This window comes from Marinobacter sp. CA1 (genome assembly GCF_020546665.1).
Classification (GTDB): domain Bacteria; phylum Pseudomonadota; class Gammaproteobacteria; order Pseudomonadales; family Oleiphilaceae; genus Marinobacter; species Marinobacter xestospongiae.
On sequence record NZ_CP071785.1, the window covers coordinates 965,122 to 1,021,819 of the forward strand.

Annotated in this window: 54 protein-coding genes (2 of these 54 running past the window's edge); 30 read left to right on the top strand and 24 right to left on the bottom strand. The window is 62.1% G+C overall.

Annotation, left to right across the window (positions count from 1 at the left end; translation table 11 throughout):
• From J2887_RS04460 to J2887_RS04530, 15 genes are all read left to right on the top strand, one after another.
• A protein-coding gene (locus J2887_RS04460; protein ID WP_324197249.1) for a cytochrome D1 domain-containing protein crosses the window boundary here: on the top strand, window positions 1-541 show its 3' portion. Its footprint begins 674 nt before the window's first position; 541 of the gene's 1,215 nt are visible here — the last part of the coding sequence; its start codon lies off the left edge, out of view; the stop codon is at window positions 539-541.
• A gap of 49 nt (window positions 542-590) precedes the next feature.
• Window positions 591-1,064: an Lrp/AsnC family transcriptional regulator gene (locus J2887_RS04465; RefSeq protein ID WP_228752859.1), complete on the top strand. Its 474-nt coding sequence runs from the start codon at window positions 591-593 to the stop codon at window positions 1,062-1,064.
• On the top strand, window positions 1,051-1,545 hold the full coding sequence (locus J2887_RS04470) for an AsnC family protein (RefSeq protein WP_227174389.1): 495 nt from the start codon (window positions 1,051-1,053) through the stop codon (window positions 1,543-1,545). The genes J2887_RS04465 and J2887_RS04470 overlap by 14 nt, the downstream gene beginning before the upstream one ends.
• Window positions 1,542-1,985 carry an Lrp/AsnC family transcriptional regulator gene (locus tag J2887_RS04475; protein ID WP_227174391.1) on the top strand — a complete coding sequence of 148 codons (444 nt, stop codon included), beginning with the start codon at window positions 1,542-1,544 and terminating at the stop codon, window positions 1,983-1,985. The genes J2887_RS04470 and J2887_RS04475 overlap by 4 nt, the downstream gene beginning before the upstream one ends.
• On the top strand, window positions 1,960-2,556 hold the full coding sequence (locus J2887_RS04480) for an Lrp/AsnC family transcriptional regulator (protein ID WP_227174393.1): 597 nt from the start codon (window positions 1,960-1,962) through the stop codon (window positions 2,554-2,556). Before J2887_RS04475 ends, J2887_RS04480 begins: the two co-directional genes overlap by 26 nt.
• Window positions 2,549-3,733: a heme d1 biosynthesis radical SAM protein NirJ gene (gene nirJ, locus J2887_RS04485; protein WP_227174395.1), complete on the top strand. Its 1,185-nt coding sequence runs from the start codon at window positions 2,549-2,551 to the stop codon at window positions 3,731-3,733. The genes J2887_RS04480 and nirJ overlap by 8 nt, the downstream gene beginning before the upstream one ends.
• Window positions 3,734-3,815: 82 nt before the next feature.
• Window positions 3,816-4,649 carry a uroporphyrinogen-III C-methyltransferase gene (cobA, locus tag J2887_RS04490; RefSeq protein ID WP_227174397.1) on the top strand — a complete coding sequence of 278 codons (834 nt, stop codon included), beginning with the start codon at window positions 3,816-3,818 and terminating at the stop codon, window positions 4,647-4,649.
• A 2-nt stretch (window positions 4,650-4,651) separates the two neighbouring features.
• A complete protein-coding gene (locus J2887_RS04495; protein ID WP_227176050.1) occupies window positions 4,652-6,154 on the top strand; it encodes a nitrite reductase in 1,503 nt (500 codons plus the stop codon).
• A 187-nt stretch (window positions 6,155-6,341) separates the two neighbouring features.
• On the top strand, window positions 6,342-6,791 hold the full coding sequence (locus J2887_RS04500) for a c-type cytochrome (protein ID WP_227174399.1): 450 nt from the start codon (window positions 6,342-6,344) through the stop codon (window positions 6,789-6,791).
• Window positions 6,792-6,801: 10 nt separating this feature from the next.
• Complete coding sequence (locus J2887_RS04505; protein ID WP_227174401.1) at window positions 6,802-8,211, top strand: cbb3-type cytochrome c oxidase subunit I; 1,410 nt, start codon at window positions 6,802-6,804, stop codon at window positions 8,209-8,211.
• Between the two features lie 130 nt (window positions 8,212-8,341).
• A complete protein-coding gene (locus J2887_RS04510) occupies window positions 8,342-10,177 on the top strand; it encodes a nitric oxide reductase activation protein NorD (protein WP_227174403.1) in 1,836 nt (611 codons plus the stop codon).
• Window positions 10,174-10,734 (top strand): cytochrome c oxidase subunit 3, encoded by a 561-nt coding sequence (locus tag J2887_RS04515; protein ID WP_227174405.1) that lies wholly within the window; start codon window positions 10,174-10,176, stop codon window positions 10,732-10,734. Before J2887_RS04510 ends, J2887_RS04515 begins: the two co-directional genes overlap by 4 nt.
• Window positions 10,735-10,757: 23 nt before the next feature.
• Window positions 10,758-10,988 carry a cytochrome C oxidase subunit IV family protein gene (locus tag J2887_RS04520; RefSeq protein ID WP_227174407.1) on the top strand — a complete coding sequence of 77 codons (231 nt, stop codon included), beginning with the start codon at window positions 10,758-10,760 and terminating at the stop codon, window positions 10,986-10,988.
• Window positions 10,989-11,145: 157 nt separating this feature from the next.
• Window positions 11,146-11,742, top strand: a complete 597-nt coding sequence (locus J2887_RS04525; RefSeq protein WP_227174409.1) for a DUF998 domain-containing protein — start codon at window positions 11,146-11,148, stop codon at window positions 11,740-11,742.
• A 166-nt stretch (window positions 11,743-11,908) separates the two neighbouring features.
• Window positions 11,909-12,778, top strand: coding sequence for a PhzF family phenazine biosynthesis protein (locus J2887_RS04530; RefSeq protein ID WP_227174411.1), 870 nt, complete (start codon window positions 11,909-11,911; stop codon window positions 12,776-12,778).
• A 51-nt stretch (window positions 12,779-12,829) separates the two neighbouring features.
• Here J2887_RS04530 and J2887_RS04535 read toward each other — a convergent pair whose 3' ends face one another.
• The 3 genes from J2887_RS04535 to moaA form a co-directional block, all read right to left on the bottom strand.
• On the bottom strand, window positions 12,830-13,615 hold the full coding sequence (locus J2887_RS04535) for a CbbQ/NirQ/NorQ/GpvN family protein (protein WP_227174412.1): 786 nt from the start codon (window positions 13,613-13,615) through the stop codon (window positions 12,830-12,832).
• 113 nt (window positions 13,616-13,728) lie between these two features.
• Window positions 13,729-14,988, bottom strand: coding sequence for a diguanylate cyclase domain-containing protein (locus J2887_RS04540; protein WP_227174420.1), 1,260 nt, complete (start codon window positions 14,986-14,988; stop codon window positions 13,729-13,731).
• Window positions 14,989-15,144: 156 nt separating this feature from the next.
• Window positions 15,145-16,137 carry a GTP 3',8-cyclase MoaA gene (gene moaA, locus J2887_RS04545; protein WP_227174421.1) on the bottom strand — a complete coding sequence of 331 codons (993 nt, stop codon included), beginning with the start codon at window positions 16,135-16,137 and terminating at the stop codon, window positions 15,145-15,147.
• A gap of 262 nt (window positions 16,138-16,399) precedes the next feature.
• Here moaA and J2887_RS04550 point away from each other — a divergent pair, with 262 nt between their 5' ends.
• Complete coding sequence (locus J2887_RS04550; RefSeq protein ID WP_324197250.1) at window positions 16,400-16,768, top strand: YbaN family protein; 369 nt, start codon at window positions 16,400-16,402, stop codon at window positions 16,766-16,768.
• Between the two features lie 114 nt (window positions 16,769-16,882).
• Window positions 16,883-17,380, top strand: a complete 498-nt coding sequence (locus J2887_RS04555; protein ID WP_227174422.1) for a DUF5071 domain-containing protein — start codon at window positions 16,883-16,885, stop codon at window positions 17,378-17,380.
• Between the two features lie 92 nt (window positions 17,381-17,472).
• Here J2887_RS04555 and J2887_RS04560 read toward each other — a convergent pair whose 3' ends face one another.
• Together J2887_RS04560 and J2887_RS04565 are read right to left on the bottom strand one after the other, a co-directional pair.
• Window positions 17,473-18,552: a fatty acid desaturase family protein gene (locus J2887_RS04560; protein ID WP_227174423.1), complete on the bottom strand. Its 1,080-nt coding sequence runs from the start codon at window positions 18,550-18,552 to the stop codon at window positions 17,473-17,475.
• 67 nt (window positions 18,553-18,619) lie between these two features.
• Complete coding sequence (locus tag J2887_RS04565) at window positions 18,620-19,723, bottom strand: ferredoxin reductase (RefSeq protein WP_227174424.1); 1,104 nt, start codon at window positions 19,721-19,723, stop codon at window positions 18,620-18,622.
• 263 nt (window positions 19,724-19,986) lie between these two features.
• Between J2887_RS04565 and J2887_RS04570 the strand changes: the two genes are divergently transcribed.
• The gene (locus J2887_RS04570; RefSeq protein WP_227174425.1) at window positions 19,987-20,613 is read left to right on the top strand and encodes a TetR family transcriptional regulator; all 627 of its coding nucleotides are present in this window, start codon (window positions 19,987-19,989) and stop codon (window positions 20,611-20,613) included.
• 78 nt (window positions 20,614-20,691) lie between these two features.
• On the opposite strand, the gene J2887_RS04575 is transcribed toward J2887_RS04570, so the two are convergent.
• The 3 genes from J2887_RS04575 to J2887_RS04585 form a co-directional block, all read right to left on the bottom strand.
• Window positions 20,692-22,203, bottom strand: a complete 1,512-nt coding sequence (locus J2887_RS04575; protein ID WP_227174427.1) for a WS/DGAT/MGAT family O-acyltransferase — start codon at window positions 22,201-22,203, stop codon at window positions 20,692-20,694.
• Window positions 22,204-22,377: 174 nt separating this feature from the next.
• On the bottom strand, window positions 22,378-22,974 hold the full coding sequence (locus J2887_RS04580; protein ID WP_227174428.1) for an HD domain-containing protein: 597 nt from the start codon (window positions 22,972-22,974) through the stop codon (window positions 22,378-22,380).
• A 16-nt stretch (window positions 22,975-22,990) separates the two neighbouring features.
• On the bottom strand, window positions 22,991-23,761 hold the full coding sequence (locus tag J2887_RS04585; protein ID WP_227174430.1) for a class II aldolase/adducin family protein: 771 nt from the start codon (window positions 23,759-23,761) through the stop codon (window positions 22,991-22,993).
• A 246-nt stretch (window positions 23,762-24,007) separates the two neighbouring features.
• On the opposite strand from J2887_RS04585, the gene J2887_RS04590 reads away from it, so the two are divergent.
• From J2887_RS04590 to J2887_RS04605, 4 genes are all read left to right on the top strand, one after another.
• Window positions 24,008-24,700: a Crp/Fnr family transcriptional regulator gene (locus J2887_RS04590; RefSeq protein WP_227174432.1), complete on the top strand. Its 693-nt coding sequence runs from the start codon at window positions 24,008-24,010 to the stop codon at window positions 24,698-24,700.
• A 44-nt stretch (window positions 24,701-24,744) separates the two neighbouring features.
• Window positions 24,745-25,647 carry a bile acid:sodium symporter family protein gene (locus J2887_RS04595; protein ID WP_227174434.1) on the top strand — a complete coding sequence of 301 codons (903 nt, stop codon included), beginning with the start codon at window positions 24,745-24,747 and terminating at the stop codon, window positions 25,645-25,647.
• A gap of 150 nt (window positions 25,648-25,797) precedes the next feature.
• Window positions 25,798-26,919: a putative solute-binding protein gene (locus J2887_RS04600; protein WP_227174436.1), complete on the top strand. Its 1,122-nt coding sequence runs from the start codon at window positions 25,798-25,800 to the stop codon at window positions 26,917-26,919.
• Window positions 26,920-26,921: 2 nt separating this feature from the next.
• On the top strand, window positions 26,922-29,072 hold the full coding sequence (locus J2887_RS04605; RefSeq protein ID WP_227174438.1) for a TRAP transporter large permease subunit: 2,151 nt from the start codon (window positions 26,922-26,924) through the stop codon (window positions 29,070-29,072).
• On the opposite strand, the gene J2887_RS04610 is transcribed toward J2887_RS04605, so the two are convergent.
• From J2887_RS04610 to J2887_RS04625, 4 genes are all read right to left on the bottom strand, one after another.
• Window positions 29,064-31,043 (bottom strand): alkaline phosphatase D family protein, encoded by a 1,980-nt coding sequence (locus tag J2887_RS04610; RefSeq protein WP_227174440.1) that lies wholly within the window; start codon window positions 31,041-31,043, stop codon window positions 29,064-29,066. The two genes, J2887_RS04605 and J2887_RS04610, sit on opposite strands and share 9 nt — an antisense overlap.
• Before the next feature lie 9 nt (window positions 31,044-31,052).
• Window positions 31,053-32,612, bottom strand: coding sequence for a SpoVR family protein (locus J2887_RS04615; protein ID WP_227174442.1), 1,560 nt, complete (start codon window positions 32,610-32,612; stop codon window positions 31,053-31,055).
• Window positions 32,609-33,895: a YeaH/YhbH family protein gene (locus J2887_RS04620; RefSeq protein WP_228752860.1), complete on the bottom strand. Its 1,287-nt coding sequence runs from the start codon at window positions 33,893-33,895 to the stop codon at window positions 32,609-32,611. The genes J2887_RS04615 and J2887_RS04620 overlap by 4 nt, the downstream gene beginning before the upstream one ends.
• Window positions 33,896-33,996: 101 nt before the next feature.
• Window positions 33,997-35,919, bottom strand: a complete 1,923-nt coding sequence (locus tag J2887_RS04625; RefSeq protein ID WP_227174446.1) for a PrkA family serine protein kinase — start codon at window positions 35,917-35,919, stop codon at window positions 33,997-33,999.
• A 476-nt stretch (window positions 35,920-36,395) separates the two neighbouring features.
• On the opposite strand from J2887_RS04625, the gene J2887_RS04630 reads away from it, so the two are divergent.
• The 5 genes from J2887_RS04630 to J2887_RS21740 all read left to right on the top strand — a co-directional run bounded on the left by J2887_RS04630 (window position 36,396) and on the right by J2887_RS21740 (window position 41,185).
• The gene (locus J2887_RS04630) at window positions 36,396-37,304 is read left to right on the top strand and encodes an ABC transporter substrate-binding protein (protein WP_228752861.1); all 909 of its coding nucleotides are present in this window, start codon (window positions 36,396-36,398) and stop codon (window positions 37,302-37,304) included.
• 15 nt (window positions 37,305-37,319) lie between these two features.
• A complete protein-coding gene (locus tag J2887_RS04635) occupies window positions 37,320-38,504 on the top strand; it encodes an ABC transporter permease (RefSeq protein WP_227174449.1) in 1,185 nt (394 codons plus the stop codon).
• Window positions 38,505-38,508: 4 nt separating this feature from the next.
• Window positions 38,509-39,456 carry an ABC transporter ATP-binding protein gene (locus tag J2887_RS04640; protein WP_227174450.1) on the top strand — a complete coding sequence of 316 codons (948 nt, stop codon included), beginning with the start codon at window positions 38,509-38,511 and terminating at the stop codon, window positions 39,454-39,456.
• Window positions 39,456-40,196: an ABC transporter permease gene (locus J2887_RS04645; protein WP_228752862.1), complete on the top strand. Its 741-nt coding sequence runs from the start codon at window positions 39,456-39,458 to the stop codon at window positions 40,194-40,196. The genes J2887_RS04640 and J2887_RS04645 overlap by 1 nt, the downstream gene beginning before the upstream one ends.
• Window positions 40,197-40,309: 113 nt before the next feature.
• Entirely contained in the window at window positions 40,310-41,185 is an 876-nt protein-coding gene (locus tag J2887_RS21740) for a GNAT family N-acetyltransferase (RefSeq protein ID WP_227174452.1), read from the top strand.
• 42 nt (window positions 41,186-41,227) lie between these two features.
• Here J2887_RS21740 and tmpT read toward each other — a convergent pair whose 3' ends face one another.
• Window positions 41,228-41,890 carry a thiopurine S-methyltransferase gene (tmpT, locus tag J2887_RS04655; RefSeq protein ID WP_227174453.1) on the bottom strand — a complete coding sequence of 221 codons (663 nt, stop codon included), beginning with the start codon at window positions 41,888-41,890 and terminating at the stop codon, window positions 41,228-41,230.
• 88 nt (window positions 41,891-41,978) lie between these two features.
• Here tmpT and J2887_RS04660 point away from each other — a divergent pair, with 88 nt between their 5' ends.
• Both J2887_RS04660 and J2887_RS04665 read left to right on the top strand, forming a co-directional pair.
• Window positions 41,979-42,941: a D-2-hydroxyacid dehydrogenase gene (locus J2887_RS04660; RefSeq protein WP_227174454.1), complete on the top strand. Its 963-nt coding sequence runs from the start codon at window positions 41,979-41,981 to the stop codon at window positions 42,939-42,941.
• A 39-nt stretch (window positions 42,942-42,980) separates the two neighbouring features.
• On the top strand, window positions 42,981-44,300 hold the full coding sequence (locus J2887_RS04665; protein ID WP_227174455.1) for a YihY/virulence factor BrkB family protein: 1,320 nt from the start codon (window positions 42,981-42,983) through the stop codon (window positions 44,298-44,300).
• Here J2887_RS04665 and J2887_RS04670 read toward each other — a convergent pair.
• The 4 genes from J2887_RS04670 to J2887_RS04685 form a co-directional block, all read right to left on the bottom strand.
• A complete protein-coding gene (locus J2887_RS04670) occupies window positions 44,297-45,316 on the bottom strand; it encodes an HDOD domain-containing protein (protein WP_227174456.1) in 1,020 nt (339 codons plus the stop codon). The genes J2887_RS04665 and J2887_RS04670 overlap by 4 nt on opposite strands.
• A gap of 121 nt (window positions 45,317-45,437) precedes the next feature.
• A complete protein-coding gene (locus tag J2887_RS04675; RefSeq protein WP_227174458.1) occupies window positions 45,438-46,673 on the bottom strand; it encodes a DUF445 domain-containing protein in 1,236 nt (411 codons plus the stop codon).
• Between the two features lie 190 nt (window positions 46,674-46,863).
• Entirely contained in the window at window positions 46,864-47,604 is a 741-nt protein-coding gene (locus J2887_RS04680; RefSeq protein ID WP_227174460.1) for a 16S rRNA (uracil(1498)-N(3))-methyltransferase, read from the bottom strand.
• A 4-nt stretch (window positions 47,605-47,608) separates the two neighbouring features.
• Complete coding sequence (locus tag J2887_RS04685) at window positions 47,609-48,958, bottom strand: adenosylmethionine--8-amino-7-oxononanoate transaminase (RefSeq protein WP_227174462.1); 1,350 nt, start codon at window positions 48,956-48,958, stop codon at window positions 47,609-47,611.
• 310 nt (window positions 48,959-49,268) lie between these two features.
• On the opposite strand from J2887_RS04685, the gene J2887_RS04690 reads away from it, so the two are divergent.
• Entirely contained in the window at window positions 49,269-49,760 is a 492-nt protein-coding gene (locus tag J2887_RS04690; protein WP_227174464.1) for a DUF2505 domain-containing protein, read from the top strand.
• Window positions 49,761-49,838: 78 nt separating this feature from the next.
• Here the strand turns inward: J2887_RS04690 and J2887_RS04695 are convergent, their stop codons facing one another.
• The 7 genes from J2887_RS04695 to J2887_RS04725 form a co-directional block, all read right to left on the bottom strand.
• Window positions 49,839-50,585, bottom strand: a complete 747-nt coding sequence (locus tag J2887_RS04695) for an amino acid ABC transporter ATP-binding protein (protein ID WP_324197251.1) — start codon at window positions 50,583-50,585, stop codon at window positions 49,839-49,841.
• A 13-nt stretch (window positions 50,586-50,598) separates the two neighbouring features.
• On the bottom strand, window positions 50,599-51,264 hold the full coding sequence (locus J2887_RS04700) for an amino acid ABC transporter permease (RefSeq protein ID WP_227174465.1): 666 nt from the start codon (window positions 51,262-51,264) through the stop codon (window positions 50,599-50,601).
• Window positions 51,265-51,331: 67 nt separating this feature from the next.
• On the bottom strand, window positions 51,332-52,087 hold the full coding sequence (locus J2887_RS04705; RefSeq protein ID WP_227174467.1) for a transporter substrate-binding domain-containing protein: 756 nt from the start codon (window positions 52,085-52,087) through the stop codon (window positions 51,332-51,334).
• Window positions 52,088-52,410: 323 nt separating this feature from the next.
• Window positions 52,411-53,280, bottom strand: coding sequence for a methylenetetrahydrofolate reductase [NAD(P)H] (gene metF / locus J2887_RS04710; RefSeq protein ID WP_227174469.1), 870 nt, complete (start codon window positions 53,278-53,280; stop codon window positions 52,411-52,413).
• A gap of 12 nt (window positions 53,281-53,292) precedes the next feature.
• Window positions 53,293-54,687 (bottom strand): adenosylhomocysteinase, encoded by a 1,395-nt coding sequence (gene ahcY, locus J2887_RS04715; protein ID WP_227174471.1) that lies wholly within the window; start codon window positions 54,685-54,687, stop codon window positions 53,293-53,295.
• 86 nt (window positions 54,688-54,773) lie between these two features.
• A complete protein-coding gene (metK, locus tag J2887_RS04720; protein ID WP_227174473.1) occupies window positions 54,774-55,964 on the bottom strand; it encodes a methionine adenosyltransferase in 1,191 nt (396 codons plus the stop codon).
• Window positions 55,965-56,099: 135 nt separating this feature from the next.
• A protein-coding gene (locus tag J2887_RS04725) for a metalloregulator ArsR/SmtB family transcription factor (RefSeq protein ID WP_227174475.1) crosses the window boundary here: on the bottom strand, window positions 56,100-56,698 show its 3' portion. 406 nt of this gene lie beyond the right edge of the window; the window shows 599 of its 1,005 coding nt (coding positions 407-1,005); its start codon lies beyond the right edge, outside the window — the gene reads right to left on this strand; its stop codon occupies window positions 56,100-56,102.

Sequence of the window (56,698 nt, forward strand, 5' to 3'; positions counted from 1 at the left end):
GTTTGGTGAGGATGGCATGGCGCTGCTGGACCTGTGGCAGCCCGAGGCTGGCGTCGAGCGGGTGCTGCACCACTATGGCCGCGGTGACCAGCGGCTGCCGGTGTACAAGATGCCTCACCTCGAAGGCTGGACGGTGGCGGGTGACAGCGCGTATGTGCCGGCGGTTGGCCGCCATCAGGTGCTGGTGCTGGACCGCAATAACTGGCAGCAGACCGATGCCATCGAGGTGGCCGGCCAGCCGGTGTTCGTGATGGCGCGGCCCGATGCCCGCCAGATCTGGGTCAACTTCGCGCACCCGGATAACCACCTGGTGCAGGTGATCGACACCCGCAGCCACAAGATTATCGACACCCTGGAGCCCGGCCCCGGTGTGTTGCATATGGAGTTCACGCCCCGTGGCGAACAGGTCTGGCTGTCGGTGCGGGACGCCGGCGAGGTCCAGGTCTGGGACCCGTATCGGCTGACCCGGATGGCGACCCTGCCGGCGGAAAAGCCCAGCGGCATCTTCTTTACCAGTCGCGCCCATGAAATCGGGCTTTAGGGATTTTATTCAACCAGGAGAGTGACCGGTGGATTCGCTGACCCGACGGATGATCAACCAGTACCAGCACAACCTGCCGCTGTGCGAGCGACCCTACCAGCGTATGGCTCAGAGCCTGGGCTGCACCGAGGACGAGGTGCTGGCGCGCCTGGATCAGTTGCAGAGCCACGGTGCCCTGTCCCGGGTCGGACCGGTGTATGACCATCGCCGGGCCGGGGCCAGCACCCTGGCGGCCCTGGCGGTGCCGGACACGGAGGTGGACGCGGTGGCTGATTGGCTGAATGAACTGGCGGAGGTCAACCACAACTACCTGCGGGAACACCACTTCAATCTCTGGTTTGTGCTCACCGGTCCTGACCGGCCTCATCTGGACCGGGTGATTGCGTCGATTGAGGCCCACACCGGTCTGGCGGTGCTGGATCTCCCCATGGAGCAGGCGTTCCGCATTGATCTGGGCTTTCCGCTTGATGAGCCCCGTTTCGACCCGTCCGACCTGCGTGAGGTGAACCATGGCCCTGACTGAGCACCAGCAACAGACCCTGCGGCAACTGCTGGAACAGGGGCTGCCATTGCACCCAAGGCCCTGGCAGGTACTGGCTGAGACAGTCGGGGCCGAAGCCACCGAACTGTTGGCCCAGGCCCGGCAGTGGCAGCACCAGGGCCTGTTCCGGCGTTTTGGCCTGGTGGTGAGGCATCGCGCGCTGGGGTATCGCGCCAACGCCATGCTGGTACTGGATGTTCCCGACCACCAGGTGACTCTGGCCGGGGAGTCGCTGGCCCGTTCATCGGGGGTGAACCTTTGTTACCAGCGGCCACGACGGCCGAACTGGCGTTACAACCTGTTCTGCATGATCCATGGCCAGGAGCGCACCCGGGTGGTGGCGCTGGTGCAGGAACTGCTGCGGCAACATGGGCTGGATGGCTGCGACCACCGGCTGTTGTTCAGCCTCAAGGCCTTCAAACAGTGTGGTGGCCGCTTTGTGGCCCCGGAGGCAAACCGATGAACGATGATCAGCGCCGGCTGATGAACCGGCTGCAGCAGGGCTTTCCGCTTGTGCCATCGCCCTGGCGTGCCCTGGCAGAGGAGCTGGATCTGGAGGAGGCGGCGCTCCGACAGCAGGTCGACGACTGGCTGGCAGACGGCACCCTGACCCGGTTTGGCCCGATGTTCGATGTTGAGGCCCTGGGCGGCGCCTTCACCCTGGCTGCGATGGCGGTTCCGGAGCCCCGCTTCGAGGCCGTTCACCGGCTACTCGATGGTTTGCCGGAAGTCGCCCACAACTACCGCCGGGAACATGCCCTCAATATGTGGTTCGTGCTGGCCTGTGACAGCCCGGCTGCGGTGACCCGGAGCCTTGAGCACATCGAGGCGGTGACCGGGCTGGTGGTGATGAACTTTCCCAAGGAGGCGACCTACCATGTCGGACTGCATTTCCCCGTCTGATGCCGCCCTGGCCCGACAGCTGATTGAGCTGACCCAGGCGGGCCTGCCGGTGGTGGCGGAACCCTGGCAGTGGCTCGCGGCAGAGCTGGGCCTGACCGAGGCCGAGACCCTGGCGCTGCTGACCCGACTGCAACAGGGCGGTGCCATTCGCCGGGTGGCGGCGGTGCCCAATCACTATCGCCTGGGCTATCGCTACAACGGCATGACGGTGTGGGACGTTGATGATGACCAGGTCGATCGCCTGGGCGCGCTGATCGGACGGGAACCCGGTGTCAGCCACTGTTATCGGCGGCCCCGCCGGCTGCCGGTATGGCACTACAACCTGTTTGCGATGATCCATGGCCGCAGCCAGCAGGAGCTCGACCAGCAGCGGGCCCACCTGCGCCAACTGCTGGGGGAGGCCCGTCGCAGCGATGACATGCTGGTGAGCAGCCGCATTCTGAAAAAAACCGGCGTGCGCCTGCCTGAGACGCTTGCCCGCACACCGTCCGGCATCCCTGATGAGCCATCTCAGCATTCAGCTCATCAATCAAACCCAAAACCCGACACCGGGAGCGATCACCATGCTTAGGATCAGTCAGTACCTGCGCCATCTGGCCGGCCAGGCGCCGGCACCGCGAGCGGCCCGGCCCGGCAGCACCCGACCACCGGTGGTGATCTGGAATCTGCTGCGGCGCTGCAACCTGACCTGCAAGCACTGTTACGCCACCTCGGCTGACAGCGTGTTCCGGGACGAGCTGGACACCGCAGAAGCCTTGCGGGTGATCGACGATCTCCACGCTGCCGGGGTGCGGGTGCTGATCCTCTCCGGCGGTGAGCCGATGCTGCGGGAGGATCTGTTTGAGATCTCGGACTACGCTCGCCGGCTGGGGTTCTTCGTGGCGCTGTCCACCAATGGCACTCTGATCAACGAAGACACCATCGAGCGGGTGGCGGCGGCGCACTACGACTACGTTGGCATCAGCATCGATGGCCTGGAACAGACCCACGACGAATTCCGCCAACTCGAGGGCAGCTTCCGCACCTCGATGAAGGCCATTCGCCTGTGTCGCCAGCGTGGTATCCGGGTGGGGCTGCGTACCACCCTGACCCGGTACAACTTCAAGCAACTGCCCCAGTTGCTGGGGCTGATGTGGCAGTACGACGTCAACAAGTTCTACCTGTCCCACCTCAACTACAGCGGCCGGGGCCGCCGCAGCCGCAAGCACGACGCCTACCAGCGCATGTCCCGGGATGCCATGTGGCAGATTTTCGATCAGGCCTGGCGCGATATCCGGGAAGGGCGTGACACCGACTTTGTCAGCGGTAACAACGACGCCGACGGCGTGCTGTTGCTGCAGTGGGCAAGGCAGGTGATTCCCGCCAGGGCAGAGCAGCTCGAAGCCCTGCTGCGGGCCTGGGGCGGCAACGCCTCCGGCGCCGGCATCGCCAATATCGACAACACCGGGGAAGTCCACCCGGACACCTACTGGTGGCAGCACTCGGTTGGCAACGTTCGCCAGCGCAGCTTCCGTGATATCTGGCTCGACCGGCCCGATCCGCTGCTGGTGCAGTTGCGCCAGCACCCACGGGCGGTCGGGGGACGCTGTGGCAGCTGCCAGTGGCGGGCCCTGTGCAATGGCAACACCCGCACCCGGGCCTGGGCAGACGGCGACCTGTGGGCGGAAGACCCGGGCTGTTACCTGAGCGACCAGGAAATCGGCCTCGGTGGCGAACGCCGCATTACCACCGCGCCGGCGGGTGTTTAGTGAACCAGCCCGCAATCAGCCTTCGCCTGGCCGCGCTGCTATGACCAACAAACTGAGAGAGACCACAAACCGGGAGACCGTCATGACCCAACCTCTAACATTGCCCCCCTGTGCCCAGGCCCACCTGGCCGGTGGCACGGTTGCCCTGGTGGGCGCCGGTTCCGGTGACCCCGGCCTGCTCACCCTGCGGGCCTGGAGCCTGCTGCATCAGGCCGATGCGGTGGTGTACGACCGTCTGGTGGGCGATGACCTGCTGCGGGCACTGCCGACCACCTGCCAGCGCCACTACGTTGGCAAGACTTGTGGCCGCCACGTGCTGTCCCAGGGCCAGATCAACGATCTGCTGGCGACGCTGGCCTGCCGCGGCCTGCGAGTTGTACGCCTCAAGGGCGGTGACCCGTTCGTGTTTGGCCGCGGCGGGGAGGAGCTGGATCACCTGCTGGCCAGGGGCATTGACTGTCAGGTGGTACCCGGGGTTACCGCCGCATCCGCCTGCACCGCCTACGCCGGCATTCCGCTGACCCATCGCGGCCTGGCCCAGTCCTGCACCTTCATTACCGGCCACCTGCAGGCCGATGGCCAGCTCAACCTGCCCTGGCAGGCGCTGGCGGTGCCGGGTCAGACCCTGGTGTTCTACATGGGGTTGGGCAACCTGGCGGAAATCGCCGGGCGCCTGCAGGAAGCCGGGCTCGCCCCCGACACCCCCGCCGCGCTGGTGGAGAATGGCACCCTGGCGGAACAGCGGGTGATTCGCAGCCGCCTGGCAGATCTGCCGGACACCGCACGCCGGGCCGAACTGCAGACCCCGACCCTGACGGTTGTGGGTGAGGTGACACGGCTGTTTGGCCATCATCGTCTGATGGCGCCGGGGCAGTTCCAGGGAGCCCATCCACTGGCGGTGCAGGAGGCGGTATGACCATGACGCTGGTAAAGCTGAAGCGAGCTGTCTGGCTGGTATTGGGAATCGCCACCGCGCTGAGCCCGGCATCGGTGGTTGCCGAACCCGCCGCCGCGCTGTACCAGCAGCACTGCCAGGCCTGTCACGGCCAGTGGCGCCAGGGCGCGACCGGGCCTGCGTTGTTGCCGGAGAGCTTGCGACGCATACGCCAGGCCGACGTGGCGTCGGTGATTCGGGATGGCCGTCCCGCCACCCAGATGGCCGGCTTTGGCGACCGGCTGAGCGAGGCCGAGGTGACCGCTCTGGCGGATTACCTGTTCCAGCCCAGCGACGTGGAACTGAGCTGGCCGGCGACCACCATCAACGCTCATCACCGCCGCTTTGTCGACGCTTCAACCCTGCCGGATACCCCCCAGCACGACGCCGATCCGCTGAACCTGTTTGTGGTGGTGGAGGCGGGCAATCATCACGTCAACATCATGGACGGTGACCGCTTTGAAATCCTTGAGCGGTTCCCCTCCCACTACGCCCTGCATGGCGGGCCCAAGTTTTCGCCGGACGGCCGGTTCGTCTACTTTGCCTCCCGCGATGGCTGGGTCAGCCTCTACGACCTCTACAATTTCCGCAAGATTGCCGAGACCCGGGTAGGCATCAACACCCGCAACCTGGCGGTGAGCCACGATGGCCGTTGGGTGATGGTGGCCAATTACCTGCCCGGCAACTTGGTGGTACTGGATGCCCGGGACCTGTCTCTGGTCAAGGTGATTCCGGCGCTGGCGGAAGACGGCCATGGCAGCCGGGTCAGTGCGGTGTACACCGCGCCGCCCCGGGACAGCTTTGTGGTCGCGCTCAAGGACGTGCCGGAAGTGTGGGAGTTGTCCTACCGTGACCAGCCGCCACTGACGCCTCGGCGGCTGCCGGCCCAGGACCTGCTGGACGACTTTTCCTTCACTCCCGACTACCGCTATCTGCTGGCGACCTCCCGCAAGGCCGGCGGTGGCCAGGTGGTGGACCTGGACAGCGGCGAGGTGATCACCGACATTCCGTTGCCGGGCATGCCCCATCTGGGCTCCGGTATCTACTGGCAGTACCAGGGCCGCTGGGTCTACGCCACCCCCAACATCCGCGAAGGGGTGATCTCAGTGCTGGATCTGGAGACCTGGGAGCTGATCACCGACATCGAGACCCTGGGCCCCGGCTTTTTCATGCGCAGTCACGCCAACTCCCGCTACGCCTGGACCGACGTGTTCTTCGGCCCGGAGCGGGAGGCGGTGCATCTGATCGACAAACAGACCCTGACCCTGGCCCACACCCTGCGGCCGATGCCCGGCAAGAACGCTGCCCATGTAGAGTTCAGTCACGACGGCCGCTATCTGGTGTTGAGCGTCTGGGACGAGGACGGGGCACTGATCATCTACGACAGCGAGACCCTGGAGGAGATCAAGCGCATCCCCATGAACAAGCCGTCCGGCAAGTACAACGTCGGCAATAAGATCGGCTACGCCGAGGGCACGTCTCATTAGTGTCTTGTTGATATCGCCAGGCCGGTCACGGACCTGCCTGGCGCACTTCTCAAATGCCTTGATATTTGCCAATCCCCCGCCTTCGAAAAGTAACTTTATCCCCTTGATTATCATCAAATTAATCGTACTCCCATCGCTATAACCTAGTGCTGTAGTCGGATATAAGACGAACGATGGAGAGAGAGCGATGGCTGAGCGCTTCACCAAAAGCATGGCCAGGAACATCTATCTGGGAGGAAGTGTGTTCTTCGTCCTGTTGTTCCTGGCGCTGACCCTCGATACCCAGGTTCGGGCGATGCCCGAGCGGGACAATCGGGAGCTGATTACCGAGGCTGTGGCCAAGGGTAAGGAAGTGTGGGAGCACAACAACTGTGTCGGCTGCCACACCATCATGGGCGAGGGGGCCTACTTCGCGCCGGAGCTGGCCAACGTCTTTGATCGTCGTGGTGGCGGTGACAGCGCCACCTTCCGCGCCTACCTGGGCGCCTGGATGAAGGCCATGCCCACCAAGGTACCCGGACGTCGGCAGATGCCCCAGTTCAACCTCACCGAAGAGGAGGTGGATGCCCTGGCGGCCTTCCTGGAATGGACATCGAAGATCGATGACAACAACTGGCCACCCAACATCGAGGGTTGAGGACGCTGCTATGAAATACCAGTCTCAGGCGGTTGCCAAACCGTACTTTATATTTGCGCTGATCCTGTTTGCCGGCCAGATTCTGTTTGGTCTGATTCTTGGCCTGCAATACGTGGTGGGAGACTTCCTGTTTCCCGAAATTCCGTTCAACGTCGCTCGCATGGTTCATACCAACCTGCTGATAGTGTGGTTGCTGTTCGGGTTCATGGGGGCCACCTACTGGCTGGTGCCGGAAGAGGCTCAGACCGAACTGCACAGCCCGCTGCTGGCGAAGGTGCTGTTCTGGGTGTTCGCCGTTGCCGGGACCCTCACCATCCTCGGGTATCTGTCGGTGGACTACGCCACCCTGGCGGATCTGACCTACAACAACCTGCTGCCCACCATGGGGCGTGAGTTCCTGGAACAGCCCACCATCACCAAGATCGGCATTGCGGTGGTGGCCGTGGGCTTCCTCTATAACGTGGGAATCACCGCGCTCAAAGGCCGCAAGACCGTAGTCAACATCGTGCTGATGACCGGTCTGTTCGGGCTGGTGGTGCTGTGGCTGTTCGCTTTCTACAACCCCAGCAACCTGACCCTGGACAAGTACTTCTGGTGGTTTGTGGTGCACCTGTGGGTGGAAGGCGTGTGGGAGCTGATCATGGGCGCGATCCTGGCCTACATCCTGATCAAGCTCACCGGTGTGGACCGGGAAGTGATCGAGAAGTGGCTCTACGTCATCATCGCCATGGCGCTGATCAGTGGCATCATCGGCACTGGCCACCACTTCTTCTGGATCGGGCCGCCTGAGTACTGGCTGTGGCTGGGGTCTGTGTTCTCGGCGCTGGAGCCGCTGCCGTTCTTCATGATGGTGCTGTTCGCCTTCAACATGGTGAAACGCCGCCGCCGTAACCACCCCAACAAGGCCGCGCTGCTGTGGGCCCTGGGGACCTCGGTGATGGCTTTCCTCGGCGCTGGCGTGTGGGGTTTCCTGCATACCCTGGCCCCGGTGAACTACTACACCCACGGTAGCCAGATCACCGCCGCCCACGGCCACATGGCCTTCTACGGCGCCTACGTGATGATTGTGCTTACCATCATCTCTTACGCCATGCCGATCATGCGCGGACGGCCCTACGGCAATAGCGCCACTGCCCAGGCCATGGAGATCTGGGGCTTCTGGCTGATGACCCTGTCCATGGTGTGCATCACCCTGTTCCTCACCGGTGCGGGCGTGTTGCAGGTGTGGTTGCAGCGCATGCCGGATGCCGGCGAGGCGTTGTCCTTCATGGCCACCCAGGACCGTATTGCACTGTTCTACTGGATGCGGCTGGTCGCCGGCGCCTTCTTCATGGGCGGTCTGGTGGTCTACCTGGGCAGCTTCCTGATCAAGGGCGAGGCGCCGGAGCCGGCCCTGGAAGGGGCAGCGGCCCGAGCCTGAATGCATTGTCCCGGTGGGATCAGGCCAGAGTGGGGACTCGGCAGTTGCTGACAGCACTGCCAGGACCTGGTCTCACCCAGGGACATGCCCGCATCTGACGGACCCTGACGCAACAGTGGACTAGATCGCAATGGAAGAGTGGGTTGGCTTCAAATGGCACCAGTACGTAACACGCCAGGCACTGGCCCAGTACCCGGCTGCCGCGGTGCGCCTTGAGGACGAAGCGCGGGGGCTGGGTATCCTGTTCCGTGCCCTTGGCGGCGACCCGGGGCTGAGCCTGGTGGCGGCGGAAGCCCGACCCCTGAAGATACGACGGCGATGGCTGCAGCGCATGGCAGGCACCCATCGCCGTTTCGAGTTGGCCTGGCGGGACCAGCAGAGTGTGAGATTGCCGGAAACGATTGCAGCCTTTCCCAAGGCATCCCTGAACCGTGATCTCTATCTCTGGCTGGCCGCCATGGCCGCCTGTGGACCGCTGTCAGCCGGAGACTGGCTGGTGGCGAACCAACAGGCGGTGACCCGGGTTCTGGCAAGCTGGCCAGGCCTGGCAAAGTGCTATGCCCGCCTGGCCCGGGCCTGCGTGGCGACTCGCCCGACGCCGGAAAGCATGGCCGGGCCGGAGCGGTCGCTGGAGACTGCGATACAGACCGCACTGCTGAGCCCGGGCAGCGTGCCCCGGCAGCCTGACTGCACGGTGGACCCCTGGCCGGTGCCGTTGTGGCTGTATCCGGCCCAGGGTCTGCCAGCGGCGAACGGCCACAGCAGCGGTGACAACGATGACCCTGGCAACCACAGCGGTGGTCAGCGCCGCCGCCACAAACGCAAACAGGCGGAGCGGGTGGAGGCGTTTGATCGCGACAACGGGCTGATGATCTTCCGCCTGGAAAGCCTGTTCTCCTGGACCGAGTTCGTGCCGGTGGATCGTGCCGGTGACGACACCGAGGAAGAGGACGCCGCTAAGGTGGCCAATGACCTGGATGTGATCTCGGTCTCCCGGGACCGCAGCCAGGTCTCCGCCAGCATCAAGTTCGATCTCGACCTGCCCGCCGAGGAGCAGGACGACCTGACCCTGGGGCCGGGCATTCTGTTGCCGGAATGGGACTGGCGCGCGCAGCAATACCGCGAACGCCACTGCTGCCTGAAGCCGGTGCTCAGCCAGGCCCCGGAAGCGGATGCTGATGGCATCCTGCCAGCTCACCTGCGGGCGACGGCACGGCGGCTGCAGCGCCAGTTTCGTGCCCTGAAGCCCCAGCGCCAGTGGCTACGTCGCCAGACCGACGGTGAGGAGCTGGATCTGGATGCCTGCCTGGAGCAGCGCATCGAGCAGCGACGGGGGGCGGTGGCCACCGATCCCGGTCTCTATCGCCAATGCCGACCCAACCAGCGGGACCTGGCCTGCCTGGTGCTGGCGGACCTGTCGCTTTCCACCGACAGCCACATCAACGATCGCCAGCGGGTGATCGACATCATCCAGGACGGGCTGTTGTTGCTGGGTGAGGCGTTGCACGCCAGCCAGGACCCGTTCGCCCTGTGCGGTTTTTCCTCCCGGAGGCGCAACGAGGTGCGCTTCCATCACATCAAGGGATTTGGCGAGCGTTTTGATACCCGCTGTCGTGCCCGTATTCAGGCGCTGGCGCCGGGCTACTACACCCGCATGGGGGCGGCCATTCGCCAGGCCACCCGGGTGCTGATGGCCCGGCCGGAGCACCAGCGGCTGTTATTGCTGCTCAGTGACGGCAAACCCAACGACCTGGATATCTACGAGGGGCGTTACGGCGCCGAAGATACCCGCAAGGCGGTGCAGGAGGCCCGCCAGGCCGGGGTGGTTCCGTTCTGCGTCACCATCGACGCCGAGGCCAACGAATACCTGCCGTACCTGTTCGGTAGCAACGGCTACGTGGTGATCCGAGACCCGGCGCAACTGCCTGCCCGGCTGCCGTTGCTGTACATGAGCCTGGTGTCATGACCAGACCGCGCTACCTGCCCGGCGACCTGGCGGTGTGGTTGCTGATTCTCGCCGAGCTGGCGGTGTTCGCACTGTTGTTCGTTGGCTTTGCCGTGGCACGAGCGTTCGATCCGGCCACCTTCGCAGCAGGGCGGGCTGAACTCCACCCGGGGGTGGGGCTGGCCAGTACCCTGTCGCTGATTGTCGCCAGCTACCTGGTGGCCACGGCCACCGTCGGGTACCGGCTGGGCCGTGACGGCACAGCGGTGAGACTCTGGCTGGCACTGCTGGTGTCGCTGGCATACACCCTGGGCAAACTCCGGGAGTACGGCCAGCTCTATGGGGCCGGTTACCACCTGGGGTCAGACACCTTTTTCATGTTCTATTTCTTCCTTACCTTCTTTCACTTCCTGCATGTGGTGGTGGGGCAGGGCGTGCTGCTGGCGCTGGCCCGCAAGGCTCGCCGACCGTGGCAGGATGACCGCGACACCAACGCCATGGAATCGGGCGCCTGCTACTGGCACATGGTGGACCTGGTGTGGCTGGCCCTGTTTCCGCTGCTTTATGTGGTTGCTTAGCGCCAGACCGACAAGGAGACACCATGATCCTCACTCTGATGACCCTGATCGTGTGCACGGCGCTGCCGGTGCTGCTGGCCAATGCGGGCCTTCAGGGCTTACTGCCCCTGGTACTGGCGATGATTCTGATCAAGGCCTGGCTGGTGGTGGATCGCTTCATGGAACTGCGTCATGCGCCCCGTCACTGGCGCTGGGCCGTCCAGGCCTGGGCTCCGATGGTGGTGCTGGCCGTGATCGTGGCTGGTGGTTGGTAGGCGTTTTTTACCGCGGGTACATCTGGCTTCCTTCCCTGTGTGATCAGATCTGGTCGGACAGGCCGACTCACGTTACAGTAACCAGCTGATAATTGGGGACTAACTGTCGGCTCCCTAACTTCCCCCCGAAACGGTTTTCCAAGAAGGAAGGAAATCGATGTTGTCGCAAGTTGTCGCCTACTCTGGTGTTCTGGCGTCTGTATGGCTCGTGCTCGGTGTGTTCGTCGCAGGTCTCAGGTATGAGGGGTACAGCCATGCCAAACAGTTCTGCAGTGAACTCGGCGCTGCTGGCAGCCCAACGGAAAAGTTCTCGCCTCTTATCAACAACTACCCGCTCGGCGTACTGTTCTCGTTGTTTGGTGTGTATGTGATGACCAGCGACAGCTCCTCAACGATCATGATTGTTGTCGGTGTTCTGATCGTGATGCACGGCCTTGGCACATGGGTCGCCGGTTACTTCCCGATGGATGCCGATCCGTACACCGAAACCCCCACGTTTTCCTGCAAGGTTCACTCCTGGGCGGGATTTGTCATGCTGTTCTCCCTGCTGATCGCGCCAGCACTCAGCCTGTTTGATGATGGGCTTCCACTTCCGTTCAAGGCCTTCACGGTGGCCTGTCTGCTATGTACGGTCCTGTTTATGGCTACGCTGGCCAAAGCCTTTAAGGAAAAGGGGAATCCGGGCATCCACCAACGGTTGAGCTACGGGGCTCAGCTGGCCTGGCTTTCAGGGCTGTCGATTACTCTGGCGTAAGGCCAACGACGATGAGGGCCGTCTGGCTAGGCAGCCCGCCCTGGGTCAGTTGCAACTGGCTTTCTGAAACGTGCGCAACAATCCACCCGGGTCTGGGACTATGGGTCAGGGCGCCCTTAGCGGCGCTGCATCAAGATCCGACAGACCAATCCTGGAGCAACTGACATTGAAAAACGTCGAAGTATTTCTGGTGAATGCCTTCACTGCCAATGAAACCGGTGGCAACCCGGCAGGCGTTGTGCTGCATGCGGACAATCTGTCCAACGAAGAGAAACTAAAGATAGCGCAGGCTGTCGGGTACTCTGAAACCGCGTTTGTGGCCGAGGAGGATGAAGCCGATTTTGCGTTGTCGTTCTTTACCGTCACCGGGGAAGTGGATTTCTGTGGCCACGCTACGTTAGCCGCATTTTCAACCATGTACAGGGAAGGTGTGGTGACCGAAGGCGATTATGTTCAACGGACCAAGGCGGGGTTACTTGCGGTGACTGTAGGCGCGAATGGGCATGTGGTGATGGCGCAAAAGCTGCCTGAATGCCTTGGCGTATTTGAGTATGAGGCGGTATCTGGGCTTATTGGCGTTGAAGCGGCCTCTCTGGCGTCGACGCAGTTACCGGTGGAAGTAATATCAACCGGGTTGCCCGACATGATTGTGCCCGTGCCACAGGGCTATCTTGACAGGCTTCAGGTCAACGAACGCTTGCTCAGCGATTTCTGTAAAGACCACGGTCTTGTGAGTCTCCATGCTTTTGAGCTGTGCGAGGAGAGCGGCAGTGTGACAGCGAGTTGCCGTAACTTCGCTCCACTGTTTGGTATCCCGGAAGAGTCTGCAACGGGAAGTGCCAGTGGCGCGCTGGCCTGTTATCTATCCAGGCACCTTAACGGTGGGCGTTCGGGGTGCTTTACGTTCGAGCAGGGCAGGGCAATGAACTGCACGTCAGTGATCACCGCTTCTGTAGACTATGACGGATCTGATGTTGCCAGGGTCAGAGTGGGTGGGTTTGCTAAAGAAATTGGAAAGCAGATCATCTCCCTATAAGGACCAGCAGTGGAATCAATTTCGATGGTTTCCAGGGTCAGCGGCAAGCTTTCAATCCCCTCCAAACACTGCCCGGGCCACGTCCATCAGGGCTGCCACCGTGGCGTCGTCATCACTGAGTGGTTCCGCCAGGGCGGCGCGGCAGGCGTCCAGGGTGGGCAGGCCTGCACCGATGAGTTGGGCGGTGTAGATGAGCAGGCGGGTAGAGGCGGCTTCCTCCAGGTCGTGGTCTTTCAGGTTGCGCAGGGCATTGGCCAGGCGCACCAGTAACTGCGCCAGATCCGGATCACAACCGGATTCCCGTTGCACAATGGTGGTTTCCACCGCCGCCTCGGGGTAGTCGAAGCGTAGGGACACGAAGCGCTGCCGGGTGCTGGGTTTCATGCCTTTGATCAGGCTCTGGTAGCCGGGGTTGTAGGAGACCACGAGCATGAAGCCTGGCGCTGCCTGCAGGCATTCTCCGGTGCGTTCCAGCGCCAGCTCCCGGCGATCGTCAGCCAGGGGGTGGAGCACCACGGTGGTGTCTTTGCGGGCTTCCACGACCTCGTCCAGATAGCAGATACCACCTTCACGTACCGCTCGGGTCAGGGGGCCATCCTGCCAGTAGGTGCCCTCCGGTCCGATCAGGTGCCGCCCGACCAGATCGGCGGCGGTGAGGTCGTCGTGACAGGCAACGGTGTACAACGGCCGGTTGAGGCGTTCGGCCATGTGGCGAACAAAGCGGGTCTTGCCGCAGCCGGTGGGTCCCTTGATGAGCACCGGTAGCTGGTGCTGGCAGGCCCCTTCGAACAGCGCGATTTCGTTGCCCTGGGGCTGGTAGAACGTGGGCTCGGTCATGAACACCTCAACAGGCCGATGAACAGTGTGATCAGCGATCGGCTACGATGCTGATCCAGTGTCCCCAGACTACCGCGGCAACGCGGGAGTGCCTTGATCGATGTAAAGCGCGTTCAGGCGTAAGAAGCATCGGCGACGATGCGATTGCGGCCGGCCGATTTGGCCTGGTACAGCCGGTGGTCGGCCTGGTTGATGAGCGCATCCAGTGACGGCTCGCAGCCATGGGCGAGGCCGATGCTGATGGTGCAGCGGATGTCCTGGCCGTCTTCTCCAAGGTTCATGTCTTCCAGGCTGCAGCGGAACTGCTCGAGCCGGGCTTCGGCTTCGGTCTGGTCGAGCTGGTCCAGGAACAGGCAGAACTCTTCGCCACCAAAGCGGGCGCAGAGGCCGTCCTCACCGAAGTGCTGCTGCAGCATGCTCGCCGTGGCCTGGAGGATGTCGTCACCGGTCTGGTGGCCGAAGCTGTCATTGATGTTCTTGAAAAGGTCAATATCCAGCATGGCCAGGGTTGATGGCTCGCCCTGCTCATGGCGGTTGGCCAGTACCGGGGCCAGTTGCTGGAAGAAGTAGCGGCGATTGTAGAGGCCGGTCAGGGCATCGGTGTGAGCCTGGCGACGGATGGTTTCGATGTTCTCAATGTATTCGATGTTCTGGGTCACCCGGCAATAGAATTCTTCCGGGCAGAAGGGCTTCTTGAGAAAGTCGTTGGCGCCGTTCTTGATGAACTTGGCAGTCAGGGACGGGTTGTCGACGCCGGATACGCCCACGATGCTGATTTCATCCTTCGAGTACTGGGAGCGTACCTCGTTGCACAGCTTGATGCCGTCCATTTCCGGCATCTCCTTGTCGGTAATGATCAGCTTGATGTCGGGGTGGTCCGACAGCTGTTTAAGCGCCTCGATACCGGTTCGTGCCGACAGCACTTCGTAGTTCTGGCGCCGCAGCAGGCGGATCAGGTGCATGCGGGAGTTCACCGAATCGTCGACGATCAGCACCTTGATGTCCTGGTTTTCCCGCAGCTTGATCAGCAGCTGTTCCAGGTAGGTAAAGGACTGCCGGCTTTCCTTGGTGATGTAATCAATGACCGGCAGCTTCCAGATGGCAGCGCGGGTATCGTCGTCGATACGGCCGGTCATGACCACCCCGGGGACTTCCTGGCCCAGCAGATAGTCGATGGCTTCACCGTTGGGGGCGTCCGGGAGGTTGTAGTCGATGATCGCGCAGAAGAATTCCCCCAGCCGATCCTCCAGAGCCTTGGCCTCGGCCAGGGTCTTGGCCACCGTTGGGGTGAATCCGGCCCGACGGACCAGGTGGCTGTGGATTCGGATGATTGGGGCGCTGTCCTCTACGATGAGGACGTCGGGCTTGTTCATCAGGCTACATCGTCCATGCCGGCTGGAGTGGTTGGGTGCCCGGAAACAGTACGGGCCCTGGCATCATCATAGCCGTTTTTGGCGTGACGGCTAAGCCATCGCCGAGGCCGCTTCGGTAACTACATAGCGCAGTTGGCGTTGTGAGGGCGTGAGGGCTCAGCCCCCGGTCATGTTCATAAAACGGAGAATCTGCACATCACCGTCGCTGGAGAAGTGGTGGCGTTCGGGTTTCAGGTCCATGGCCTGGATGATGGCGTCCCGCAGCCGGTCGTCGTCGATGGGGTTGGCGCGCAGTACCCGGCGGAGGTCCACCGAGTGCTCATTACCCAGACACAGCAGCAGCCGGCCTTCCACGGTTACCCTCACGCGGTTGCAGGTAGCGCAGAAGTTGTGGGAATGGGGTGAGATGAAGCCGACCCGGATGTCGCTGTCGGGCATCCGGTAGTAACGGGCCGGGCCGCCGCTGTCTGCCGTGGTGGGCACCAGTTCGTGGCGTTGGCGGATGATGGTGCGCACCTCTTCGCTGGTGCACAGGCTTTCACCGCGATGGTGTTCGGTGATGGTCCCCAGCGGCATTTCCTCGATGAAGCTAATATCGATGGCCTTGCGGCGGGCGAACTCGATCAGCTCGGGAATCTCATCGTCATTGCGCCCCTTCATCACCACCACGTTGAGTTTGATGCCGTCAAAACCGGCTTCCCGGGCCGCGTCGATGCCCGTCAGCACCTGGGGCAACCGGCCGGTTCGGGTGATGGCGCGAAACCGCTCCGGATCAAGGGAATCCAGGCTGATGTTCAGGCGTTTCAGCCCTGCCTGCCGGAGGGGCTGCGCCAGCCGGTCGAGCTGGTTACCGTTGGTGGTCATGGCGAAGTCCCGCAGCCCGAGCTGGCCAATGTCCCGGACCAGTTCGAGAATGTCCTTGCGCACCAGCGGCTCGCCTCCGGTGAGGCGGATTTTCTCGGTGCCAAGGCTGACAAACGTCCGGGCCAGGCGGGCGATCTCTTCCAGAGTGAGCACCTGCTGACGAGGCAGGAAGGTCATGTCCTCGGCCATGCAGTAGACGCAACGGAAGTCGCAACGGTCGGTCACCGAGAGTCGGACGTAGTTGACGGTGCGACCGAAACGGTCGGTCAGTGGCGCCTGGGGCATGGTGGTTCCCTGTGCTTGTGGGGCTGCGGTTCAGTAACAGTATCGCAAAACCGGCGGGCGGGATTAATACCCCTGCCGTAGTAACCCCTTTTATTCATTCTTGTTGTCGGTCAATCTGAAGCTCCCTAACCCTAACCAATCCACTACACTGAAAACAGCCCCCGGCTTTACCTGTCGCAAGTCAACGGGACGCGACAATGGTCGGCGGTGCATAGCGTTGGCTTTGCGGTACACTGGAGGCTTCAGTTCAATGGGTGAGTCAGTGAAGTTGTCCATCGGAAAGGGCGGTTACCGGTTGTTGGCTTATGTCTCCGTAGCGCTGGCTGTGGTCGGGGTGGTGTTGCCGCTGATGCCCACCACGGTGTTCGTGCTGATTGCCGCCTGGGCGGCGGGCCGGAGTTCGCCCGAGTTCGAGGCCTGGCTGCTCAATCACCAGACCTACGGTCCCATCATCAGCAACTGGCGGGAGCGCGGCGTGGTCCCCCTCCGGGGCAAGGTGCTGGCCTGCGTGATGCTGACCATCAGTTGGTCGATACTCTTCTTCACCGGCTCGCCCGTGTGGTTGCTGGTGGGACTGGGGGTGTTTTTCCTCTGTCTGGCAACTTACCTGCTGTCGCGGCCTTCCTATTAAGTTCGGTCTAACTAGACATCCTTTTCATTACCGGAGATGAGGAAATCAGGCAATCTGTGACGGCTAGCTGTAACGAGCTGCTTGGGATGGCCTGTGCTTTTGAAATGGAGATTCATGATGCACCTTCAGATTTCGAGTAAATCTGACCTGGAGTCAGTCAATAAAATCATAGCCTTGGGCTACCCAGAGAATCAGACCTGTCTGGACCACCTGCTGTCCTGGACCTGTGATCCCAACTGGCCGGTGGCAGCGCCGATCTATCAGTACTTTCTGGCTCTGGGCAAGGCTGAGGTGCAGCGAGTGCTGGCGCTGGCAAACCGCTGCGATCAGGACTGGCGTTATTCACTGATTACCGCGCTCATCGCGCACTACGATGATGAGGTGTTGGCAGAGTGTGTGGATAGCTTGAGGCGTTGGGCATCTGAGACCGGGGCGAAGGAGTGTGATTTCGAATCCATCCGTATCCTGACCGACCGGGAACTGATCCCTGCGGAGGAGATCGCCGAGATCGTGAAGCGGAATCTGTTTGTCTACAACGTTTGGATCAAGGAAACACTTTCCGCGTCTGAACGCGCTGTTTATTCGCTGCCATTGGGCAGTCACACGCTCTAGCCTCTCTGCATCCAGAAAGAGGAGACAACCACGGCTGTCCCCTCTTTACTTCTGATGCACTACTTCTGACGCACTGTTTGGCGCGTTGCTGGTTACGCCGGCTGGGCTTCGAATCTGCGGCGGACGCGGTCGGGTAGGGAGAAGCGGCCGATGCGTTTAAGTACCGTCCAGTACTGGCGGGCGAAGGTGTCGGTGTTGTAGCAGATGCCGTGTTTTTCGCACACCGCCTGGACTCTGGGCGACATTTCCCGGTAACGGTGGGCGGGGATGTCGGGGAACACGTGGTGCTCGATCTGGTAGCTGAGGTGGCCGCTGAGCAGGTGGACCCAATTGCCGCCGGTGAAGTTGCTGGAGCCAGTCAACTGGCGCAGGTACCAGTGGCCCTTGCTTTCGCCCACGCATTCCTCTTCGGTGAAGGTCTCGGCGTCCTGGGTGAAATGGCCGCAGAAGATGACGGTGGATGACCACAGGTTGCGGATCAGGTTCGCGCCGATGTTGCCGGCCAGCACGATGGGGGCTACCGGGAACGTCAGTAACGGGAAGAACACGTAATCCTTGAAGGCCTGGCGTCCGCCCTTGCGGAAGAAATCGCGAAGGAACGGCAGTTTGGATTTCAGGCTGATCTCACGACGGCGAATGCGTTCACTCTCCAGCTCATGCACCCCAACTCCCCACTGAAACAGCACCGTCAGCAGGATGTAGTTGATGAACTGCAGCAAATGGCCCGGATGCCATTTGACGTCATCGCTCAGCCGTAACACCGCGTAGCCGTAGTCCCGGTCCTTGCCGATGATGTTGGTGTAGGTGTGGTGCTCGTAGTTGTGGGTGCGGCGCCAGGAGTCGCTGGTGCAGACGGTATCCCATTCGTAGGTCTGGGAGTTCAGCGACGGGTCGTTCATCCAGTCGTACTGGCCGTGCATGACATTGTGGCCAATCTCCATGTTCTCGATGATTTTCGACAGGCCCAGGGCCAGGGTGGCGGCGGCAAACACCGGGGGGATAAAACCGAAGGGCATCAGAACCCGACCGCCGACCTCCAGTGTCCGGTGCAGGCGCACCACCTTGCGGATGTACCTGGCATCCCGTTCCCCCAGATCCGCCAGCACGTCGTTGCGGATGGCATCCAGATCCTGTTCCAGTTCTTTCAGTTGGGCTTCGTTCATCTTTTGCATGTCTGGTCTCCTTGACCGGCCTGCGTGGGCCGGTCTGTTGTTCTTGTGCGCAATGTCGTTGTGGCGATTACAGGTCCACCGTGACCGGGCCCTGGGGCACCGAGACGCAAAGCTGAATGCTTTCCTCGCCGGGGCCGGACGCTTTGCCCGTCAGCCGGTTGATCACGGTGCCGCTGGTTTTGCGGCAGCTGCACTGGTGACAGATGCCCATGCGGCAGCCGTACTTGGGCGACAGCCTGGCGGCTTCAGCGATCTCCAGCAGGGCCACGTCGCCGCTGGCTTCCACGCTGACGTTGCTTCGTTCAAAGCGCACATCGCCGCCCAGGTCGTCGTCTGGCAGGGCGGCCTTGGGTGCTGAAAAAAAAGTGCTGTGAATGCGGTGCTCGTCGATGCCCCGGTGGTAAAGCAGGTCGCCGGCCAGATCCATCAGCCCCTGGGGGCCACAGAGGTAACAGCGGCGGGCACTGAGGCCAGGCACGGCGTCCAGGTGGCTGTCGCTGAGGTACTGGGGCGTGCGGCCCTCATCCGTGGCCACCACGGTGAGGGTGAAGGCCGGCCAGCGCTGGCGCAGGGCGTACAGCCGTTCGGCGCCAATCACGTCGGCCTGGGTGCGGACGAAGTAGAGCAGGGTGACCGGTGCTCGGAAGTCGTCAGCCGCGAGGGTTTCCAGCAGACTCAGTACCGGGGTGATGCCGCTGCCACCGGCGATGAACAGCAACGGCTCCGGCAGCTCCGGTGCCAGGAACTCGCCGAAGGCCTCCCCCAGACCCAGGGTGGTGCCGATGGTCAGTTGATCGTGCATCCAGTTGGTAACGCGGCCACCGGGCAGGCGCTTGATGGTCAGGGTGACGGTGCCGTGCTGTTGCCACTGCCGGGGCGAGCACGACAGGCTGAAGGTACGATTGTGGCGAACACCATCAATGTCGATACAGATGTTCACATGCTGGCCGGCGGCGAAGCCCTGCCAGCGGGGTGCGGGTTGCAGGACAAAAGTCCGGGTGTCGGCGGTTTCGTCAATAATGTCGACGACCCTGGCCGGAACGTACTGGCGTACCAGCATCGGGTCAATGGACGCCAGCAGCGGGTCAAAGAAGGCAGCCGGGTCTTCCCGATTGAAAAGCTGCTTGCCCAGCCAGCGCAGCGCGCCGTTGTTTTCCAGAAGTGACAGCATGGTTTCTCCCTCCATGTGTACAGTTGTTCACTTGATGTGAACGAATGTACACAAGTGCTTTGACGGCTGTCAATCAGCCCAATGGCAGGCCGGTAGGTAACGCTATCTTTATGATTTTCAAAATGTATTCGTGGGTTTATCCGTGCTTTCTGAGGTTTCAGTGAAGTGCCTGCTTCAGCAAAGGCCTGAAATGACATGCTATCTGTCGCCTTACAGGCAGTTTTGTGTACACTTGTTTGCCTTACTGAACGCCACGGACTGTTATGACCGAACGCAAACGCCGCAAACCTGGAGAGACCCGGGACAAACTGATGGAAGCCGCGCTGACCCTGGTGGGTAAGGGCCGCCATTTTGCCAGTCTGGGGATTCGGGAGGTGACCCGGCAGGCCGGGGTGGTGCCTACGTCGTTCTACCGTCACTTCCGCAACATGGATGACCTGGGGCTGCAACTGGTGGACGAGTTGGGGCTGGTGCTGCGGCGGATGATGCGGGATGCCCGCGCCAATGTACTGCAGGCGGAAAAGCTGATGGCGGAGTCGGTGGCGATCTTTATCCGCCACGTTCAGGACAACCGCAGTTTCTTCGTGTTCATGGCCCAGGGGCTGGCGGGGGAGAGCCGGGCCGTGCAGGAGGGCATTCGCAGCGAGCTGCGTTTCTTTGCCAGCGAGCTGGCCAATGACCTGCGCCGGCTGAGGTTGGTGGATCACCTCAACGATGCTGACCTGGACCTGACCTGCGATCTGGTGGTCCGCACGGTGGCGTTCAGCCTGACGGACCTGATCAGCGTGTCAGCGGATGATGACTACCAGATCGACCAGATCCGTCAGCGCACCACCCGCTATCTGCAGTTGATCTTTGTCGGGGCGGCGCACTGGCAGACCGGCGACTGACCGGTCTGCCCTCCAGAGCGATTCGCACCGACGTTTCGGCGTTCTTCCTCGTCGTTATTCTTCTGGCTGCTCTGCCAGCTACTCTTCGGTCGCCGTGCCTGGCTTGCGGGCGTTGGCGGTCTTGCTCCGGTTGCCGGTCGCCGGTTTGTGGGCCCTTGGTTTGCGTGCTGGCTTGTCGCTTGGCTGCTGCTCTGCCGCAGGTTCCAGCAGCCGCTCCAGTTCATCCAGAGCCTCTCCGGTGTAGACCGCCAGCCGCTGCATACTCGGCAGGGTATCCCGACAACCGGTAAAGCCGAAGTTGAGGGAGCCGTCGTAGCTCAGACAGGTGATGTTCAGGGCGCCGCCGTGGGCGATCAGCGACACCGGGTACATGGCCTCGAGTTTCGCACCCTCGTAGTAGAGCGTACGGCTGGGGCCGGGCACGTTGGAAATGGTGACGTTGAACACCGGTCGCATGCGCCCGCCCATGCCGGACATCAGCTGCAGGATATAGGGCGACATCAGCATCATGGTGTATTGGGTCAGGGCCTTGCGGGGCAGTTTCTGCAGGTGTTCCTTGGCGCGTCGGGTGGACTCGCGGATCTGCTCCAGCCGTGCCAGCGGGTCGGCTTCGTCGGTGGCCAGCGAAGCGATCATGAAGCTGATCTGGGTGCCGGTGCCCTCGTCGTCGGCAGGCCGGATATTGACCGGGATACCGGCGGTCAACGGACTGTCCGGCAGTTCGTGCTGGTCCAGCAGGAATCGGCGCAGGGCGGTGCCGCAGAGGTACAGCACAATGTCGTTCATCGAACTGTGGGACAGCTTCGCCAGGTGCCGCAGGCGGGCCAGCCGGTAGTGTTGGGTGGCCAGCCGGCGTTGGGCTGTGACCCGGTGGTTCAGCGGCGAGACCGGGCCGGTAAAGGGCGCGGTGAGGCCATCCTCCGGATGGCGGGCGGATTGCACCAGACGGGACATGGCGCCCCACAGTCGCGGTGCCATATCGGCCTGCAGCTTCAGGGCGTCCCGGGCCTGGGACACAGCGCCGGCCACCGAGGCCTCGCGATCGGTCTTGCTGGCACGGCGCTGCTCGGGGCGGACCGCCCACGGTGGCAGCATGTTGGTTTCGTCGGGATTGGTGGACAGCACCCGCTGCATCAGCCGAACCCCGCTGATGCCATCGATCATCGAATGGTGCATCTTGGTGTACAGCGCAAAGCGGTTGTTCTCCAGCCCTTCGATGATATGGCATTCCCACAGCGGGCGGTGGAAATCCAGATGATTGGAGTGCAGTCGCGACACCAGGATGCCCAGCTCCCGTTCGCTGCCGGGCTTGGGCAGGGCGGAGTGGCGGACGTGGTAATCCAGGTCGATCTCTTCATCGACGCTCCAGGCCGGGGCGATAACACGGCCGAGGTTACCGGGAAAAGCGAGCTTGTAGCACCAGGGGCTGGCGACTTCGCGGGCGGTCTTCATGCGTTGGACCATGTCCCGCAGGAAGGTGTCGGGGGCGTTCTCGGGCAGTGAAAAAATCTGCAGCGTGCCTACGTGCATGGGGGTGTCGTCTGACTCCACCGCCAGCCAGGAGGCGTCCAGTGTTCCCAAACGTTTCATTCTTGTCTTGTCCTCGTGTTGCCTGGGCTTCCGGTTCCGTGGAAGCGGGCTTGTTATTTATTGGTGAGCCGCTTTGGGTCTCTTTGGAATTATGGGTAGTACGTGTGTGCAGGTTTGAGTATACGTACAAGCGGGGAGGGAGACGAGGGGCTCGCCTCCCCGCGTTGAATTGCGTCAGGCCATGGCGTCTTCCGCTTCCTTGTACAGGGAGCGTACCGGCTTGGCGAAGACCCGCTGAACCATGGGCTCGAAGAACGACAGCGGCAGCACCTCGCCGTCGGGATCGAACGCGGGGGAATCGTATTTGCTGACAAACTCGATGGTACGTTTGAAGTGGGGGTGATCCCGGTACTGGTTGCGCATGTCCCGGTCCATGCCCAGGTAATGGAAAAAGTAGTAACCCTGGAAGATCGCGTGGTGCTTGATCATCCAGTGGTTGGCCTCGCTGACGAATGGCTCCAGCAGCACGGCGGCAACGTCGGCGTGGTTGTAGCTGCCCAGGGTGTCGCCGATGTCATGCAGCAGGGCACAGACCACGTACTCCTCGTCCTGGCCATCGCGGTGGGCGAGGGTTGCGGTTTGCAGGCAATGGGTCAGACGGTCCACCGGAAAGCCGCCGAAGTCGCCTTCGAGCAGTTTCAGGTGTGCCAGGATTCGGTCGGGCAGGCCACGGGCGAATTGGCCGAACGACTGGGCGATGATCTGCCAGTCTTCCGGAGTGCCATCTTTCATGTGGTGGAACCGGGCGTGCGGGGCGTTGCTGTCGGTCATGGTTGATTCTCCTGGCTCAGTCGCGGAAACCGGCGTTGATCCGGTCCAGTTTGCGCAGCAGCCCGGGCCACGCCAGTTTGCCACCCATGCCGCGGGTGACCTGTTCTGCCTGTTGGCGGATGGTGTCGACGATGCCGTCCGGAATTGGCGTCAGCGGCTGGTTACCGGCGAGGGCCCGGATCTGTACCTCACAGGCTTTCTGCAGGATGTACATGCCGAGGAAGGCATCGGCAATGCTGCCGCCGGTGGTGAGCAGCCCGTGATTGCGCAGGATCATGAAGTTGTTCCCGCCCAGATCGGCCTGCAGCCGGGCCTTCTCATCTTCCCGCAGGGCGACCCCTTCGTAGTCGTGATAGGCCAGGTTCGATAGCGGGAACAGGCTCTGCTGTGACAATGGCAGCAGGCCGTGCTGCTGGGCCGAGACCGCCACACCCTCGGTGGTGTGGGTGTGCATCACACAGACCACGTCCTCCCGAACGGCGTGAATGGCACTGTGGATGGTGAAGCCGGCGGGGTTGATGTCGAAGTCGTCGGGGTCCAGCTTGTTGCCGTCCTGATCCACGCGCACCAGGCTGGAGGCGGTGATTTCATCAAACATCATGCCGTAGGGGTTGATCAGGAAATGGTGGTCGTCGCCGGGAATGCGGGCGGAGATGTGGGTGAAAACCAGGTCGTCCCAGCCGTACAGCGCAATCAGCCGGTAGGCGGCGGCGAGGTCAACCCGCAGTTGCCACTCTTCCGCGCTGACCTGGTCTTTCTTGGAGGGAATGGCCAGTTGTTCGGACATGCTCTGTTCTCTCTCTGGTTGTTGTTGTCGATGGTTATCGGTGGTTGTTGGCGATCTGGCGGGGCTGGCGATCAGCCACCGGATAGCCCCAGTGTAGGCCGGTGTTCCGCGGTAAAACTGTCAACCTGTTTACAGTCTGCCGATGGCCGCCGATATGGTCTTGGCAGAAGAGATGGCCATATTGGCAGGTAAAACACTGTCAACTGGTTTACATTCAATGAAATCCAATTGGCCTAGACTGCTGTGATGACTGACTTGACTGCGATCCTGCGCACCTGCCCGTTGTTGGCTGGGTTGCCGCCACCAGCGCTGGAAGAGGCCGCGGCGATGTCCAGATTGCGCCGCTTCAGAATGGATGAGCCGATCTACGCCAAAGGGTCGATGCAGTCGACTCTGTGTGTCATTGCCGAGGGGACGGTTCGCATCAGTTCGGTGAATGCCGCCGGGCGCGAGGCGACGCTGATCATCTTTGATGCCGGTGCCTGGTTTGGCGATACCGTGTTTTCGCCGGATATGCCCCGGGTGTATGGGGCTACCGCCCATGAGGCCACCACACTGGTGGAGTTGCCCGGAGAAGGTTTTCGGCAGCTGCTGGAAGCCTATCCCCAGACGTATCCGGTTGCGCTGGATCTGGTGAGTCGGCGGCTGTGGGCAGCCATGTCGATCATTGAGGACGATGCCCTGCGCAGTGTGGATGCCCGCATAGGTCGACGGCTGCTGTTCCTGGCCCAGATCCAGGGCGAAGGCGAGGCGGGCACCCAGCCGGTGACGTTTCGGCTGACCCGCGAGCACATTGCCAATATGATGGGGATGACCCGTCAGGGAGTACACAAGGTAATCAAAGGCTTTGAGCAGCGTGGGCTGCTGAGGCTGGATTATGGTCGGGTAACGGTGACCTGTCCGCGGGACCTGCAGGGCTACCTGCGAACCCTGGACTGAGTAACCCCGGCGCCACCAACAATAACAACAGAAGGAGGCTTAGCGTGGAGTCAAGCCCATTGATATCGATCGGCTTGCCGATTTCCCTGTTCATCATCATGATCGGGATTGGCATGACCCTCACCCTGCGGGATTTCCGGCAGGTGACCCTGAACCCCAAGGGTATGATTGTCGGCACCCTGGCGCAGATTGTGATGATGCCGCTGATCGCTTTCATGATCGCCAAGCTGCTGGGTCTGGGGCCAGCCCTGGCGGTGGGTCTGGTCATCATCGCCGCCTGCCCGGGAGGGACCACCTCCAACCTGTTTGTGCTATTGGCCCGCGGCCACATCGCCCTGTCTATCCTGCTGACGGTGTCGGCCAGCCTGATCACCATTCTGTCCTTGCCCTATTTCACCAACTACGCCCTGCAGCTCTATTACGGCGAAGGTGCCGAGATCGCGTTGCCAGTGGGCAAGACCATTATCATGCTGGTGGCCATCGTGCTGCTGCCGGTCACCATTGGCATGGTGGTACGCACCCGGGCACCCGCACTGGCCCAGCGGGTGGAGGGCATTGTGAGTATTTTCGGCGGCGTGGTGCTGCTGTTTCTGGTGGTGTCGTTGCTGTGGGATGCCCGCGACCGCCTGCTGGACCTGCTGGCCCAGGCCGGACCGGCTGCCTTTATGCTCAATGCGCTGGGGGTTGGCCTGGGGCTGGCGGTCTCACGCCTGGTGGGGCTGTCCCAACGCGAGGCGCTGGCGGTATCGGTGGAGCTGGGCATCAAGAATGGCACCATTGCGCTGATGGTGACCCTGACGTTGCTGGAATCCAGCGAGATGTCGATTCCGGCCGTGGTCTACAGCGTGATGATGTTCCTGGTGGGCTTCGTGCTGGTGGGCTTCGGCCGACGCTACATTCCCTCGCCAACATCGTCGCAGCCATTGAAGGCGGAAGGCGCCGGCTAGTGTCCCAAGTGTCACAGTGAGAGGTGGGTCATTTCTGCTGGCCCTGAATGACAGGCTGAAGCCCGGGATTGCCTTGGTAACCTGAGATGTCCATCGGCGCCCCGCGAGGGGCGCTCTCAGGTATAACAACAAATCCCGGGAACGACGACCATGCCTGTTCGATTCTCCCTTGCCCAAGGTGTGGGCCGCTGGTGCCTGCTCGCCATCGGCCTGCTGTTTACCCTGCCTGCCCTGGCCAACGATGCCCAACTGCGGCAGCAGGTTTACGATCAATCCCTGCCGCTGTCCGAGCGGGTTGAAGCCATGCAGGCCCTGACCGGTCTGGAGCCGGACCCGGAGCGGGTTTACCGGGTCTGCATCTGGGACATTTTTGGTCGCTCCGGCCCGATATTTGCGGCCGCGCAGGACCAGCGCAGCAAGATCATCCAGTACGGCATCAACGTCGAGATGGTGCCGTACACCAGCGAATCGGTGATGGTGGAGGAGCTCAAGTCCGGCACCTGCGACGCTGCCCTGATGAGTGGCCTGCGGGCCCGCCTGTTCAATCGCTATACCGGAACCCTGGATTCCATTGGTGGTTTCCCGGAACGTTCACAGCTCCGCCTGGCCCTGCAACTGATGGCCGATCCCCGCAGTGCCGAGCGGATGGTCAGCGGCAACTACGTGGTGATGGGGGTTGCCCCGGGTGGTGCGGCCCATGTTTTTGTCAACGACCGCTCCATCAACACCCTGGCCAAAGCGTCCGGCAAACGGGTGGTGGTGCTGGACTACGACCCGACCCAGGCACGGATGATCGCCGGCGTTGGCGCCACCCCGGTGGTGGCGGACATCGTCAATGCCCCCAATATGTTCAACACCGGCGTGGTGGACGTACTGGCGGCACCGCTGGCGGGTTATGAGGTGCTGGAACTGCACAAGGGCATGGAGCCGGACGGCGGCATCATCGATCTGCCGCTCACTCACATCACCATGCAACTGATCGGTCGGCGGGACATCATCCCCAACGAACTGGCCCAGTTCGTGCGCGAAGCCTTTTACGACGGTTTTGACCAGATTATCGCCCGGGTGGCGGAAGAGGAGAAAAAGGTACCTGAGCGGTGGTGGATCTCCATTCCGGAGCCGGATCGGGTGGAGTACGAGCGCATGATGCAGGAGGCCCGGCTTCAACTGCGGGACGAGGGCTACTACAGCGGCGACATGCTGACCCTGCAACGCAAGATCCGCTGCCGGGCTGATGCCAGTCGCCAAGAGTGCAGCAATCCGGTGGAGTAACCATGGCCTCACTGGAGCAAAGCCTGGCCCGTCCGGGTGTGCTGGGGGTTTCCCGCTGGCTGTCCGGATTACCGATGCTGGTGATTCTGGTGCTGACGCTGCTGGCGTCCGTCGGCGAGACGCTGCATTCCCGTCTGCTGGAGATTGGTGGCGCCACCTGGCCGGACTATTTCAACCTGCGGGTCATTGATCAGGTCGGAGAGCCGGCCTGCAACCCGGAGCGGAACCTGGAGCAGGCGGTGGAACGGGCGGTCGCAGCCCACCGCCAGGAGTTGGCAGATGACCCGTTTGCCGATGTGTTCGGTGGCCAGGTGGACCGCGGCGCCATCCGTGAATCCCTGGCAACCCAGGCAGAGGCCTGCCAGCGGGACTGGGCCAGCTGGCACCGGCTGCAGTCGCTGGATACTCCCGCGGTACGGGTGTTTGCCACCCTGGAAGCGGGATTGTCCCAGGCGGTGGTGCTGGTGACCGGCAACCGGCGGGTGTTGCTGGGGCTGATGCTGCTGCTCTGTGCCGCTGCCGCCACCCTGCGGCGCCAGCACATCGCCCTGAGGCCGGTGGAGAGCCAGCGCGATGACCGGGTCGCGACGGTTGCCCAGTTGGTGGCCAACTCGCTGCTGTTGGGATCGGCCTGGCTCTACCGCGATCAGGAACTGGCCCAGGCCGCGGCCGGGATGCCGATCGCCCACCTGTTCATGCACGATGTCTGGGTGGTCGGGTTTGGCGTACTGACCCTGATCTCACTGTGGCAGCTGGGGCGGCCCCGCACCGACCTGCCGGCCCATGGTGGCTGGGGGCGGGCGCTACTCAGCGTACCGCTTTACAGCATCATGTGCCTGAGCGCGGCGCTGCAGTTTGCCGGCCATGGCTTCTACCATGGCATCGCGGTGTACCTGAACATGATGGCGGAGCTGTCGGCGCTGTTTCTCAGCCTGGGGCTGTATGTCTGGGTGGGGATGCTGCTGGCCCGTACCCATCTGCCCCGCAAGGTGTTCGACCTGGTCCGGCCCTGGCAGTTGCCGCCCAAGTGGCTGGGTGTCGTGGTGCTGTTGCTGACGGCGCTGCCTACGGCCTACAGCGGGGCTTCCGGTATCTTTATCCTGGCGGCGGGGATGACGCTGTACCGGGAACTGCGTCGTGCCGGCACATCGGAACAGCTGGCGTTGGCCACCACCGCCATCTCCGGTTCCATGGGCACCATGCTGCGGCCCTGTCTGCTGGTGGTGATCGTGGCCACCCTCAACAACACCGTCACCACCGACGAACTGTTTTCCGCCGGTGCCCGGGTGTTGCTGCTGACCGCCCTGATGTACGCTCTGTATGTGCTGTTCCTGGGCGGTCGATCGTCGCTGCGCATCGCGCCGTTGTCCCAGGCGATTCCCGGGACGTTGCGGGCGCTGGTGCCGTTGCTGCCTTATGTGGCAGCATTCGCGGCGGTGGTGCTGGCCTGGGAATGGCTGTTGGGGCGGGGACTGGACGAGTTCTCCGCGCCGGCGATCCTGCCGCTGGTCATGTTGTTGATTGTGGCGATGGAACGATGGTGGCTGAAGGCGCCCGACCCGGAGTCAGCAGACGCTGCCCCGGACACCGTGCCGCCAACCGAGACGCCGCCGACCCCGCCCGTCGGTTTTCGTCAGGCGGTGCTGCGGGCCACCGACGATTCCACTGCGTTGATTGGTGCGCTGCTGATGCTGATGGCGCTGTCGGTCAGTGTCGGTGGCTTGGTGGAGCGCTCCGGGTTGCTGGCGCTGTTTCCTGAAACCCTGGGGTCGGTGTGGCTGACCCTGGCGCTGCTGATGGCCATGCTGGTGCTGATCGGCATGATCATGGACCCCTACGGCGCGGTACTGCTGGTCAATGCCACGTTGGCACCCATTGCCCTGGACAACGGCATTCATCCACTGCATTTCTGGGTGATGACGGTGCTGGCGTTTGAGATGGGGTACCTGACCCCGCCCGTGGCCCTCAACCACCTGCTGACCCGCCAGGTGGTGGGCATGCCAACCTCCTGGGAAAGTCTCCATGGCAGCTTCTGGCAGCGCAATTTCCGCTACATCCTGCCGGTGCTGGTGATGGGGACGACACTGTTGCTGGTAACCTTCGGCCCGGCTGCCTGGCCTGCATTCGGTGATCTGGTGCTGGCGCTAGGTTGACTCGCGGCTGGTGCGGCCGAGCTGCCTGGCGTCGGTTGTTGGTGCGTCAAATTCGGTGTCGCGGCCGTCGGCGCCGAGCTGGCGTATGCGCCGGGGCTGGCCGCTGGCGTCCAGGCACACCTCGCCGATGCCCGCGCCATTCCATAGCCGTTCGCCCCGACTGCGGCCCCGGGGGGAGCGCGGTCGTATGCGCATGCGTCGGCGCTTGGTGAACCAGTTCAGCGGCGACCAGCTGGCAAACAGCCAGCGGTTGATGCGGTCCAGCCAGTCCAGCAGGGCACCGGGAAACTGGTTCTTCAACCCGCTGCTGGTGATCTGCCAGATTCTCGGCGCATCCGGCCGGTGGCGCAGCCGCACGTCGTAGACGAAGGAATAGTGTACATCGCCGGACAGCAGCACGAAGTTGGCGGGGGTGCGGGAGTGCCGGAAAATGTTCAGCAGCACACTGGCCGCGCCGCGATGGGCCATCCAGTTTTCCGCATCCACCATCAGCGGCTGGCCAAACCAGGTGAACACCGCCTGAATCACTTCGATCAGTTTGACCCCGAACACCGGCGCAGGAGACACCACGATCACCGAGTCGCGGCCAATCAGCTCATGCTGGAACTCGGTCAGCGCCTCCCAGTCCATCAGTCCCGAAGGCCGGGCCCGTGACACCTCGCTGCGCCAGCGGCGGGTGCGGGTGTCCAGCACCACCAGCGGCGGGGTGGTGTCCAGAGTGTAGTGCCACTGCTGGCTGGCCAGCAGAGCGTCGATCAGCTGGTCGAGCGTGGCAGCGTCCAGGCGGCCGTCGCGGGTGTTGGCCAGCAGCTGGTTGAGGGTCTTGAGATGCTCACCGAAACGCTCAGGCGTATTACCCCAGGCCTGGTTGACCAGGTAGCCCACCAGTGCGTTGCCGATGATGCGGCGGGAAAAAGGATGCTCGTACGCCGTCGATTCCCACAGTGCCGACAGGTTCCAGTCGTCGGTGATGTCGTGGTCGTCGAAGATCATGTAACTGGGCAGGTGAGCCAGTGCCCTGGCGGCCTGGGGCAGGGTCTGGCGAAAGGCCAGCAAGGTTTGGCGCTCTTCCAGGTAGCGGTCCCGCTCCCGGGGCAGCGAGACCGGTATGTGGTCGTCCACCAGCTCCCAGGGCCTGGGGGACCAGACTAGCAGGTACATGGCCATCACCTCGGCCAGGGTGATCAGATGGTTGCCGGCACTGGCGCTGGTGAAGACGGGTTTGCGGACGCCGCCGAAAAAACGCTCGGTGACCGCCTCGTTGAACTCGCTGTGGGGCAGTAGGTCGTCCCGGTGGTAGAAGCCGTAGGGATGCAGACGCAGCGCCTCGCTGTCGGCGGGCTCCTCCGCCGGCAGCGGTTCAACGGGCAGTTCGAGACGGCGGATGACTTCGTGGCAGGCATGGAGCATAGGGCCGGCCACGTCGTCGGCATAGATCTGATCGCCCGTCAGCATCAGCAGCGCCGGACGTTGTTCCGCAGTGCTGTTCTGCAGTTCCAGGTCAACCCGGGCCAGGCCATCACCGGCGGGATGGTGTGGCCGTCGGCAGGACCCGTGAAACACCCGGTCGAGGCGGTGCTTCAGAATGAAATTGGGGCTGTCGTGCCCAGGCAAGCACAGGTGCGGCGCCCATTCGGCGATCCAGTGCCAGTGGTGGCTGTTTTCACCATCGCCCTGAAGGCCGAGGTTGTAGTGGATCAGCTGATCCCGGGGCAGTGGGGTCGTCAGTTCTACATCGAGAAGGTACACCCGCAACTGGCCACCGAAACGCAGCTTGGTGTGCTCGGCGTCTGTCAGCGGGCGATCCAGCAGTGGCTGGTCATCGCCGTCCACGGTCAGTTTCAGGCGCCACCGTACCGGCTCACGGGCGGCAACCCAGAGCGCCAGGCGCTGCTCGCTGACCCGGCGCAGGATGGGGCCGGCGAGAACCTGTGGAATGGCGTCAGAACGGGAGGCGCCCGCTGTGGTCATGGTGCCGGTCTATTCGTCGTCGAGTTTCTTCGGCGGACAGTGAAATTCCTGAACCACCGTACTGTCATCGACGCTCTCCAGATGGACGTCGAATCCCCATAGCCGGTGAGTGTGCCGCAGCACTTCGGCAGTGTCATCCCCCAGCGGCACCCGATCCACCGGTACATGCCGCAGGGTCAGCGAGCGGTCGCCTCTCAGGTCGACGTTCCAGACCTGGATGTTGGGCTCGCGATAACTCAGATTGTACTGACGTGCGAGTTTCTCCCGCAGTTTGCGGTAGCCCATCTCATCGTGGATGGCGGTGACCCGGTAGACCTCCTCACGGTCGTCATCCTCAATCGAGAACAGTTTCAGGTCGCGCATTACCTTGGGGGACAGGAACTGCAGGATGAAACTCTCATCCTTGAAGTTCTTCATGGCGAAGTGCAGCGTTTCCACCCAGTTACTGCCGGCGATGTCGGGAAACCACTCCCGGTCCTCATCGGTGGGGGTTTCGCAGATACGACGCAGGTCGGTGTAGATCGAGAAGCCCAGCGTGTAGGGGTTGATGCCGCTGTACCAGGGGCTGTTGAAAGGCGGCTGGTAGATGACCGCGGTGTGGCTCTGGAGGAACTCCATCATGAAGCCGTCGGTTACCAGCCCTTTCTCATACAGCCGGTGCAGCAGGGTGTAGTGCCAGAACGACGCCCAGCCTTCGTTCATTACCTGGGTCTGGCGCTGGGGGTAGAAGTACTGGGCGATCTTGCGCACGATCCGAATGATCTCCCGTTGCCAGGTCTCCAGCAGCGGTGCGTTCTTCTCGATAAAGTACAGCAGGTTCTCCTGGGGTTCTTCCGGGTAACGCTGCTTGCGGCGTTCGCTGTCGCCGTCGTCCTCACCAGCGCGGGGAATGGTGCGCCAGAGATCGTTGATCTGCCGTTGCAGGTACTCTTCCCGCTCTTTCTGCCGCCGCTGCTCCTCGGAAGCGGAAATGGGGGCCGGGCGTTTGTATCGGTCCACGCCGTAGTTCATCAGCGCGTGGCAGGAGTCGAGGATCTCCTCCACCGCATCAACGCCATAGCGCTCCTCACACTCGGCGACGTAATGACGGGCGAACACCAGATAATCGATGATGGCGCTGGCGTCGGTCCAGGTCCGGAACAGGTAATTGCCCTTGAAGAAGGAGTTGTGGCCGTAACTGGCATGGGCGATCACCAGTGCCTGCATGGGCAGGGTATTCTCCTCCATCAGGTAGGCAATACAGGGGTTGGAGTTGATCACGATCTCGTAGGCCAGCCCCATCTGCCCGCGCTGATAGCCTTTGGAGGTGTTGAGGAACTGCTTGCCGAACGACCAGTGGTTGTAGCCCACCGGCATACCCACCGAGCTGTAGGCGTCCATCATCTGTTCGGCGCTGATGACCTCGATCTGGTTGGGGTAGGTGTCGAGGCCGAATTCCTCAGCGCACTTGGCGATTTCCTCGTCGTAGCGGCCAATCTGCTCGAAGCTCCACTCCGAGCCGGTAGAAATGGGTTTCCGCGCGTCCTCCTCGGACGGGCGCTCAGGCGCTTTGTCGATGGTGTCGGTCATGCGGCTTTCCTCTCGAACAGCTGACGAAAGACCGGATAGATCTCACTGGCGTCGGCAATCTGTTGCATGGCGAAGCTGTTGGGGGCCTGCTCCATGATCTTTTCATACTCGTACCAGAGCATCTGGTGATCCTGGGGCGTGATCTCGACATAGGCGAAATACTGTACCAGCGGGAGAATGCCATCCTTCAGCAGCTTGCCGCAGATGGGGGAGTCGTCGTTCCAGTTATCGCCGTCCGAAGCCTGGGCGGCGTAGATGTTCCATTCCGCGGGTGAATAGCGGGCGTCGATGATTTTCTGCATCAGCTTCAGCGCGCTGGAAACGATGGTGCCGCCGGTTTCGCGGGAGTAGAAGAACTCTTCTTCGTCCACCTCCTTGGCGCTGGTGTGGTGGCGGATGAACACTACATCGATCTTCTTGTAGTTCTTCTTCAGGAACAGGTAGAGCAGGATGAAGAAGCGCTTGGCGATGTCCTTGTGCATCTGGGTCATGGAACCGGAAACGTCCATCAGACAGAACATCACTGCGCTGGTGGCCGGTTGTGGCTGCTTCTGGTGCTGGCGGTAGCGCAGGTCGATCTCGTCGATGAAGGGGATACGCTTGACGTTGGCCTTCAGGCGGGCGATCTCCGCTTCCAGGGCCTCGATCTGGTCTTCGTGACGAAACGCCGCATCCAGGTCCGGTGGACCGCTTCTCAGCTCCGCCAACTGGGCTTCCAGCTCGCGGATCTTGCGGCGGCGGGCGCCGCCCAGGCTCAGCCGGCGGGCGTGGGCGCCACGCAGGGAGCGCACCACATCGAGCCGGGCGGGCACCCCCTGGGTGGAGTAGCCGGCCCGAACGTACTTGAACGTTTCGGTATCCTTGAGTTTCTTGCGGGCCAGGTTGGGCAGTTCCAGGTCGTCGAACAGGAAGTCGAGAAATTCTTCCTGGGTGATCTGGAAGGCGAACTCGTCCATGCCCTCGCCGTCGGGGCTGGCCTGGCCTCCGCCCTGTCCGGCACCGCCGCTCTGGGGCTTGGGCAGGGTGTCACCGGCAACGAACTCCTGATTGCCCGGGTGTACCATCTCGCGGCGGCCACCTTTGCCATGGTGAAAGGTCGGTTCCTGGATGTCGCGGGAAGGAATGCTGACGCTCTCCCCCCGTTCGATGTCGGTGATCGAGCGTCGCTGGACCGCGTCGGCCACGGCTTTCTTGATGTGCTGGCGGTAGCGGCGCAGGAACCGCTCGCGGTTCACCGCACTCTTGTTCTTGCCGTTCAGCCGCCGGTCGACGATGTGAGTCAAACCCATAACTGCACCTCTTCAGTAACCCATGCTCCGGGGACTGGCGGAGGGGCGGTGGCACCACCGCAAGGTTTTCGGTGATGCCCGGCCCCTCGCAGTCCTTACTGGGACTTGCGCACCCGCAGGTACCACTCGGCAAGCAGTCGCACCTGCTTCTCGGTGTAGCCCCGGTCGACCATCCGTTCGACGAACTGCTTGTGCTTGTTCTGGTCTTCCTGGCTGGCCTTGGGATTGAAGGAGATCACCGGCAGCAGATCCTCGGTGTTGGAGAACATTTTCTTCTCGATCACGCTGCGCAGCTTCTCGTAGCTGAGCCAGGACGGGTTCTGGCCCTGGTTGTTGGCCCGGGCCCGCAGTACGAAGTTGACCACCTCGTTGCGGAAGTCCTTGGGATTGCTGATACCGGCCGGCTTCTCGATTTTCTCCAGTTCGTCGTTGATGGAGGAGCGGTCGAGGATCTCCCCGGTTTCCGGATCACGGTATTCCTGGTCCTGAATCCAGAAATCGGCGTAGGTGACGTAGCGGTCGAACAGGTTCTGGCCGTACTCGCTGTAGCTTTCCAGGTACGCGGTCTGGATTTCCTTGCCGATGAACTCCACATAGTGGGGCGCGAGGAATTCCTTGATGAACCGCAGGTAGCGCTCCTGGGTTTCGGTCTGGAACTGTTCCTGCTCGATCTGCTTTTCAAGTACGTACAGCAGATGCACCGGGTTGGCGGCTACTTCGGTGGTGTCGAAGTTGAACACCTTGGACAGGATCTTGAAGGCAAAGCGCGTCGACAGACCCTCCATGCCTTCGTTGACCCCCGCAGAGTCCCGGTATTCCTGGATCGACTTGGCCTTGGGATCGGTGTCCTTGATGTTCTGGCCATCGTAGACCCGCATCTTGGAGAAGACGGAGGAGTTTTCCGGCTCCTTCACCCGGGACAGTACTGAGAACTGGGCCAGCATGTTGAGGGTGTCCGGAGCACAGGGTGCGCCGGCGAGGGAGCTGTTCTTCAGCAGCTTCTGGTAGATCTCAATCTCTTCGGTGACCCGGACACAGTAAGGCACCTTGACGATGTAGACCCGGTCGAGGAACGCCTCGTTGTGCTTGTTGTTGCGGAAGGTCTGCCACTCGGATTCGTTGGAGTGGGCCAGGATAATGCCGTCGAACGGCACCGACCCCATGCCCTCGGTGGTGTTGTAGTTACCTTCCTGGGTCGCGGTCAGCAGCGGATGCAGGACCTTGATGGGAGCCTTGAACATCTCCACGAACTCCATCAGCCCCTGGTTGGCCCGGCACAGGCCGCCGCTGAAACTGTAGGCGTCGGGATCATCCTGGGAGTAGTCCTCCAGCATGCGGATGTTGACCTTGCCCACCAGCGAAGAAATGTCCTGGTTGTTGTCGTCGCCGGGCTCGGTTTTGGAGACGGCGACCTGGTCAAGGATGGAGGGGTAGCGTTTCACCACCCGGAACTTGCTGATGTCGCCACCGAATTCATGCAGGCGTTTGACCGCCCAGGGCGACATGATATTGGTGAGATAGCGGCGGGGGATGCCGAACTCTTCTTCCAGGATCGGGCCGTCCTCGCCGGGGTCAAACAGCCCCAGCGGGGTTTCGTTCACCGGCGAGTCCTTGATGGCGTAGAAGGGCACCTTCTGCATCAACTGCTTGAGCTTCTCCGCCAGAGAACTCTTACCGCCCCCGACCGGACCGAGCAGATACAGGATCTGTTTCTTCTCCTCCAGTCCCTGGGCAGCGTGGCGGAAGAACGACACGATGTTTTCCACCGCCTCTTCCATGCCGTAGAACTCGGAGAATTCCGGATAGCGTTTGATGACCTTGTTGGAAAAGATGCGGGAAAGACGGGCGTCCCGCGAGGTATCCACCAGTTCCGGCTCGCCGATCGCCAGAAGCATGCGTTCGGCGGCGGTGGCGTAGGCGGATTTGTCCTGTTTGCAGATCTCCAGGTATTCCTCCAGGGAATACTCTTCCTCCTGGGTTGCGTCATACCGTGTCTTGAAATGCTGCACAATGCTCATGGTGACCCCTCGCTGCAGTGATCTGGTCCTGAACCTGGTCATTCAAGAACCGTACCCATGGGTAAGGTGAGCGTTCAGGAACCCGATCTGTATTTAGTGATTCACACAAAAATTCCCCATTTCCTGATGGCGGCAGTCGCTGGCGCCGCCAATGGCAGTGATTGTTGGTTGATGGATCGTCAGAAATGATGGCGGGGCTCTGGGGCCTCTGTTCCTGGGCTGGTTCAGGGGTTCCCGGCTCCCCGCTGCTGGTAATTTCAGCTTAGTCCAGTCTTTCACCCTTGGACAGTTGGAAGTCAGGTTTTGTTTCAGATAATTGGCGAATTGATGACAGTCTCTCCACGCCATTGAAAGCCCTGATCCGGCCCGCCCCTTGCGATCGTACGTCAGTCACTTAGACTGATTTGAATTACGCATTTTTCATTCACTGTTCGAACCAACGACCAAGAGGCCTGGCCGTGTTCCTGAAAAAACTGGTGGCGACCTGTCGCACCCTGCTGACCCTTGCATTTCTGTCCCTGTCACTGACGACGTACGCGGCCGACGCCGTTGTGGTTTCCTCCAAGATTGATACCGAAGGCTCGGTCCTTGGCCAGATGATCCTGCAGTCTCTGCAGCGGGCGGGCATTCCGGTGGAAAATCGTATCCAGCTCGGCGGCACCAGCATCGTGCGCAATGCCATCAAAGCAGGCGAGATCGACATCTACCCGGAGTACACCGGCAACGCAGCGTTCTTCCATGACCGTGCCGACAGCCCGGTGTGGAACGACGCCGAGCAGGCCTACGCCACCGCCCGTGAGCTGGATGCCGAAGCCAACAACATTGTCTGGTTGCAGCCGGCGGACGCCAACAACACCTGGGCCATGAGTGTCCGGGGTGACCTGGCCGCTGAGCACGATCTGGAGACCCTCGACGACCTGGCCCGTTACCTCAACGACGGCGGCCAGTTCCGGTTTGCTGCCAGCGCGGAGTTCGTCGAGTCCGCCAGCGCGCTGCCTGCATTCCAGGTCGCCTACGGTTTTACTCTGTCGTCGGATCAGCTGCTGGTGCTGTCCGGTGGCAATACCGCCGCCACCATGCGGGCGGCGGCGCTCAGTAACAACGACGTCAACGGTGCCATGACCTACGGCACCGACGGCGGTCTCAACGCCCTCGGCCTCAAGGTGTTGACCGACACCAAAGGTGTTCAACCGGTGTATCAGCCGGCGCCGATCGTTCGGGCAGAGGTGCTGGAACAGTACCCTGCGATTGCCGAGGTACTGGCGCCGGTGTTCCAGTCCCTCGATCTGGAGACGCTGCAGCGCCTGAACGGTGATGTCGCTGTTAACGGCGCACCGCCGGAGCAGGTGGTGCGCACTTATCTGGACAGTCTGGCCGGGAACTGACGGTTGGCTGCGTCGATGCTGGCCCCCAACCGGGTGATCCTGGTCTTGGGGGCCATTGCCCTGCTGCTGTTCTGCAGTCTCGATTTCGGCACTATCCAGCCCAACCGCATTGTGGAAGGCACGCCCTATGGTGCGCTGGATGCCCTAGAGTGGGGCGGCTTCGCCCTGGTGACGTTACTGCTGGCGGTCACGCTGGTCGCGGCGGTGCTGGCGTTGCCTGGCCGCTACTGGGCCATTCTGGTGAGCATCGTGCTGCTGCTGATGGCCTTGCCCTGGCTGTTTTCCGGCTTCCTCGATGACCAGTTGGGGGAGCGCTATCCCTACGGTCGCGGGGGCTTCGCGGCCGGGTTCTGGAGTCTGCTGTTTTTGCTGGCGCTGATGCTGGTGGAAGGCTTGCGACAGGTTGGCGCCAGCGCCTGGTTGCGGCTGACGGCGGGCGTGCTGGTCCTGCTGAGCTGGTGGCGGGCACTGGAGGTAGAGGCCCTGGCAGGGCTGTCCCTGGTGATGGAATTCCAGACCCGACCGGACCAGTTTCAGCAGGCGTTGCTGGATCACCTGGCGCTGACCCTTGGTGCCGTGATGGTGAGCCTGCTGCTGGCGGTGCCGCTGGTGCTGGTGATGATCCGCCGGGTCCGCTGGCAGCGGCCGGTGTTCGCCCTGGTCAGTTTTCTCCAGACTGTCCCCAGCCTGGCGTTGTTCGGTCTGTTGATTGCCCCCCTAAGTGTCCTCTCCGCCAACTTTCCGCTGTTGCAGCAGCTTGGCATTCGGGGAATTGGCTGGGCGCCGGCGATGATCGCACTGGTGGCTTACAGTCTGCTGCCGATGGTGCGGAACCTGTTTGTTGCCCTGACGGAGGTACCGGCGGATCTGCTGGAGGCGGCTGAAGGCATGGGCATGAACCGCCGTCAGGTGTTCCTGCGGGTGCAACTCCCGCTGGCGTTGCCAGTGGTGATCGAAGGCGTACGGATGACCACCATCCAGGCGACCGGCCTGACCGCGGTGGCCGCCCTGGTGGGGGCCGGTGGTTTTGGTACCTTCATCTTTCAGGGACTGGGCCAGGCCGCAATGGACCTGGTGCTGCTGGGGGCGTTGCCCACCGTGGCGCTGGCGCTGGCCGCCGACACCCTGTTTACCGCCCTGGCCCGGCTGAGTGCCCGCCTCAATGGGGCAACGGCCCAACCCTCGCTGATATACGAGTGAACACATGATTGAACTGACGAATGTCTCCCGCCGGTTTGGTGAGGTGACCGCGGTGGACCGGATCAGCCTGACGGTCGAAACCGGTGAGACCTGTGTGCTGGTGGGCAGCTCCGGCTGCGGCAAGTCCACCACCCTGCGGATGATCAACCGCCTGTTGCCACACAGTGCCGGCGACATCCGGGTGGACGGCCAGGACATACGTGAGGTGGACCTGCAGCAACTGCGGCTGAACATGGGCTACGCCATTCAGGGCACCGGCCTGTTTCCCCACTGGACCGTGGCCCGCAACATTGCGCTGGTGCCGCAACTTCAGGGCTGGGAGCGAGCGCGGGTCGAGGCCCGGGTAACCGAGTTGCTGGACATGCTGGGACTGTCACCGACGGAGTACGCCGACAAGTACCCGGCCCAGCTCTCCGGCGGACAGGCCCAGCGGGTGGGTGTGGCACGGGCACTGGCGGCGGACCCCAACATCCTGCTGATGGATGAGCCGTTTGGCGCCCTCGACGCCATCACCCGGGAAAACCTGCAGAACGAAATGCTGCGCATCCAGCGCCGGCTGCGTAAGACCACGGTGTTTGTGACCCACGACATCGACGAAGCCCTGCGCCTGGCGGATCGTATTGCGGTGATGGACCAGGGCCGTATCCTGCAGCACGATACCCCCGATGCCATTCTGCGGCAGCCGGCTTCGGCTTTTGTGGAAAGCCTGGTGGGCAGTCAGGATCGGGGACTGAAACTGGCGGCACTGCAGTCGGTGGCCGAGGTGATGCAGCGCCATCCCCAGCCGCGTCAGGCGGTGCCCGAGAAAGTCAGCGTGGGGGCGCAGGATTCGCTGCGCCAGGCCCTGTCGGTGATGCTGTGGCAACAGCTCAGCGAACTGCCGGTGGTGGATGACCAGGGCCTGGAACTCGGTGTCCTGACCCGGGAGCGGCTGTGGCGGGAAACCGCATGATGCGCCACTGGCTGACGCCGGCCCTGTGGCTGCTGGCACTAGTGGTTGGATGCCTGGGGCTGCCCGTCCTGGAGCCCTGGCTGCAACCCTTGGTGGACGGTCGCCAGGCGGTGATTTACCCCCGCGACAGCTTTGTCACCCTGTTGCTGAACCATCTGCAGCTGGTGGCCATCTCTGCCGCTGCCGCCACGCTGGTGGCGCTTGGGGGCGGTATCGCGGTGACCCGTCCCTGGGGCCGGGATTTCCTGCCCATGGCCAGTCAGTTGGCCTCCATTGGCCAGACCGTGCCGCCGGTCGCCGTGCTGGCACTGGCCGTGCCGGTGATGGGGTTTGGTGACGGACCCACGTTCGTTGCCCTCGCGCTGTATGGCCTTTTGCCGATCCTGCGCAACACCCTGGCGGGCCTGCAGGGCATTGACCCGGCGGTTCGGGAAGCGGCCATCGGTATGGGCATGTCCTCCCCACAGGTGTTGCTGCGGGTGGAGCTGCCCCTCGCCGGGCGGGTCATCCTGGCGGGCATTCGCACCTCGGTGACCATTAACATTGCTACCGCGGCCATTGGCTCTACCATTGGTGCGCAGACTCTGGGTGATCCGGTGATTGCCGGCTTAGTGAATGGCAATACCGCCTATGTGTTGCAAGGGGCAGTACTGATCGGGCTGCTGGCGGTGACAGTAGACAGCCTGTTCGAAGCCCTGGAACAGCAGTGGCTGAAGCGCACGCCCGGCCTTTCCGGTTAGCAGCCTTGCCGGAAGGGAGGCCGCGTCGGCTCCGAACCCAGCATTTGTTCAAAGACGATCCAAGGAACTCTTTATGAAAGGAAGTTGCCTGCTATGAAAGGACGCTGCTTGCTATGAAAGGAAGCTGCCTGTGTGGCGCGGTCCGCTATCAGGTCGATCGGCTGGACCTGCCAATCATGCATTGCCACTGCCAGACCTGCCAGAAAACCCACGCCGCCACGGAAGTGCCTACGGCGGGTGTGCTGCGGGAGGCGTTTCGGTGGTTGCAGGGCGAAGCCTCGGTGACGTCGGTGGTGTCCTCACCGGGTAAGCAGCGGCATTTCTGTCAGCACTGTGGCACCCATCTGGTGGCGGAGCGAGAGGGCAAGCCGCATCTGATCCTGCGGGTTGCCACCCTCGACGAGACGCCGGACAGCCAGGTGCAGGGTCACATCTGGACGGCTCACGATCGCACTTGGCTGACGACGGCGGCGCCACGTCATCGAGCCTGGCCTCAGGCGCCGGAGCAGGGTGAGACGGTCGCGCTGACGATCCGGCGTGCCGGGCCAGACGAGCTGCCGCAGGCGCTGTTGCTGCTGGCGGACCCGGATTGGGGCAGCATCGCCGGCTATCTGCCGACAGCGATCTGCTATGTGGCTGAAGCCGGTGATGAGATCGTGGCCGTCTGTGTGGTGTCGAAGCTGGCCGGGGAAGAGGTGTTCGAGATCATGAACCTGGCGGTGGCGGAAGCCCGCCAGCAGGCTGGAATCGGCGCGAGGCTGTTACAACAGGTCATCGACGACGTGCGTGCCCGGGGTGCCAGGCGGCTGGAACTGGGCACCGGCAGCTTCGGCCACCAACTGGGGTTCTACCAGCGTCACGGCTTCCGGGTGGTGGCGGTGGAGCCGGATTACTTCCTCAACCATTACCCGGAGCCGATCCACGAAAACGGCCTGCAGCACCGGGATCGGCTGCGGCTTGCCATTGACTATCTGCGCACTGATGGGTAAACCACGGCTTTGGAGCCCAAATTATGGTGCTTGGTTACTTTGCTACTTCTTGCGCAGCCGGAACACGCTTTCCCGGGCCTGTTCGAGGCCGCGGCGGGTGGCGAAGGGGCTGTCGGTGGGAATCTGCTGGGTCAGCAGTTGCTCCACCTCGTAATCTGCACTGAACAGTTCCCGGACTTCGTCATCGGTGACGTTGAATGGCGGGCCCTGGACGTCGTCGTTGTCGTAGTCGAGGGTGAGCAGCAGGATCTGCAGGTCATCGGGAGTGACCGCAGTCAGGTGCTCAACGTAGTCCCGTCGCATGGCCGGGGGCAGGGCGATCAGCGCCGCCCGGTCATAAACCAGCCGGACGTTGCGCAGGTCTTCCGGCACCAGCTGGAAGAAGTCCCCACACCACAGTTCCAGGGTGTCGTGGCGGAAGCGGGTGAACGGCTCGCCGGGGTGAACGTGGGCCTTTTCCTCGGCTTCTTCAAAGAAATCCTTGCAGGCGATGTCACTGAGCTCCACCCCAATCACCGGATGGCCGCGATCGTTGAGCCACCACATGTCGACGGCCTTGCCACACAGCGGGACCAGCACGGTCTGATCGCTCCGGCCTTCGCCGGCAAGGGCGGTCCAGTGGTCGTGGAGAAACTGGTTGACGGTTCCTTCATGAAAGCCGATTTGGCTCTTGGCCCAGCGGTTGTGCCAGAATTCATGTTCCATGGGTGTTTTCCTGTCGCGAACGGTTTCCCTGAGTGTAATCGAATGGTCGACAGTTGGAACCCCCGCAAAGTCTTATAAGGAAGGCAGTATGAAAGCGGTTTTTCTGGATGCGGACACGCTGGGCAACGACGTTGATCTGGCCCCCATTGAGCAGGTCACGGATGAGCTGGTGTGTCACCCGCGGACCCAGCCGGCCGAGGTCACAGAGCGGCTGCAGGGATTCGATACCGTGCTCACCAACAAGGTGGTGCTTGGCCGTGAGCACTTCGAGGCCTGTCCCGGCATCCGGTGGGTGGCGGTGGTGGCGACCGGCGTCAACAACGTAGATCTGGAAGCGGCCCGGGATCACGGTGTGCGGGTGGTGAACGTACTCAACTACGGCCGCTCCACGGTGGCCCAGCATACCCTGGCGCTGATGCTGGCGCTGGCCACGCGCTTGCTGGACTACCAGCGGGATGTGCGCCAGGGCCGCTGGGGCAGGAGTGACATGTTCTGCCTGATGGACCACCCCATTATGGAACTGGAGGGGCGGACCCTGGGGATCGTCGGTTACGGTGACCTGGGCCAGGGCGTGGCGGAACGTGGCCGGGCGTTTGGTATGAACATTCTGCTGGGTGCCCGACCCGGCCAGCCCGCCGGGGAGGTGGATGGCTACCCGCGACTGCCGCTGACGGAGCTGTTGCCGAAGGTCGATGTCCTCTCACTGCACTGCCTGCTGACCGAAGACACCCGGCACATGATCGGCGCGGCGGAATTGGCGCAGATGAAGGCGGACGCTCTGTTGATCAACACCAGCCGCGGTGGTCTGGTGGATGAACAGGCGCTGGCGGATGCGTTGCGTAACGGTACCATCGGCGGTGCCGGTTTCGATGTGTTGACCGAAGAGCCGCCAAGGCATGGCAACCCGCTGCTGGCCGATGATCTGCCCAACCTGATTGTGACTCCCCATTCCGCTTGGGCCAGCCGTGAGGCACGACAGCGGATTGTCGGCATCACCGCGGCCAACCTGGCCGGACTGCGCAGCGGCGGTGACGCCCACATTGTGGTGTGATGCCTGACAAGCCCCCAATCCCAAATGGACGGACAGCCTGTGACCGCTAGCCAACTGAAAGATCGACTGAAGGCCGCTGAAGACTGGATTTTGGCCAATCCCAACCCGCCTCGGCACTGGCCCTGGCGATGGGCCTACAGCTGCGGCCGGGTGGCCTATGCGCTGGTGCGGGATCTGATCAACGGCAACCTCACCCTGCACGCCATGAGCCTGGTCTACACGACCCTGCTCAGTGTGGTGCCGCTGCTGGCCCTGAGTTTTTCGGTACTCAAGGCGATGGACGTACATCAGCGTATGGAGCCACTGCTGTTCCAGTTCTTCGAGCCCATGGGGCCTCAGGGTATCGAACTTGGCAACAAGATCCTGGAGTTCGTCGACAACATGAAGGTCGGAGTACTGGGGTCGGTGGGTCTGGCGTTGCTGGTCTACACCGTGATTTCGCTAGTGCAGAAAATCGAGCGTTCTTTCAACATGATCTGGCGGGTGCCGGACATGCGCTCCATGGCCCAGCGTTTCAGTAACTACCTCAGTGTGATCATGGTGGGGCCGCTGCTGATGGTGTCGGCCATCGGGTTTACAGCCACCATCCTGTCGTCTGACTTTGTTGTCCGGCTGATGGAGATTGAGCCGTTCGGCGTGATGATCCTTCAGGCCAGCCGCCTGATGCCTTTCTTCCTGGTGGTGGGCGCCTTCACCTTTGTGTACATCTTCATGCCCAACACCCGGGTGCGGCTGCGCTATGCCTTTACCGGAGGCCTGATTGCCGGCATCAGCTGGCAGGCGGGCAGCATGCTGTTCGCCTCGTTTGTGGCCGGGTCTGCCAAGTACGCGGCGATCTACTCCAGCTTTGCCATCGGCATCATCCTGCTGATCTGGATCTACGTGAACTGGATGATTCTGCTGCTGGGGGCGAGTCTGTCGTTCTATCTGCAGAACCCGGGGTCGATTGCCCGTCGCCAGCGGGTGCGCCACTCCGCCGAGCTGCAAGAGCAGACCGGGCTGGTGCTGATGTGGCTGGTGGCCCGGCCATTCCAGCAGGGCGAACCAGCGCCCCAGCAGGAAGCGCTGGAGGCCGAGCTGCGAGTGCCGGGGGAAGTGACCCGGCGTATCAGTGACAAGCTGATTGCGGCGGGGTTGTTGTCCCTGGCGGGGCCGGATGGTGATCGGCTGGTGCCGGGCCGATCGCTCGACCGCATTACCGTGGCAGACATTCTGGCGGCGGTGCGTCGGGACGACGACGGTGTGGCCAGGAAGCTGCCACGGGTATTGCCGCAGGCGTTGACCGATGCCCGCATTCCCCAGGGGGAGGAGACCCTGGCCGAGCTGTTATCGCGGGATGATGGGGCGTTGGAGCGTTAGCCGCCTTCCTTGAGCATGCCCAGGATGGTCTGCCGAATGCTGCCAAGCTCTCCCCGTGACACCGAGACGGCGGCTTCCAGGTCTTCCTCGGCGAGATTGCGCTGGTTGGCGAACCGTAGCACCTCCCGGGTGCCAATCAGGATACCGTCGTACAGTGGCGTTTGCGGTTGCCCCGGCACCGGCCGCTCGGCCGCCAGCAGATGGGCGAAGTAGCGGGGCGGCAGATTCCAGTCGTTGGCGAGGATCTGGGTGCAGGTCCAGTCGAACTGTTGCAGGGCACCGGTGACCGCTCCCGGAGGCAGCAGGGTGTTGTCGCCGTGCAGGCGATGGTGGATGCGGCGAACTTCGCGGAACAGGGTGATGTGCGCCAGGGCCGGCAGCAGGGAGACCATGAAGTAGGCGCTGGTGTCCTTGCCGTGCTGGCGTGCCACCAGCTCGGCGGCGCGGGCGCAGGTCAGGCCCCAGCGCCAGACCCGCTGGGCAAACTGGACTTCGGAACTGTTCCGGGCCGACAGCATGGGGCGCATGATGGCAGCGGAAATGACGCTGCGGATGCCCTGGAGGCCCAGCACGAACACGGCCTGATCCACCGTTTCGATGGTTTGTTCGCTGGGGCGGAAATAGGGACTGTTGGCGACCTGGAGCAGATGTTCGGTCAGCGCCGGATCATCGAGAATGATGCGGGTGACCTCACTGCGGGAAATGTCCGGATCGGACAGCGCCCGCAGCAGCATGGGCAAGGTCATGGGCTGGCGTGGCAACTCATCCAGCTTGCCCTGGCGAATGTGCTGTCCCAGTTCGGCGAGGATGCGACCGACCTGGTCCTGGTGGCGCTGGAAATCCCGGGGAGAGGCCTCCAGCAGCCAGCAGAACAGATGCTGTTCCAGTTTTTCCATCGCCCAGCTTGCCGGAGTGCTGATGAACTGGCGGCGGGGACTGGCGGTGTGACGGTTGGCGGATGACTCGGCTTTGCTGGGCACCTTCTTTTTCGACAGCCAGTTGAACAAGCCGGGCATCCGCGGACTCCATAACCAAATACTGGGCCCAGCGCCGATTGCCTGGACCACCCTGTTGCTCCCCACCAGATCGTGCCGAGCTGGAGTTAATCAGAGGTTCTCACGTAAGTATATAGTAAAGCTACAGGATATTCAGCGACTGCCCGAACACAAAAATGAACTGGCAGACCCCGGCGGCAAAGCCGAGGAAGGCGCCCACCAGGATCAGCTTGATCTCGTCTTCCTGGAAGCAGGGGCGCAGCAGATCCTGGAACTCCTCCGACGACAGCGCCACCATCCGTTCCACCATGATGCGTTCCACCGCCTGCGCCCGGTCCTGTTCGAACACCGGGTTATTGAAGGAGGTCTGGGAGATCTCGATGGCCTTCTCACCAACCTGGTTCTTGAGGGTGGCAAATCCGGTTGGACCAAAGGCCATCTGGGTCAGCGCCTTGCCCATGCCGGCAGTCTCATCCACCAGCGGCTTGATGTGTTTTTTCACCATGTTGCGGGCACGGTCGCCATTGGTGCCATTGAGGATGGCGTTAATGATGTTGCCAACCGTGAGGATCTCGTGGGTGACGATGTGGCAGAAGGACTCGGCGACCTCGGTCTGGCGTCGCAGGAACAGCCCCTGGATCTTGAATGGCCCGACTTTCTTGGGCTGCAGCGGCCGGAAGATCACATTGAGGGCGATCCAGTTGGTGGCCCAACCGACCAGAAGACCGAAGAACGGCAGCACCCACCAGCTCTGGTAGAAGTACCAGACGGCCATCTGGATCAGGCCGAACAGAAAGCCAAAATAGAGCCCGGAGTTGATGATGAAGCGGAACTCCACCTCCCCGCACTCAAGGAATATGCGGTTCAGCAGCCGCTTGTCGGTGGCCAGGCGGTCGATCACCATGCTCTTGATGTCCAGCAGGCCTTCGATGTTATCGGACAGGTCATCCACCAGATTGTCCACCAGCTGGGGGGTGGATTTGCGGACCCGGTCGTACACCATGTTGCGGGCGGAAGAGGGCAGGTTCTCCCAGAAGGTGGGGTATTCCCGCAGCATCAGTTCATCCACGTACTCTTCGGTGCGAGGTTCCACCGACGTCAGGATGTGGGCGGCCAGTACCTTGGGATCGATCTGCTCGAAGATCTCCTGCACGGTGCCGATCTTGGAAATGGTCGCGTCGACACTGATCGCGGCCATCTTGCGTGCCTTGGAAGGGATAATGCCCTGCCAGCCCCAGATCGGCCGCTTGCCGACGAATTCGAGGGGGTAGAACGTCATCTTGATCGCCAGCCAGTTGGTGGTCCAGCCGATCAGCGCAGCAATCACCGGAATACTCAGGTATTGCCAGAATTCAGCTTGGTAGAACAGGTCTGTCATCCGGAACTCGCCTGGTGTCTTGTCGTTTTTAGTTGTTTGCGGTGACCGGCAGCGGTCGGTCCAGCCACGCGCGCGAGATGTGCTGGGAGCCTGAAGCAACCGCTGGATAATGTTGCGCTTGGGTAACGTTGTCAATGACTGAGCCGCCGGCGAAAACGGGCAAAACTGCCTGCTCAGCCGGCGCCCGGTATCAGTCGGCGGCGTTGAAATCGCCCCAAAGCCACTGGCACAGGGCCATGGCGGCCACCGGGGCGGTTTCGGTCCGCAGCACCCGCGGGCCCAGGGCCGTGGCCAGGAAGCCGGCCTGTTCCGCGGCGGCAATTTCATCGGCACTGAGGCCGCCTTCCGGCCCGATCATCAATGCCACGGACCCCGGCCGGGCCAGGGTGGTCAGTGACTGTCGGGTACGGTGATGCAGCACCAGGCGGGCGTCGAGGCTGGCGCTGTAGTCAAACCACTGAGGCAGGGTCATGACCGGCTCGATGGTGGGCACCACCGCCCGGCCACACTGCTCCGCCGCACTGACGGCGACGCCCTGCCAGTGGCGCAGGCGCTTCTCTTCGCGGTCGCCCTTGAGTCGGACGTCGCAGTGCTCGGTCACCAGCGGGACGATGGCAGAGACCCCCATTTCCACACTTTTCTGGATGGCGTAGTCCATCCGGTCGCCCTTGGACAGGGTCTGGCCCAGGACAATGCGCAGCGATGATTCGCTGGTGTTGCCCAGCGGTTCGCCAAGCGTTGCGGTGACCCGGCGTTTGCCGGCCTCGGCGATGGTGGCGGGGAAATCCCGGCCGTCGCCGTTGAACAGCTCCAGCGCCTGGCCAGGCTGCATGCGCAGCACCCGACCGACGTGCTGGGCGGCGTTGTCATCCAGTTCAATGGTCTGGCCGGCTTCGAGGGCGACCGGGGTGTAGATCCGGGGGATACGCATCGGCTCAGTCCCTCACCGCGATTTCAATGCCTTCGGTGGCGACCTGGGCGAGATGGCGGATCTGTTCCTCGGTGATGACGTAGGGCGGCATGAAGTAAACCACGTTGCCCAGCGGTCGCAGCAGTGCCTGGCGGGTCAACGCATGCTGGTAGACCCGCAGACCGCGGCGCTCCTGCCATGGGAACAGGGTACGGGTGTCGCGGTCCTTGACCATTTCGATGGCCAGGGTCATGCCGTGTTGGCGAATGTCGCCGACGTGAGGATGGTCCGCCAGGTGGGCCACGGACTCGGCCATACAGGCGGCGAGCAGGCGGTTGTTCTCGACCACGTTGTCGTCGCGGAAGATGTCGAGGGTTGCCAGAGCAACGGCGCAGCCGATGGGGTTGCCGGTGTAGCTGTGAGAGTGCAGGAAGGCCCGCATGGTTTCGTAATCGTCGTAGAAGGCGTCATAGACGTTGTCAGTGGTCAGCACCACCGACAGGGGCAGGTAGCCGGCCGTCAGGCCCTTGGACAGACACATGAAGTCCGGGGAAATGTCGGACTGCTCGCAGGCGAACAGGGTGCCGGTGCGGCCGAAACCAACGGCGATCTCATCGGCAATCAGGTGGACACCATAGCGGTCGCAGGCTTCCCGCAGCTTGGTGTGGTAGATCGGGTGATGCATGCGCATGCCACCGGCGCACTGGATCAGCGGCTCCACCACCACCGCGCAGATCTCCTCGTGCTGTTCGGCGAGAATGGCCTCCATCGCCTCGATCTGTCGCAGGGCATAGTCCTCATCGCTCTCGCCCGGTTCCTTGTTGAAGGCGTCCGGTGACGGTGCGGTGATGACCTCCATCAGCAGCGGCTCGTAGGTGTCCTTGTACAGTGACACGTCGCCGAGGGCGAGAGCCCCAAGGGTTTCGCCGTGATAGCTGTTGCTGAGGTTGACGAAGTTCTTCTTGCCGGCCCTGCCCATATTGCGCCAGTAGTGATAGCTCATCTTCAGCGCCGCCTCGATGGCGGAGGAGCCGTTGTCGGCGTAGAAGCACTTGTTGAGCCCTTCCGGAGTGATCTCGATCAGTCGCTCGGACAGGTTGACTACTGGCTCGTGACTGAAACCGGCGAGAATGACGTGCTCCAGCTGGCCGATCTGTTCCTGAATGGCGGCGTTGATCCGGGGGTTGGCGTGGCCGAACAGGTTGACCCACCAGGAGCTGACCGCATCGATGTAGCGGTTGTTCTCAAAGTCTTCCAGCCACACCCCTTCACCCCGTTTGATCGGGATCAGTGGCAGGGTCTGGTGATCTTTCATTTGGGTGCAGGGGTGCCACACAGACTTGAGATCGCGGGCGACGAGATCGGCGTTGCGCATGGGGGTCTCCGTCCAGCTGGGAAGTGGGTTCTGTTTCGCTGTTAACCAAGGCGGATATTACAGTTAACAGCGCCGGCTGACCACCGTGCTGCGTTGCCGTGGCGCTGTCATTCAGCGCTGCCTTGAAAGCGGCCATGATACTGGGCCGGCCAGCCTGCTGGCCAGTCGACGGTTGCGAATCGTTGTCACCGGCGCTGGCTGCGCAGCCAGGCGGGGCTGCCGACGCGGCCAATGTGGGCCTGGCCTGGCAGGCAGGACAATACCGTCGACTATCTATCAGGAGCTCCCGAAGAACAATAAGGAGGTAACCATGGAGCTGGAAGTGACACACGCCTACGACTCGGGGCTGGAGCGGGTATTGGCGGCCTTCTTTGCAGAAGACCACATCCACAGCCGGAACGAGAAAGTGGGCGCGCGCAACGTGGAGATCCAGGAGCGGGCGTTGTCAGAGCAGACCGGTAAGCTGGTGATCAGCCGGGAAGTGCAGTCCGCGACCCAGTTGCCGGGCATCCTCGCCAGTTTCCATCGCGACTGGCATCGGGTACGCCAGGAAGAGCACTGGTTCTGCAAGGACGAAGGGGAATGGCACTGCGAGTTCCGTGTGCACATCGATGGTGTGCCGGCGAAGATCAAGGGCACCATGCGGTTACAGGAGCTTGAGTCGGGCTGTCAGAACCAGCTGACCCTGAACGTGCGCTGTGACCTGCCGCTGATTGGCAAGACCGTGGCCAAGTTTTTGCTGGATGATTCCCGTCGCAAGATTGAGCGGGAGCACCTGATTACCCGAGAGTTGCTGGCTTAGGGAGAGGGCTCCCCGCCGCCGGCGGGCGGGGAGTTGACTGCGGGGCTCACCGGCGTACCGGTTTCACCCCGCAGTGGCTCAGTGAGCCAGAACCCGTGACAGAAATGCCTGGGTCCGCTCGTTCTGCGGGGCGTCGAACACCGCCTCGGGCTTGCCATGCTCAACGATCTGACCTTCATGGATGTAGATCACCCGGTCCGCCACCTCGCGGGCAAAGCCCATCTCGTGGGTGACGACCATCATGGTCATCCCTTCCCGTGCCAGTTCACGCATGACATCCAGCACCTCACCGATCATTTCTGGATCGAGCGCCGATGTCGGCTCGTCAAACAGCATCAGCCGGGGTTCCATGGCCAGTGCGCGGGCAATGGCTACCCGTTGCTGCTGACCGCCTGAGAGCTGGGAGGGGTATTTCTCCGCCTGGTTGGCAATGCCGACCCGCTCCAGCAGGCGCAGTGCGGTGGCCTCGGCATCCGCCTCCGAGTTCTGCTTGACCTTCATTGGCGCCAGCATGATGTTGCGCTTGACGGTCAGGTGCGGGAACAGGTTGAACTGCTGGAACACCATGCCGACTTCCTTGCGGATGGCGGACAGTTCGGTCTGGTTGCCGCCCTTGGGGGACAGCGGGTGGCCGTCGACGACCAGTTGGCCGGATTCGTACTCCTCCAGCCCGTTGACGCAGCGGATCAGGGTGGATTTGCCGGAGCCACTGGCGCCGATGATCACCACCACTTCGCCGGAGTCCACCGACAGGTCAATGTTTTTCAGGACATGATGGGTGCCGTAGTACTTGTTCATGTCCTTCATCTGAACGATCTGGGTCATAGCGACAGTTCCTTCAAACGGAGCCCAGGCCGCGGCGCTCGAAGAAGCGCAGGGCCAGCGACAGGGACAGGGTGATGATCAGGTACAGCACTGCCACCGCGAAGTACACCTCGAATGCGGTGAAGGTGTTGGCAATGTAGACCTGACCCTGGCGAACCAGCTCGCCAACGCCGATCACCGAGAACAGCGAGGTGTCCTTGATGCTGACGATCGCCTGGTTGCCCAGGGGTGGGATCATCCGTCGGAAGGCCTGAGGCCAGATGATGGACCAGAAGGTCTGGGTACGGGACAGGCCCAGTGACAGGCCAGCCTCGGTTTGGCCGCGGTCGATGGACTGAACGCCACCGCGAACGACCTCGGAAATGTAGGCGCCGGAGTTGAGCGCAATTGCCGCAATACCCGCTACCAGCGGGTTGATCGGCGCACCGATGATGTCGGGCAGGCCGTAGAAAATGAACAGCACCTGAACCAGGATGGGCGTGCCGCGGAAAATTTCAATGTAGGCGGTGGCAGGCCAGCGCATCAGCCGGCTCTTGTTCAGGCTGAGCAGGCCGAAGAGGATGCCCAGTACAAAACCGATGGCGAGGCCGCCGAACGAAATCAACAGGGTATAGGGAATACCCTTGATCAGGTATGGAATGGAATTGATGGCTGCCTGCCAGTCAAACTGGAATTCCACGTGTGGTGTCTCCCTGAGGCAATGAGTGGTGTGCCGGGGGCAGGCCCCGGCACCCGGAGATCAAGCGTTACTCGCCTTCAGGCATGGGGCCGAACCATTTCTCGTAGATGGTCTTGTAGGTGCCATCCGCGCGAATGCTTTCCAGGGCCTCATTGACTTCGTCAACCCACTCGCTGCCGTTGGTCAGCGCGATACCGTACTGCTGGCCTTCATACAGCGGACCGGCGGTCTGAACCTTGCCTTTGCCGCGGGTGCTGGCGAAGTAGCCAACGTTGGGGGCGTCGTAGAAGACTGCGTCAACAGCGCGGGACATCAGCGCCATGTACATGTCGGAGCTGCCCGGGTAAGGGGTTACACCGTCGTCTTCCTCCAGGTTGGCAACCAGGTAGTCGTAGCTGGTGCTGCCAATCTTGGTGCCGATTTTCATACCTTCCAGATCGCTCATCTCATCAACAGCGTCGTTGCCGGCGCGAACCAGGATGCGAAGACCGGAATCGTAGTAGGGATCAGAGAAGTCGACGATTTTCTCGCGTTCTTCGGTGATGGTGATGCCAGCGATGGCGATATCAACGTTACCGGTCTGCAGGGCCGGGATGATGCCGTTGAAATCCATGGTCTGGAGGTCGTATTCGAAGCCTGCGCGCTTGGCGACTTCAGCGATGATTTCCATGTCGAAACCGATCATCTCGCCGGTTTCCTGGTCCATCATCTCAAACGGAACGAAGCTCGGGTCGGTAACGACCTTGAGGGTATCTGCCTGGACACCAGCGGTGCCGGCAATCAGTGCGGCCGCAGTCAGCGATTTCAGCCATTTCGTGCTCATGGGATCTCCTTTCAGATTCTTATTACGCACTGGGGAGCGAGCAGAATCGGTGTTGACCGTCCTGCAGGCTCCCCAGTCCAGAGGTATAAAACCTCTTACATTCTAGACTATGTGGGCAAGCGTGTCGGCAAATCAAATGTTTAGGTGTGGCCAAAGGTCGTATTGACAGGTTTTTTGAGAACTTTTGTCGTCTTATTGGCGAGGTGCCGGTGAGTGGGCGCCTGACATTGGTGGCGCTTCACCGGGGCTGCCTTGGAGCTATATGGATCGAAGAGAATAGGGGGGGAGGCCGGCCGCGACGAAATCGGGCCGGCCCGCTGGGGCTAAAACGAGATTTTATCCCGGTCTGCAAGGCCCAGGTTGTTCCAGATGTTGAGGCTGGCTTCGGCCTGGTTGAGGGTGTAGAAATGCAGGCCAGGGGCGCCGGCGTCCAGCAGTTTCTGGCACATCTCGGTGACCACCTCTTCGCCGAACTTGCGAATGCTGGTGGTGTCGTCGCCGTAGGCTTCCAGCTGTTTGCGGATCCAGCGGGGAATCTCCGCACCGCACATATCCGAGAACCGCACCAGGCTGGAGAAGTTGACGATGGGCATGATACCCGGCACCACCGGAATGGTGACGTCCATTTTCTCGAGCCGGTCAATGAAGTAGAAGTAACTGTCGGCATTGAAGAAGTACTGGGTGATGGCGCTGTTGGCGCCGGCCTGTACCTTCCGGGCGAAGTTCTTCAGGTCTTCCTCGGCATTGCGGGCCTGGGGATGAAACTCCGGGTAGGCGGCCACTTCCAGATTGAAGTGATCGCCACTGTGCTCGCGGATGAACGCCACCAGGTCGTTGGCGTAACGCAGCTCTCCGGAGGCACCCATGCCCGAGGGCAGGTCGCCCCGGAGGGCGACGATGCGGTTGATGCCGTTCTCCCGGTACAGATCCAGCAATTCGCCGATTTCCTCACGGGTACCACCAACGCACGACAGGTGCGGTGCGGTGGAAATGCCCTGCTTGTGCAGGTTCAATACGGTCTCGATGGTGCGGTCCCGGGTGGACCCCCCGGCCCCGAAGGTGACCGAGAAGAAGTCCGGGTTCACCTCCGCCAGCCGGTTGCGCACCAGCTGCAGCTTTTCCCGGCCCTGGTCGGTCTTGGGCGGGAAGAATTCAAAGCTGAACCGGCGCTTGAACTGTTTCTGGCTTTGCATGTCGTTACCTGATCAGTATTTGTAGCTTTCCGGCTTGTACGGGCCTTCCACCGCCACACCGATGTATTGGGCCTGTTCCGGGGTCAGTTTGGTGATCACGCCACCAAAGCCTTCGACCATGGCGCGGGCCACTTCCTCGTCCAGCTGCTTGGGCAGAACCTGAACGTATACACCCTTGGCCTTGGCGTCTTCCGGCAGTTCGGCGAATTTGCGCTCAAACAGGTACATTTGGGCCAGCACCTGGTTGGCGAAGGAACCGTCCATGATCCGTGACGGGTGACCGGTGGCGTTGCCCAGGTTCACCAGGCGGCCTTCGGAAAGCAGGATCAGGTGATCATTGCTGGCCTTGTCACGGTAAACCACGTGAACCTGTGGCTTGACCTCGTCCCATTCCCAGTTCTTGCGCATGAAGGCGGTGTCGATCTCGTTGTCGAAGTGGCCGATGTTGCACACGACGGCACCGGATTTCAGCGCCTTGAGCATGTTGGCGTCACAGACGTTGTAGTTGCCGGTGGTGGTGACCAGCAGGTCGGTGTTGCCCAGCAGGTCCTTGTCGACGCCGGCTTCGGTACCGGTGTTGACGCCGCCGATGTAGGGGGACACCACTTCAAAGCCGTCCATGCAGGCCTGCATGGCGCAGATCGGGTCCGCTTCGGTGACCTTGACGATCATGCCTTCCTGACGCAGCGAGGCCGCGGAGCCCTTGCCCACATCGCCGTAGCCAATCACCAGTGCTTTCTTGCCCGCCATCAGGTGGTCGGTGCCGCGCTTGATGGCATCGTTGAGGCTGTGGCGACAACCGTACTTGTTGTCGTTCTTGGACTTGGTGACGGCATCGTTGACGTTGATGGCCGGTACTTTCAGGGAGCCGTCCCGCAGCATTTCCTGCAGGCGGTGAACGCCGGTGGTGGTCTCTTCGGTGACGCCGTGGCAGTTGGCCAGGATGTCCTGATGCTTGTCGTGGAGCAGGGCAGTGAGGTCGCCACCGTCGTCCAGGATCAGGTTGGGTTCCCAGCCTTCGATGTCTGCGCCGACGGTGCGTTCCAGGCACCATTCGTATTCTTCCTCGGTTTCACCTTTCCAGGCAAAGACCGGAATGCCTTGGGCGGCAATCGCTGCAGCGGCGTGGTCCTGGGTTGAGAAAATGTTGCAGGAAGACCAGCGCACATTGGCTCCCAGCTCCACCAGCGTCTCGATCAGCACGGCGGTCTGGATGGTCATGTGGATGCAGCCCATGATGTTGGCGCCTTTGAGTGGCTGCTCCGCTTTGTACTTGTTGCGCAGGGCCATCAGGGCCGGCATCTCGCCTTCGGCGATCTTGATTTCCTTGCGGCCGTAGTCGGCGAGAGAGATATCGCGGACCTTGTAATCCTGGTTGGCGTTCAGTTGCTCTGCCGGAGTGCTCATGGTGTTCTCCTGTCGCTTGCTGTGTTTTGAGAAACCGTCGGCGCGCCACCGTCAAAGTGACAGGCCGACTGGGTTAATTCTGAGGATCAGATCCCGGCTGCGTCCTTCAATGCCGCCGCCTTGTCGGTTTTTTCCCAGGGGAAGGCGGTGAAGGTGTCGCCGTTCACGGTCATTTCGTAGGGATCACGACCGAAGTGTCCGTAAGCCGCTGTTGCCCGGTACATCGGGTGCAGCAGGTCCAGCATGCGGGTGATGGCATACGGACGCAGGTCGAAGTGTTCGCGGACCAGGGTAATGATCTTGTCGTCGCTGATCTTGCCGGTACCGAAGGTGTTGACGGAGATGGAGGTCGGTTCCGCCACGCCGATGGCGTAGGACACCTGGATCTCGCACTTGTCAGCAAGACCGGCGGCCACCAGGTTTTTGGCTACGTAGCGGCCGGCATAGGCTGCCGAGCGGTCAACCTTGGACGGGTCTTTACCGGAGAAGGCGCCGCCGCCATGACGGGCCATGCCACCGTAGGTGTCGACAATGATCTTGCGGCCGGTCAGGCCACAGTCGCCCACCGGGCCGCCGATCACGAACTTGCCGGTCGGGTTGATGTGGAACTGGGTGTCGGCGTGCAGCAGCTCCGCCGGGATCACGTGCTTGACGATCAGTTCCATGACCGCTTCTTTGAGATCGGCCTGGCTGACATCTTCATCGTGCTGAGTGGACAGCACCACCGCGTCAATGCCGGTCACGATGCCGTTTTCGTAGCGGCAGGTTACCTGACTCTTGGCGTCCGGGCGCAGCCAGGGCAGCAGGCCGCTCTTGCGGGCCTCGGCCTGACGTTCCACCAGGCGGTGGGCGTAGCAGATAGGGGCCGGCATCAGCACGTCGGTTTCGTTGCTGGCGTAGCCGAACATCAGGCCCTGGTCTCCGGCGCCCTGGTCTTCCGGTTTCTGGCGATCAACGCCCTGGGCGATGTCGACGGACTGTTTGCCGATGATGTTGATGACACCGCAGGTGTCGCCGTCAAAGCCAACGTCGGAAGAGGTGTAGCCGATGTCCTTGATGACCGAGCGCACCAGATCTTCCAGGTCGACCCAGGCCGAGGTGGTGATTTCGCCACCAACAATGGCAACACCGGTTTTTACCAGGGTTTCGCAGGCAACCCGGGCATGGGGGTCGCTTTCGAGAATGGTATCCAGAACGGCGTCGGAGATCTGGTCAGCCAGCTTGTCCGGATGGCCTTCAGAGACCGATTCAGAGGTAAAGATGCTGTAATCAGACATTGTTTTTGGCTCCTGTTATGAGCTGAATAAGCTGTTAAGCGTCTGCCGGCCGTGATCGGCGCCGGAATACCGTTGTGTCAGGGATTGCATTGTATATCAAAAAAAATTGATATTGCTCGTAAAAAGTTCGAATTGTTAACTGCTGCCGATGGATTTCCAGAATTCCCGTACCTGTACCTGGAAGCCGTTGCGCAGACCAATGAACAGTGACTCGCCACTCACCAGGCCGGCATCGTCGGCCCAGGCGGTGAGTTCTTCCGGCTCAAACCCCAGCCAGAGGTCGCCACAGTTTTCCTTGGCCCAGTCCTGATCGTGGCTGCACAGGTCGCTGACCACAAAGCAGCCACCATTGTTCATCAGGGCGGCGGCATCGAGAAAGATGTCCGCCGGGCTGGGAACGTGATGCAGCACCATATTGGCTACCACCAGGTCGAACGCGTCGCCGCGGGCCAGTAGGGTGTCGGTCACCCCTTCAATCAGGTCGACGTTGTTCAGCCGCTCGTCGATGCAGGTCCGGGTGGCCTTTGCCAGCATGTCGCGGGAGTTGTCCAGCGCCACCACCTGTTCACAGAGCGCGGCCAGCACATTGAGAAAGCCGCCCTCGCCAGGACCGATCTCCAGCGCGGTGTGCCAGCCCTGACGACTGGCGCGCTGGCGGATCAGCTCCGCTGTTGGTTCAGCGTACAGCTCGAAGGCGGCAATCAGCTCCTGTTGTTCCCGGAATTGGGCGGCAT

Bases quoted from the DNA above. Each gene is read 5' to 3' on its own strand.
- J2887_RS04465 (WP_228752859.1), top strand. From the start codon at position 591: ATGATCAACCAGTACCAGCACAACCTGCCGCTGTGCGAGCGACCCTAC.
- J2887_RS04670 (WP_227174456.1), bottom strand. From the start codon at position 45,316: ATGCCCGGCTTGTTCAACTGGCTGTCGAAAAAGAAGGTGCCCAGCAAA.
- J2887_RS04555 (WP_227174422.1), top strand. From the start codon at position 16,883: ATGATGCACCTTCAGATTTCGAGTAAATCTGACCTGGAGTCAGTCAAT.
- cobA (WP_227174397.1), top strand. From the start codon at position 3,816: ATGACCCAACCTCTAACATTGCCCCCCTGTGCCCAGGCCCACCTGGCC.
- J2887_RS04560 (WP_227174423.1), bottom strand. From the start codon at position 18,552: ATGCAAAAGATGAACGAAGCCCAACTGAAAGAACTGGAACAGGATCTG.
- J2887_RS04660 (WP_227174454.1), top strand. From the start codon at position 41,979: ATGAAAGCGGTTTTTCTGGATGCGGACACGCTGGGCAACGACGTTGAT.
- J2887_RS04570 (WP_227174425.1), top strand. From the start codon at position 19,987: ATGACCGAACGCAAACGCCGCAAACCTGGAGAGACCCGGGACAAACTG.
- J2887_RS04495 (WP_227176050.1), top strand. From the start codon at position 4,652: ATGACGCTGGTAAAGCTGAAGCGAGCTGTCTGGCTGGTATTGGGAATC.
- J2887_RS04695 (WP_324197251.1), bottom strand. From the start codon at position 50,585: ATGACCCAGATCGTTCAGATGAAGGACATGAACAAGTACTACGGCACC.
- J2887_RS04590 (WP_227174432.1), top strand. From the start codon at position 24,008: ATGACTGACTTGACTGCGATCCTGCGCACCTGCCCGTTGTTGGCTGGG.
- J2887_RS04500 (WP_227174399.1), top strand. From the start codon at position 6,342: ATGGCTGAGCGCTTCACCAAAAGCATGGCCAGGAACATCTATCTGGGA.
- J2887_RS04645 (WP_228752862.1), top strand. From the start codon at position 39,456: ATGCGCCACTGGCTGACGCCGGCCCTGTGGCTGCTGGCACTAGTGGTT.
- J2887_RS04515 (WP_227174405.1), top strand. From the start codon at position 10,174: ATGACCAGACCGCGCTACCTGCCCGGCGACCTGGCGGTGTGGTTGCTG.
- J2887_RS04635 (WP_227174449.1), top strand. From the start codon at position 37,320: ATGCTGGCCCCCAACCGGGTGATCCTGGTCTTGGGGGCCATTGCCCTG.
- J2887_RS04675 (WP_227174458.1), bottom strand. From the start codon at position 46,673: ATGACAGACCTGTTCTACCAAGCTGAATTCTGGCAATACCTGAGTATT.
- J2887_RS04685 (WP_227174462.1), bottom strand. From the start codon at position 48,958: ATGCGCAACGCCGATCTCGTCGCCCGCGATCTCAAGTCTGTGTGGCAC.
- J2887_RS04575 (WP_227174427.1), bottom strand. From the start codon at position 22,203: ATGAAACGTTTGGGAACACTGGACGCCTCCTGGCTGGCGGTGGAGTCA.
- J2887_RS04535 (WP_227174412.1), bottom strand. From the start codon at position 13,615: ATGACCGAGCCCACGTTCTACCAGCCCCAGGGCAACGAAATCGCGCTG.
- J2887_RS04680 (WP_227174460.1), bottom strand. From the start codon at position 47,604: ATGCGTATCCCCCGGATCTACACCCCGGTCGCCCTCGAAGCCGGCCAG.
- J2887_RS04525 (WP_227174409.1), top strand. From the start codon at position 11,146: ATGTTGTCGCAAGTTGTCGCCTACTCTGGTGTTCTGGCGTCTGTATGG.
- J2887_RS04585 (WP_227174430.1), bottom strand. From the start codon at position 23,761: ATGTCCGAACAACTGGCCATTCCCTCCAAGAAAGACCAGGTCAGCGCG.
- J2887_RS04615 (WP_227174442.1), bottom strand. From the start codon at position 32,612: ATGACCGACACCATCGACAAAGCGCCTGAGCGCCCGTCCGAGGAGGAC.
- J2887_RS04540 (WP_227174420.1), bottom strand. From the start codon at position 14,988: ATGAACAAGCCCGACGTCCTCATCGTAGAGGACAGCGCCCCAATCATC.
- J2887_RS04505 (WP_227174401.1), top strand. From the start codon at position 6,802: ATGAAATACCAGTCTCAGGCGGTTGCCAAACCGTACTTTATATTTGCG.
- J2887_RS21740 (WP_227174452.1), top strand. From the start codon at position 40,310: ATGAAAGGAAGCTGCCTGTGTGGCGCGGTCCGCTATCAGGTCGATCGG.
- J2887_RS04600 (WP_227174436.1), top strand. From the start codon at position 25,798: ATGCCTGTTCGATTCTCCCTTGCCCAAGGTGTGGGCCGCTGGTGCCTG.
- J2887_RS04565 (WP_227174424.1), bottom strand. From the start codon at position 19,723: ATGCTGTCACTTCTGGAAAACAACGGCGCGCTGCGCTGGCTGGGCAAG.
- metF (WP_227174469.1), bottom strand. From the start codon at position 53,280: ATGCAAAGCCAGAAACAGTTCAAGCGCCGGTTCAGCTTTGAATTCTTC.
- J2887_RS04580 (WP_227174428.1), bottom strand. From the start codon at position 22,974: ATGACCGACAGCAACGCCCCGCACGCCCGGTTCCACCACATGAAAGAT.
- nirJ (WP_227174395.1), top strand. From the start codon at position 2,549: ATGCTTAGGATCAGTCAGTACCTGCGCCATCTGGCCGGCCAGGCGCCG.
- J2887_RS04480 (WP_227174393.1), top strand. From the start codon at position 1,960: ATGTCGGACTGCATTTCCCCGTCTGATGCCGCCCTGGCCCGACAGCTG.
- J2887_RS04510 (WP_227174403.1), top strand. From the start codon at position 8,342: ATGGAAGAGTGGGTTGGCTTCAAATGGCACCAGTACGTAACACGCCAG.
- moaA (WP_227174421.1), bottom strand. From the start codon at position 16,137: ATGCCCCAGGCGCCACTGACCGACCGTTTCGGTCGCACCGTCAACTAC.
- tmpT (WP_227174453.1), bottom strand. From the start codon at position 41,890: ATGGAACATGAATTCTGGCACAACCGCTGGGCCAAGAGCCAAATCGGC.
- J2887_RS04625 (WP_227174446.1), bottom strand. From the start codon at position 35,919: ATGAGCATTGTGCAGCATTTCAAGACACGGTATGACGCAACCCAGGAG.
- J2887_RS04640 (WP_227174450.1), top strand. From the start codon at position 38,509: ATGATTGAACTGACGAATGTCTCCCGCCGGTTTGGTGAGGTGACCGCG.
- ahcY (WP_227174471.1), bottom strand. From the start codon at position 54,687: ATGAGCACTCCGGCAGAGCAACTGAACGCCAACCAGGATTACAAGGTC.
- J2887_RS04610 (WP_227174440.1), bottom strand. From the start codon at position 31,043: ATGACCACAGCGGGCGCCTCCCGTTCTGACGCCATTCCACAGGTTCTC.
- J2887_RS04520 (WP_227174407.1), top strand. From the start codon at position 10,758: ATGATCCTCACTCTGATGACCCTGATCGTGTGCACGGCGCTGCCGGTG.
- J2887_RS04605 (WP_227174438.1), top strand. From the start codon at position 26,922: ATGGCCTCACTGGAGCAAAGCCTGGCCCGTCCGGGTGTGCTGGGGGTT.
- J2887_RS04475 (WP_227174391.1), top strand. From the start codon at position 1,542: ATGAACGATGATCAGCGCCGGCTGATGAACCGGCTGCAGCAGGGCTTT.
- metK (WP_227174473.1), bottom strand. From the start codon at position 55,964: ATGTCTGATTACAGCATCTTTACCTCTGAATCGGTCTCTGAAGGCCAT.
- J2887_RS04690 (WP_227174464.1), top strand. From the start codon at position 49,269: ATGGAGCTGGAAGTGACACACGCCTACGACTCGGGGCTGGAGCGGGTA.
- J2887_RS04705 (WP_227174467.1), bottom strand. From the start codon at position 52,087: ATGAGCACGAAATGGCTGAAATCGCTGACTGCGGCCGCACTGATTGCC.
- J2887_RS04470 (WP_227174389.1), top strand. From the start codon at position 1,051: ATGGCCCTGACTGAGCACCAGCAACAGACCCTGCGGCAACTGCTGGAA.